54 protein-coding genes and 1 tRNA gene (1 of these 55 running past the window's edge) are annotated in these 56,888 nt (G+C 61.5%); 41 read left to right on the top strand and 14 right to left on the bottom strand.

The features are described 5' to 3' along the window. The 3 genes from H7C19_RS27305 to H7C19_RS27295 all read left to right on the top strand — a co-directional run. Positions 1-236: the 3' portion of a ParB/RepB/Spo0J family partition protein gene (locus H7C19_RS27305; RefSeq protein WP_185672258.1), read on the top strand. 616 nt of this gene lie to the left of the window's left edge; the window shows 236 of its 852 coding nt (coding positions 617-852); its start codon lies beyond the left edge, outside the window; its stop codon occupies positions 234-236. Positions 237-433: 197 nt separating this feature from the next. Further along, positions 434-1,603, top strand: coding sequence for an aminotransferase class V-fold PLP-dependent enzyme (locus tag H7C19_RS27300; RefSeq protein ID WP_185672257.1), 1,170 nt, complete (start codon positions 434-436; stop codon positions 1,601-1,603). A 256-nt stretch (positions 1,604-1,859) separates the two neighbouring features. Then, positions 1,860-2,351 carry a DUF4446 family protein gene (locus H7C19_RS27295; protein WP_185672256.1) on the top strand — a complete coding sequence of 164 codons (492 nt, stop codon included), beginning with the start codon at positions 1,860-1,862 and terminating at the stop codon, positions 2,349-2,351. On the opposite strand, the gene yyaC is transcribed toward H7C19_RS27295, so the two are convergent. Continuing rightward, complete coding sequence (gene yyaC, locus H7C19_RS27290; protein WP_185672255.1) at positions 2,326-2,943, bottom strand: spore protease YyaC; 618 nt, start codon at positions 2,941-2,943, stop codon at positions 2,326-2,328. The genes H7C19_RS27295 and yyaC overlap by 26 nt on opposite strands. Positions 2,944-3,144: 201 nt before the next feature. On the opposite strand from yyaC, the gene H7C19_RS27285 reads away from it, so the two are divergent. The 4 genes from H7C19_RS27285 (at position 3,145) to H7C19_RS27270 (ending at position 4,706) form a co-directional block, all read left to right on the top strand. Further along, complete coding sequence (locus tag H7C19_RS27285; protein WP_185672254.1) at positions 3,145-3,396, top strand: putative Se/S carrier protein; 252 nt, start codon at positions 3,145-3,147, stop codon at positions 3,394-3,396. A 27-nt stretch (positions 3,397-3,423) separates the two neighbouring features. Further along, complete coding sequence (locus H7C19_RS27280) at positions 3,424-4,335, top strand: mechanosensitive ion channel family protein (protein WP_246469839.1); 912 nt, start codon at positions 3,424-3,426, stop codon at positions 4,333-4,335. 3 nt (positions 4,336-4,338) lie between these two features. Then, positions 4,339-4,560: a DUF951 domain-containing protein gene (locus H7C19_RS27275; protein ID WP_185672253.1), complete on the top strand. Its 222-nt coding sequence runs from the start codon at positions 4,339-4,341 to the stop codon at positions 4,558-4,560. A 55-nt stretch (positions 4,561-4,615) separates the two neighbouring features. Next, positions 4,616-4,706, top strand: a tRNA-Ser gene (locus H7C19_RS27270). Between the two features lie 193 nt (positions 4,707-4,899). Here the strand turns inward: H7C19_RS27270 and H7C19_RS27265 are convergent. The 5 genes from H7C19_RS27265 to H7C19_RS27245 form a co-directional block, all read right to left on the bottom strand. Next, positions 4,900-5,865 (bottom strand): YitT family protein, encoded by a 966-nt coding sequence (locus tag H7C19_RS27265; protein ID WP_185672252.1) that lies wholly within the window; start codon positions 5,863-5,865, stop codon positions 4,900-4,902. Positions 5,866-6,014: 149 nt separating this feature from the next. Then, positions 6,015-7,238, bottom strand: a complete 1,224-nt coding sequence (locus H7C19_RS27260; RefSeq protein ID WP_185672251.1) for a cation:proton antiporter — start codon at positions 7,236-7,238, stop codon at positions 6,015-6,017. Positions 7,239-7,243: 5 nt separating this feature from the next. Then, positions 7,244-7,735, bottom strand: a complete 492-nt coding sequence (locus tag H7C19_RS27255; RefSeq protein ID WP_185672250.1) for a cation:proton antiporter regulatory subunit — start codon at positions 7,733-7,735, stop codon at positions 7,244-7,246. Between the two features lie 28 nt (positions 7,736-7,763). Then, positions 7,764-8,144: a hypothetical protein gene (locus H7C19_RS27250; RefSeq protein ID WP_221469506.1), complete on the bottom strand. Its 381-nt coding sequence runs from the start codon at positions 8,142-8,144 to the stop codon at positions 7,764-7,766. A 483-nt stretch (positions 8,145-8,627) separates the two neighbouring features. Beyond that, complete coding sequence (locus H7C19_RS27245) at positions 8,628-8,810, bottom strand: YjzC family protein (protein WP_185672248.1); 183 nt, start codon at positions 8,808-8,810, stop codon at positions 8,628-8,630. A gap of 173 nt (positions 8,811-8,983) precedes the next feature. On the opposite strand from H7C19_RS27245, the gene rpsF reads away from it, so the two are divergent. The 3 genes from rpsF to rpsR all read left to right on the top strand — a co-directional run bounded on the left by rpsF (position 8,984) and on the right by rpsR (position 10,238). Next, the gene (gene rpsF / locus H7C19_RS27240) at positions 8,984-9,268 is read left to right on the top strand and encodes a 30S ribosomal protein S6 (protein ID WP_185672247.1); all 285 of its coding nucleotides are present in this window, start codon (positions 8,984-8,986) and stop codon (positions 9,266-9,268) included. Positions 9,269-9,332: 64 nt separating this feature from the next. Next, positions 9,333-9,872 (top strand): single-stranded DNA-binding protein, encoded by a 540-nt coding sequence (ssb, locus tag H7C19_RS27235; RefSeq protein ID WP_185672246.1) that lies wholly within the window; start codon positions 9,333-9,335, stop codon positions 9,870-9,872. Positions 9,873-9,893: 21 nt separating this feature from the next. Next, positions 9,894-10,238, top strand: a complete 345-nt coding sequence (gene rpsR, locus H7C19_RS27230; RefSeq protein WP_185672245.1) for a 30S ribosomal protein S18 — start codon at positions 9,894-9,896, stop codon at positions 10,236-10,238. Between the two features lie 109 nt (positions 10,239-10,347). Here rpsR and H7C19_RS27225 read toward each other — a convergent pair whose 3' ends face one another. Genes H7C19_RS27225 through H7C19_RS27210 form a run of 4 tightly spaced genes read right to left on the bottom strand, consistent with a single transcriptional unit; the run spans position 10,348 to position 15,072 of the window. Beyond that, positions 10,348-10,980 carry a metallophosphoesterase gene (locus tag H7C19_RS27225; protein ID WP_185672244.1) on the bottom strand — a complete coding sequence of 211 codons (633 nt, stop codon included), beginning with the start codon at positions 10,978-10,980 and terminating at the stop codon, positions 10,348-10,350. 13 nt (positions 10,981-10,993) lie between these two features. Continuing rightward, positions 10,994-12,247, bottom strand: a complete 1,254-nt coding sequence (locus H7C19_RS27220; RefSeq protein WP_185672243.1) for an ABC transporter ATP-binding protein — start codon at positions 12,245-12,247, stop codon at positions 10,994-10,996. Continuing rightward, a complete protein-coding gene (locus H7C19_RS27215; RefSeq protein ID WP_185672242.1) occupies positions 12,244-13,935 on the bottom strand; it encodes an ABC transporter permease in 1,692 nt (563 codons plus the stop codon). Before H7C19_RS27215 ends, H7C19_RS27220 begins: the two co-directional genes overlap by 4 nt. A 3-nt stretch (positions 13,936-13,938) precedes the next feature. Beyond that, positions 13,939-15,072, bottom strand: a complete 1,134-nt coding sequence (locus H7C19_RS27210; protein WP_221469505.1) for an extracellular solute-binding protein — start codon at positions 15,070-15,072, stop codon at positions 13,939-13,941. A 158-nt stretch (positions 15,073-15,230) separates the two neighbouring features. Between H7C19_RS27210 and H7C19_RS27205 the strand changes: the two genes are divergently transcribed. The 3 genes from H7C19_RS27205 (at position 15,231) to H7C19_RS34470 (ending at position 18,031) form a co-directional block, all read left to right on the top strand. Beyond that, positions 15,231-16,139 (top strand): LysR family transcriptional regulator, encoded by a 909-nt coding sequence (locus H7C19_RS27205; protein ID WP_185672241.1) that lies wholly within the window; start codon positions 15,231-15,233, stop codon positions 16,137-16,139. A gap of 207 nt (positions 16,140-16,346) precedes the next feature. Next, positions 16,347-17,546 (top strand): ParM/StbA family protein, encoded by a 1,200-nt coding sequence (locus tag H7C19_RS27200; RefSeq protein WP_185672240.1) that lies wholly within the window; start codon positions 16,347-16,349, stop codon positions 17,544-17,546. A 26-nt stretch (positions 17,547-17,572) separates the two neighbouring features. After that, positions 17,573-18,031, top strand: coding sequence for a hypothetical protein (locus tag H7C19_RS34470; protein WP_221469509.1), 459 nt, complete (start codon positions 17,573-17,575; stop codon positions 18,029-18,031). A gap of 86 nt (positions 18,032-18,117) precedes the next feature. Here H7C19_RS34470 and serS read toward each other — a convergent pair whose 3' ends face one another. Further along, complete coding sequence (gene serS / locus H7C19_RS27190) at positions 18,118-19,431, bottom strand: serine--tRNA ligase (RefSeq protein WP_185672239.1); 1,314 nt, start codon at positions 19,429-19,431, stop codon at positions 18,118-18,120. 430 nt (positions 19,432-19,861) lie between these two features. Between serS and H7C19_RS27185 the strand changes: the two genes are divergently transcribed. The 19 genes from H7C19_RS27185 to H7C19_RS27095 all read left to right on the top strand — a co-directional run bounded on the left by H7C19_RS27185 (position 19,862) and on the right by H7C19_RS27095 (position 42,264). Next, positions 19,862-20,914: an LCP family protein gene (locus H7C19_RS27185; protein WP_185672238.1), complete on the top strand. Its 1,053-nt coding sequence runs from the start codon at positions 19,862-19,864 to the stop codon at positions 20,912-20,914. Between the two features lie 112 nt (positions 20,915-21,026). Next, complete coding sequence (locus H7C19_RS27180; protein ID WP_185672237.1) at positions 21,027-21,467, top strand: CBS domain-containing protein; 441 nt, start codon at positions 21,027-21,029, stop codon at positions 21,465-21,467. Between the two features lie 124 nt (positions 21,468-21,591). Beyond that, the gene (locus tag H7C19_RS27175) at positions 21,592-23,565 is read left to right on the top strand and encodes an amidohydrolase family protein (RefSeq protein WP_246469838.1); all 1,974 of its coding nucleotides are present in this window, start codon (positions 21,592-21,594) and stop codon (positions 23,563-23,565) included. 314 nt (positions 23,566-23,879) lie between these two features. Continuing rightward, positions 23,880-24,191: a MazG-like family protein gene (locus tag H7C19_RS27170; protein ID WP_246469837.1), complete on the top strand. Its 312-nt coding sequence runs from the start codon at positions 23,880-23,882 to the stop codon at positions 24,189-24,191. 11 nt (positions 24,192-24,202) lie between these two features. Next, positions 24,203-25,099 carry a DUF2232 domain-containing protein gene (locus H7C19_RS27165; RefSeq protein WP_246469840.1) on the top strand — a complete coding sequence of 299 codons (897 nt, stop codon included), beginning with the start codon at positions 24,203-24,205 and terminating at the stop codon, positions 25,097-25,099. A gap of 83 nt (positions 25,100-25,182) precedes the next feature. Next, positions 25,183-27,153, top strand: coding sequence for a DHH family phosphoesterase (locus tag H7C19_RS27160; RefSeq protein WP_185672233.1), 1,971 nt, complete (start codon positions 25,183-25,185; stop codon positions 27,151-27,153). After that, complete coding sequence (gene rplI, locus H7C19_RS27155) at positions 27,150-27,593, top strand: 50S ribosomal protein L9 (RefSeq protein ID WP_185672232.1); 444 nt, start codon at positions 27,150-27,152, stop codon at positions 27,591-27,593. The genes H7C19_RS27160 and rplI overlap by 4 nt, the downstream gene beginning before the upstream one ends. Before the next feature lie 4 nt (positions 27,594-27,597). Beyond that, the gene (gene dnaB / locus H7C19_RS27150) at positions 27,598-28,974 is read left to right on the top strand and encodes a replicative DNA helicase (RefSeq protein ID WP_185672231.1); all 1,377 of its coding nucleotides are present in this window, start codon (positions 27,598-27,600) and stop codon (positions 28,972-28,974) included. A 371-nt stretch (positions 28,975-29,345) separates the two neighbouring features. Then, positions 29,346-30,632, top strand: coding sequence for an adenylosuccinate synthase (locus H7C19_RS27145; RefSeq protein ID WP_185672230.1), 1,287 nt, complete (start codon positions 29,346-29,348; stop codon positions 30,630-30,632). A gap of 826 nt (positions 30,633-31,458) precedes the next feature. Next, positions 31,459-31,869 (top strand): GntR family transcriptional regulator, encoded by a 411-nt coding sequence (locus tag H7C19_RS27140; RefSeq protein WP_185672229.1) that lies wholly within the window; start codon positions 31,459-31,461, stop codon positions 31,867-31,869. After that, complete coding sequence (locus tag H7C19_RS27135; protein WP_185672228.1) at positions 31,844-32,728, top strand: ABC transporter ATP-binding protein; 885 nt, start codon at positions 31,844-31,846, stop codon at positions 32,726-32,728. Before H7C19_RS27140 ends, H7C19_RS27135 begins: the two co-directional genes overlap by 26 nt. Next, on the top strand, positions 32,718-33,728 hold the full coding sequence (locus H7C19_RS27130; protein WP_185672227.1) for an ABC transporter permease: 1,011 nt from the start codon (positions 32,718-32,720) through the stop codon (positions 33,726-33,728). The genes H7C19_RS27135 and H7C19_RS27130 overlap by 11 nt, the downstream gene beginning before the upstream one ends. A gap of 122 nt (positions 33,729-33,850) precedes the next feature. Further along, the gene (locus H7C19_RS27125; RefSeq protein ID WP_185672226.1) at positions 33,851-34,525 is read left to right on the top strand and encodes a hypothetical protein; all 675 of its coding nucleotides are present in this window, start codon (positions 33,851-33,853) and stop codon (positions 34,523-34,525) included. A 177-nt stretch (positions 34,526-34,702) separates the two neighbouring features. Next, positions 34,703-36,244, top strand: coding sequence for a M23 family metallopeptidase (locus tag H7C19_RS27120; protein WP_185672225.1), 1,542 nt, complete (start codon positions 34,703-34,705; stop codon positions 36,242-36,244). A gap of 431 nt (positions 36,245-36,675) precedes the next feature. Then, a complete protein-coding gene (gene yycF / locus H7C19_RS27115; RefSeq protein WP_185672224.1) occupies positions 36,676-37,422 on the top strand; it encodes a response regulator YycF in 747 nt (248 codons plus the stop codon). Next, positions 37,419-39,248: a cell wall metabolism sensor histidine kinase WalK gene (walK, locus tag H7C19_RS27110; protein ID WP_185672223.1), complete on the top strand. Its 1,830-nt coding sequence runs from the start codon at positions 37,419-37,421 to the stop codon at positions 39,246-39,248. The genes yycF and walK overlap by 4 nt, the downstream gene beginning before the upstream one ends. Beyond that, entirely contained in the window at positions 39,245-40,537 is a 1,293-nt protein-coding gene (locus H7C19_RS27105; protein ID WP_185672222.1) for a YycH family regulatory protein, read from the top strand. Before walK ends, H7C19_RS27105 begins: the two co-directional genes overlap by 4 nt. Before the next feature lie 30 nt (positions 40,538-40,567). Next, positions 40,568-41,335, top strand: a complete 768-nt coding sequence (gene yycI / locus H7C19_RS27100) for a two-component system regulatory protein YycI (protein ID WP_185672221.1) — start codon at positions 40,568-40,570, stop codon at positions 41,333-41,335. 122 nt (positions 41,336-41,457) lie between these two features. Beyond that, entirely contained in the window at positions 41,458-42,264 is an 807-nt protein-coding gene (locus H7C19_RS27095) for an MBL fold metallo-hydrolase (protein ID WP_185672220.1), read from the top strand. 124 nt (positions 42,265-42,388) lie between these two features. On the opposite strand, the gene H7C19_RS27090 is transcribed toward H7C19_RS27095, so the two are convergent. After that, positions 42,389-42,589 carry a hypothetical protein gene (locus H7C19_RS27090; protein ID WP_185672219.1) on the bottom strand — a complete coding sequence of 67 codons (201 nt, stop codon included), beginning with the start codon at positions 42,587-42,589 and terminating at the stop codon, positions 42,389-42,391. A gap of 169 nt (positions 42,590-42,758) precedes the next feature. On the opposite strand from H7C19_RS27090, the gene H7C19_RS27085 reads away from it, so the two are divergent. From H7C19_RS27085 to H7C19_RS27075, 3 genes are all read left to right on the top strand, one after another. Beyond that, positions 42,759-44,078 (top strand): S1C family serine protease, encoded by a 1,320-nt coding sequence (locus H7C19_RS27085; protein ID WP_185672218.1) that lies wholly within the window; start codon positions 42,759-42,761, stop codon positions 44,076-44,078. Positions 44,079-44,101: 23 nt separating this feature from the next. Then, complete coding sequence (locus H7C19_RS27080; protein ID WP_185672217.1) at positions 44,102-44,269, top strand: CxxH/CxxC protein; 168 nt, start codon at positions 44,102-44,104, stop codon at positions 44,267-44,269. Between the two features lie 314 nt (positions 44,270-44,583). After that, entirely contained in the window at positions 44,584-45,774 is a 1,191-nt protein-coding gene (locus H7C19_RS27075) for a PQQ-dependent sugar dehydrogenase (protein WP_185672216.1), read from the top strand. 238 nt (positions 45,775-46,012) lie between these two features. Here the strand turns inward: H7C19_RS27075 and H7C19_RS27070 are convergent, their stop codons facing one another. Together H7C19_RS27070 and H7C19_RS27065 are read right to left on the bottom strand one after the other, a co-directional pair. Next, entirely contained in the window at positions 46,013-47,449 is a 1,437-nt protein-coding gene (locus H7C19_RS27070; protein WP_185672215.1) for a magnesium transporter CorA family protein, read from the bottom strand. A 23-nt stretch (positions 47,450-47,472) separates the two neighbouring features. Continuing rightward, entirely contained in the window at positions 47,473-48,180 is a 708-nt protein-coding gene (locus H7C19_RS27065; RefSeq protein ID WP_185672214.1) for a TrkA C-terminal domain-containing protein, read from the bottom strand. A gap of 623 nt (positions 48,181-48,803) precedes the next feature. On the opposite strand from H7C19_RS27065, the gene H7C19_RS27060 reads away from it, so the two are divergent. The 6 genes from H7C19_RS27060 to H7C19_RS27035 form a co-directional block, all read left to right on the top strand. Next, on the top strand, positions 48,804-50,549 hold the full coding sequence (locus tag H7C19_RS27060) for an ABC transporter ATP-binding protein (RefSeq protein WP_185672213.1): 1,746 nt from the start codon (positions 48,804-48,806) through the stop codon (positions 50,547-50,549). A 191-nt stretch (positions 50,550-50,740) separates the two neighbouring features. After that, the gene (locus H7C19_RS27055) at positions 50,741-52,738 is read left to right on the top strand and encodes an ABC transporter ATP-binding protein (protein WP_281384986.1); all 1,998 of its coding nucleotides are present in this window, start codon (positions 50,741-50,743) and stop codon (positions 52,736-52,738) included. Between the two features lie 180 nt (positions 52,739-52,918). Next, a complete protein-coding gene (locus tag H7C19_RS27050) occupies positions 52,919-53,539 on the top strand; it encodes a GNAT family N-acetyltransferase (protein WP_246469836.1) in 621 nt (206 codons plus the stop codon). A gap of 425 nt (positions 53,540-53,964) precedes the next feature. Further along, positions 53,965-54,366, top strand: a complete 402-nt coding sequence (locus tag H7C19_RS27045) for a hypothetical protein (RefSeq protein ID WP_185672211.1) — start codon at positions 53,965-53,967, stop codon at positions 54,364-54,366. Between the two features lie 168 nt (positions 54,367-54,534). Further along, positions 54,535-55,410 (top strand): undecaprenyl-diphosphate phosphatase, encoded by an 876-nt coding sequence (locus H7C19_RS27040; RefSeq protein WP_185672210.1) that lies wholly within the window; start codon positions 54,535-54,537, stop codon positions 55,408-55,410. A 259-nt stretch (positions 55,411-55,669) separates the two neighbouring features. Next, a partial coding sequence (locus H7C19_RS27035) for a DEAD/DEAH box helicase (protein WP_313732016.1) occupies positions 55,670-56,888 on the top strand: 1,219 nt, incomplete at its 3' end.

Genomic DNA, 56,888 nt, shown 5'->3' with positions numbered 1-56,888 from the left:
TCCGCGAGCTGGAAGACGCCGTGCAGCAGATCGATGCCGGCGTGAAGGGCACCAAGGCGAAGCCCAAGACCAAGAAACGCGATCCCTATATCGAACAAATGGAAGAGACGCTGCGGGAGAGATTCCAGACGACCGTGCGGATTAAGCCGAATAAGGACAAGGGCAGAATCGAACTGGCCTATTTCGGAAAAGGCGATCTGGAACGTCTGCTGGAGATTCTCCAAGCGAACGCATAAGCGGCACTTCACGATAGCATACCCGAGTTGTAATCTTCCTGGCGAAGGATTAAACTTAGGTATGCTATCCTTGATCCTATAGGACTTTTAAGATTTACGCTTGTTCCATTCCGTATGATCTCCGATAACAGCTTGCCGCTCTCTCGAGCAGAGGGCGAAGCCGGGTTTACTTGTGTTGAAGATGACGGAGGGCTGATATGAATAACCGACCGATCCTCTATCTGGACAATGCGGCCACGTCCTGGCCGAAGCCGCCGGCCGTCATGGAGGCGATGGAGCGCTGCATGCGAGAGGCTGCCGCGAACCCGGGAAGAGGCAGCCACGACATGGCGGTACGCGCCAGTCGGGTGCTGTTCGAGGGACGCAGAGCGCTCGCGCGGTTGTTCCGTATCGCCAATCCGAACGATATTGCCTTTACCTTGAATACGACGCATAGCTTGAACTTGGCGATCCAAGGGCTGCTGAAGCCCGGCGATCACGTGATCTCCACGTCGGTCGAGCACAATTCGGTCCGGCGGCCGCTGGAAGCGCTGAAGCGCAAGCTGGGGATAGCCGTCACGTATGTCGCTACCGATGAACGCGGCATGCTAGATTTAACCGCATTGAGAGAAGCGATCCGCCTGGAGACGAAGCTGGTAGCGGCCACGCATAGCTCCAACTTGCTAGGGTCGATCCTGCCGATTGCGGAGATCGGCGAGATCACGAAGCGAGCGGGCATACGCCTGCTGGTCGACGCGGCGCAGAGCGCCGGCGTGCTCGACATCGATGTCGGCGCGATGAATATCGATCTTCTGGCATTCCCGGGACACAAGGGATTAATGGGTCCGCAGGGGACAGGAGGGCTCTATATCCACCCGGAGCTGGATCTGGAGCCGTTAATGCACGGCGGGACGGGGAGCCGATCGGAAGCCCCGGAGCAGCCTGCGGTGCGCCCGGACCGGTATGAGGCGGGGACGCCGAACACGGTCGGGATCGCCGGGCTGACGGAGGGCGTGAAGTTCGTCCTGGCCGAGACGGTGGAGCGCATCCATGCCAAGGAGTTGTCGTTGACGCGCCAGATGATGGCGGGGTTGCAGGAGATTCCCGGTCTGCGGCTGTTAGGGCCGGAGCCTGCGATCGAACGCACCGCGATCGTCTCCTTCGTCATGGAAGGCATCGACCCGGCCGAGATGGCGTTCCTGCTGGACCGGCAGTTCGGCATCGCGGTCCGCTCGGGGTTCCACTGCACGCCGCTGGGACATGAGAGCGCGAGGACGCTGGAGACAGGCGCAGTCCGTGCCAGCGCAGGATATTTTACGGAAGAATCGGACATCGTATCTTTGGTCGCGGCGGTTCGGGAGATCGGCGAGACGCTGCGCGCACATTAATGGAAGCAACAATAACGGATTCGCCGCTCTAGGAATCGGACAAGACGTTTTTTATCGGAGATCGTCCGGATAGGAGTAAGCGTGAACTTGCTTAATGATGCAAGATCAAGTGAAAAACGGCCTTGCCGCGCTCACTGGCGGACGAGACTTTTCTAACGGAGACGAACCGTAACCGAAGAGGCGGAACTGCGCCTATCGGATGCGCGAACGGGCGTCAACGAGGCATTACGCAAGACGGAATCTGGGGGAGACTAGCATGAACGTAACGGATGAGAATGTGTGGTTCGGGATTGCCGCCGCGGAAGGACTTCTTCTATTAATCGTGCTAATCTGGGTGATCGCGCTCACGACGAGGCTGTCCAAGCTTCGCAAGTCGCACCGCAAGCTGGTGGGCGAGACGGGCGTCGCGCAGCTGGAGGATGTCATGGATGCGCTGCATCGCAAGCTGTCCGAAGTAGAGTCGCGGCAAGCGCGCCAAGACACGCATCTCGATCAACAAGAGAAACGCCTGGCCGCGCTCAAGGGGCGGGTCGGCGTTCATCGATTCAACGCATTCTCGGATCAAGGCAGCGACTTGAGCTTCTCCATCGCGATCGTCAACGACGACCAAGACGGCGTCGTCATCACCGGCATTCATAGCAGAGAACAGGCGTTCCTGTACGCGAAGCCGCTGGACAAAGGTCAATCCGCCTACATGCTGTCGCCGGAAGAGAAGACGGCGATCACTCAGGCAACGCAAAAGGGATAACGGCACCGCGCGCACTGCGGATCGCCGCGAGCAGGCATTGCGAGATGACGTCGGACATCTTCATGACGAGATTCAGCCGCGTATTCTGCAGCACGAAGTACTCCATGAAGCCGCCGACATTCACGATGCCGGTCATATGGATATCGCCGACCGGCGGCAGATCCTTGTTGACGCCGGCGCCGGGCCTCACGGGCCCCGAGCCGAGCTGGATGCAGCCGACGCTGGAGACTTGTCCAAGACAAGCGTCGATCGCGATCACGAACGGCTGCCGCGAAGTACGCATGATCTTGAGCAGCGTGTCGCTCAGATTCATCGCATGAACGGGATCGTCGAGCGTGCCGTACAGGTCGAACATCCCGCTCTGCTCGCGGGCGAGCGTGCTGCCCACCAGGGGGCCGAGCGAATCGCCGGTAGACCGGTCGGTGCCGACGCAGACGACGACGATGCGGCGCTCCGGGGCCAGATGCGCAATGTGGCTCTCAAGCCGCTGCGTGATGCGCTGCGTAACGGAAGGTTCGTTATAAGGAATCTTTAAAGAGAGCGCGGCCGCTTCGTTCGCGGAGCCGGGCCGTTTCTCCCAAGCGCCATTCATTCGCCTGCTTCGCCTCCTCCCATGGAATGTTACTAGTATATGGACGGGGCGGGGCATTTATACTTGCTGATGTAATCTAAGGCTATCGTTCGTCATACAGAATGTATAAGTTTTACGCCTATTCATTACGGTATGACCGACGATAAAAACGTATCGCCGGAAGACGGCAAAGCCGGGTTTACTTGGGGAGGGAAGATGGGGATGGCGTCTATCCTGATTGCGTTCGACTCCACCCAGCAGGCGCTTCGAGCGGAGATGCTGCTTGAGTACGCGGACATTGAGATTGATATAAGACCTACGCCGAAGGAGATTACGGCAGGCTGCGCCTTGTCTATCGAGTTCCCTGCCGAAGATCTTCAGACGGTCGCGCAAGTTATCGAGGAAGAGAAGGTAGAGATCCGCGGTCTATTCCGGCCGCTCGCTGAGGCGGGCGGGTACGAGCAGATCCGATAGGCGACGGGAACAACGGAGGGGAATTGGATGATCGGCTATGAACGGGTGCAAGGAATGGCCTTGAGCCTGATTGCGGACAAGACGCATCTGTGGGAGAAATTCATACAGGACATCTGGGATTCGGTCAGCGACACCGACATGTGGATGAATGTGCTCAAAGTATTCCTGCGCATCCTCCTCATTCTGATCTTCAGCCGGATCGCACGAATCATCCTGAACCGCGTGATCGATCATCTGACGGACGTCCGCGCCTCGAAGCGGCTCAAGCTTCGGACGAGACGGGTGCAGACGGTCGGCAAGCTCCTGAAGAACACGGCCGCCTATGTGATTAACTTCGTAGTCCTTCTGATGATTCTGGGCGAGTTCCATATCAATCTAGCGCCCCTGCTGGCCGGCGCGGGCGTGCTCGGTCTCGCGATCGGCTTCGGCGCGCAGAGTCTGGTGAAGGACGTCATCACGGGTTTCTTCATCATTCTGGAAGATCACTTCTCCGTCGGCGACGTCATCGAGGTCGGGGGCAAGTTCCGGGGAACGGTGGAGATGATCGGCCTGCGCGCGACGCGCATCCGCAGTTGGACCGGCGAAGTCTTCATTCTGCCGAACGGCAACATCTCGGACGTCACGAACTTCTCGGTGAACAACTCGCTCGCCGTCGTCGATGTGTCGGTGCCGGCGACGGAGCAGCTCGATCATGTCGTGGAGGTCGTCCGCGGCGTGGCCGCCAAGTTCGAAGACGCGAACGCGCTTGGACCGGTCGACTACCTGGGCATCCAATCGATGGGCGGCGCCGATGTCGTGCTGCGGCTAACGGTGCTGTGCCGTCCGAATCAGCAGGCGGCGGTCACCCGGCATCTGAATGCGGAGACGAAGAAAGCATTCGAAGCGGCGGGCAATCCGCGATACTACTCGGTGGAAGCGATGGAGCGAACGGGGGGATAGGCGATGGAGAGGAAGGAGTTCCAACTCGGGGACGTCGTGCAGATGAAGAAGCAGCATCCGTGCGGCGCCAACGAGATGGAGATTATCCGCATGGGGATGGATATCCGCATCAAGTGCGTGAAGTGCAAGCACAGTATTCTGCTGCCTAGAATCAAGTTCGAGAAGAGCTTGAAAAAGGTGCTGCGTTCGGCCGAAGAAGGGCATGTCCCATCGGAGGAAAATTAGGAGTCAGGATCCAGTTGCGGTCTGTCCTAAAATGTGATATTATTCTACTTGCTGCGGAGAGGTACCCAAGTGGTCCAAGGGGGTTGACTCGAAATCATCTAGGCGTCGCAAGGCGTGCGTGGGTTCGAATCCCACCCTCTCCGCCATACTTAGCAGACAGAGCGGTTCTCCTAGAGAACCGCTTTTTTGATGCCTTTAGCCCTATTGCGATGTCGCCTTACGGCCTAAATCCGGTCATCCCCTGCAAAGGATGGCAGGAAGCGACCGTCAGCAGGACATGGGCGCGTGGCAGATCGCTGATCGCCGCCGGCAGTCGGCATTCATGAAGAGAGACCTTCCTCAAGGGGAAGGTCTCTCTTCGTCCGCAGGGTGGATAGACTGCCTCAATGACCTAATATGGATGGTGCAGTCGGCATCGATGGCGCGGGCGATGGCGGCAAGCCGAACGGCGTCGACACGGTAGACCGGATAGGCCGTCATATCGCCATCGGAGGACCAGATCGGCGTCAGTCCAAGCTCTGCGGAGACCGCCTGGCGGATGGCTGCGGTTCGGCTGCTCTTCACGCAAGCCACCCGTCGGGCGGATAGACCGGCGGCGCCGGTGCCGATCGCGCAGGCGGCCGCCAGCAGCGCGAGCAGCGAATAGAAGGCGGCCTCGATGCCATACAGCCACCAACAGACGCTCAGGAGGCCCGCGTTAAACGCGATGACGGCGTGTCTGTTCAGGATCACGCGCGGGGCAGCCGCAGCCATCGGAGCCGTCGGAGCTATCGGAGTTGTCGAGACGGGCAGAGCCGATGCAGCTGAAGCCGACGCACGGGCCGGCCGACGGCTCCGGGAGAGCCGGAGCCCTCTGATCCCCGGCAGCGCGGAGACGTGGGCGGCGATGCCGTCCAGCAGCGCTCCGCCGCGCAGGACGATCCCGACGCCGATGCCGAAGCAGATGCCGCCGAAGGCTGCGGCGAGCAGCGGATGCTCGGTCAGCGCAGGACGGGGATGCAGCACCGAGGCGGCCAGCGAGAACATGCCGAGCGCATAGAGCGCCCACAACCGCTCTTGCTTGGGCGAATGTCGATACATGATCAGAAAAAGCGGCAGATTCAGAATCGGGAGCCATAGACCCGGCCGTATGCCGGCGAATCCGCCGAGCAGCGACGCGAAGCCGGAGGCGCCGCCGACGAAGATGCCGTGGGGGAACAAGAACAGCTCCAGTCCGGCCGAAGCGGTCCAGGCGCCCGATCCGAGACGCAGCATCCTGGAGCCGAATGCTCCGAAGCCTCCCAATCGCTTCATTCGTAAATCCATGCTACCCCTCCTTGCGGCAGCCGCGCGGAGCGCGCGACTGCCGGATATCGCGAGCGAGCATTGGCATGTACATGGCGCTGGGCTCCGGCCGCGCCCGTCGCGGAGCGTGAGCGGATCCATCGACAGGCCCGGCCGAAGCCGGTAGGATGTTAGCCCGGCGGCTGCGGCGACTTGCGCCGTTCGCGCCGGTCCAGCGGCAGCACTTTGTTCAGCAGCTTGAAGATCAGCTTGGATTCCTTGGTGAGCAGCGGACCCAGGATCGCGAGGATCAAGACGTACAAGGCGGCAAAAGGCTGCAGGATGGCGAGCAGGCCGCCGGCCTTGCCGATGTTGGCGACGATGATCGAGAACTCCCCGCGGGAGACGATGGTGAGGCCGATGTTGGCGGACGCCTTGGGCGAGAGCTTCGCGGTGCGCCCGGCCAGCATCCCGGCGACGAAGTTGCCGACCAGCGTCAGCAGGACGGCGCCTAGCGACAGCCAGACCGCGCCTCCGAGCGCCAAGGGATCGATGGTGAGTCCGAAGCCGAAGAAGAACAGGGCGCCGAAGAAATCGCGGAATGGCAGGATGAGATGCTCCACGCGCTTCATATGCTCCGTCTCGGCGATGATAAGCCCGAACAGCAGCGCGCCGATCGCCTCGGCGACGTGGACGGTCTCCGACAAGCCGGCGACGAGGAACAGCCCGGCGAACACGACGAGCGCGAACAGCTCGTTGCTGCGGATGTTGAGCGCGCGATTCAGCAGGGGCACGGCTTTGCGTCCGATGATCAAGAGCGCGAGCATGAAGCCCAGGGCAATTCCGGCGGAGGAGAGTATGCCGGCCAAGGAAGTGGAGCCGCTAAGCACGAGGCCGGAGAGGATGGACAGGTACACGGCGAGAAAGACGTCCTCGAACATGATGATGCCGAGGATCATCTCGGTCTCCGGATTGGCCGTTCGCTTGAGATCGACGAGCACCTTGGCCACGATGGCGCTGGAAGAGATCGTCGTGATGCCGGCAACGACGAGCATCTCCATGAAGGGCAATCCCGCCGCCAGTCCGAACAGAATGCCGAGCGTAAAGTTGATGCCGATATAGATCGAACCGCCGATCGCGATGGACCGTCCGGACTTCACGAGCCGTCCGACCGAGAACTCCAGGCCGAGATAGAACAGCAGGAACAGCACGCCGATCCGGCCCATGAATTCGATGAGCGGCTCGCTGTGAATGAAGCGGAAGTCCAGGTGCCAGAAGTGGGGAGCGTGCGGTCCGACGGCCATGCCGATCAGGATATAAAAGGGGACGACCGAAAATCGCAGCTTTGAAGAGATCAGCCCTGCCGCCGCGATGAGCGCGATGGCAAGCCCGACTTCAAGAACGAGATGATCCATTCCGATCAATCACCCCCGGAGAGCAGGCTTTTGATCTTCTTCAAGCTGGGGCGGTCGCCGGCCACGACGAGCGTGGCGTCCGTCCGGACGAGGCACTCAGGTCCCGGAGTGATGCGCTTGGCGCCGCTGGCTTCGACGATCGCGATGATCGAAGCGCCGGTACTCTGGCGGATGTCGAGCTCGCCGATCGTGCGGCCGATCGATTTGGAGCCTGGTTCGACCTTGTACCATTCGATGATCAGATCGTCGAGGGCGACTTCGATCGTCTCCAGCGCCTTCGGTTTGTAAGTCATGCCGCCTACGATCGCCGCGAGCAGCCGCGCCTCGTCGTCGTCCAGCGTGACCATGGAGATGCTGTCGTCCGGGTCTTCGTGGTCGAAGTGATAGAACTCCCTGCGTCCGTCGTCATGGATAATGACGACGAGCTTGTCGCCGGAGCGGGCTTGGAACTGATACTTTCTGCCGATGCCCGGCAGGTCGGATTCGCGAATATTCATGATGGATGTCCCTCCGTGAAAAGGTTGATTAAAAATGATGAACGAGACCGGCTCGCGCATCCACGAAGGTAGAGGTGAACTTAAGGGGGAGGAGCAGTTGAATTCTGCGGATGAGATAAACGTCTACGGCGGTTCGGATGGAGACGGGCGGGACGAGGATCGGCCGCTTCGTCAAGGCGAAGAGCAGCGAGACGACGAGCAAAGGCAGCGCAACGCGGCGTTCGGCCTTGTAGATCCCACCGTCGCTGTCGTCCTGCGGGGCGCGTTCATGCTCCATCTCCGAAGCATGCGAATGCGGCTGGAACGAGGACAATTGATAATTGCCGGGAATCGAAGGATGGAGGAAGGCATAGAGCAAGACGCACAGCCAGAGAACGCCTAAACCGGACAGCAGCTTGCGCCGTGCCATGAAGATGTGCATTGCGGCATCCGCTCCTCTCCGTCCTGCAGTCTTGCTTAAAGGGTACCATAAATCGCGGGGAGTTCTCAAACCGGGACGCTCGGAAATACGGAACCGAGCTTCGCGGATACCGCGGAATGGACCGGATCGGAAGGCAGTCAAGCCCCTAAAATATAACGAAGGGCCCACATCGGGGCCCTCCGGGCGACGTTGATTGAAGTCGAAGTCTAATCGTTACCAACGTTGCTGTTCGCGCGCAATGCTGCCATGACGACTCGTGTCATGCTCGCCCTTGCGCCAGCGCTTCGGTACTCGGATCGCTCACGCGAATTTGTGTGTTACAGACAAGTGTCTTTAGCACAACGCCTCGCTTCCTACTCCGCTTGGAACGCGTCTTCTTTCGGCTGTTGCCTACAATGGTTCAAGGGAACCACACCTCTCTGTTCGTCGCCGATAAATAGAATGACCCGAATCGGTCTTGAATATGCGGCGCTACTGATTAAATTTTTTCCACTTGCGCCTGTGGTTCGAGGTCTCGGGGAATCGTTCACCCCGCTGCATCATGACGCGCTTCGGATTCTGTATGCCGGTATGGAACGATGCTTCGCCGATCTCGATATATTCCCCGTCGTTCGGCGCGCGGTCGCCCGGCTCGAATTCGGTCTGTTCGCCCATTGCTGATCACCTCCCGAGCCTTAGTGTTGCGGGATTTTCCTTGCGGTATTCCGCCTAGTGTGATAAAGTATTTAGGTATGCGATTGAACGCATACTCCTTGCTCCTCGGCCATGGACATGTTCCATCGGTATGCAAAGCGGGGGGCCAAAGACCAAGAGGAGGTGAACGGAAGATGCGCAACTATGAGTTGATGTACATCATCCGTCCGGACGTGGAACAAGAAACCGTTCAAGCTGTCGTGGAGAAATTCCAAGGCATCATCGCGAACGGCGGAGAGATCGTGAAGCACGAGGTACAAGGCAAGAAGCGCCTCGCTTACGAGATCAACAAACACCGCGACGGGACGTATGTGCTGGTCCATTTCAAAGCTACGCCAGACGTAGTGACGGAACTGGAACGCGTACTGAAGATCACGGACGAAGTCATTCGTCACATGGTCGTACGCGACGTAGCTTAAGCAGCACAGGACAGACCGGCGGACAACGCCGTTTGAGTCGTCAATGCGTGGGAGGGAACCGACTATGTTGAACCGTGTCATTCTGATCGGACGCTTAACCAAGGATCCCGAGCTTCGTTACACGCCTGCAGGCGTGGCCGTAGCCCAATTTACGCTGGCTGTAGACCGCCCCTTCTCCCGGGATTCCGGCGGAGGAGAACGCGAACGCGAGGCGGACTTCATCCCGATCGTAACGTGGCGCCAATTGGCCGAGACTTGCGCGAATTACCTTCGGAAAGGCCGTCTGGCCGCCGTAGAAGGGCGCATTCAAGTGCGCAACTACGAGAACAACGAAGGTCGCCGCGTCTATGTAACGGAAGTTATCGCCGATAACGTACGCTTCCTCGAATCCCCGAACCGCGAAGGCGGATCGGCGGGACGGGACGAGTACGCCGGCGCAGGCAACAGCGGCGGCAACGCCGGCGGGTACGGCGGTGGAGGCGGAAATAGCGGCGGCGGCAATAGCAACCGCAGCTCCGGATCTCGGAACAGCGGGAACAACTCGGATCCATTCGCCGATGACGGCAGACCGATCGATATATCGGACGATGATTTGCCATTCTAAGACAGGAAGGACGGAGAATAAATGAGCGAACAACAAGCAGCACCAGCAGCACCAGCCGCTCGCGAAGAGCGTACGTATACCCCTCGTGAGAACCGCGGTCCAGGCGGTGGCGGAGATCGCGAACAACGCGAGCCCCGCAAGTTCCGCCGCGGACGCAACAAGCGCCGTAAAGTGTGCTACTTCACGGTCAACAAGATCACTCACGTCGATTACAAAGATCTGGACTTGCTCCGCAAGTTCATCAGCGAACGTGGCAAGATTCTGCCGCGCCGCGTAACCGGCACGAAGGCGAAGTACCAACGCATGTTGACGGTAGCGATCAAGCGCTCCCGCCAAATGGCGCTGCTGCCTTACACGACCGAGTAATCGAATCCCGATAAGAATCCCCTGTCCCCTCACTTTGCGGTGGGCGACGGGGGATTCTTTTTGCGTTAACGAGGTGTCGCCTTCTACCAGGGAAGATGGCGACTCCATTTTAGGCGTATCGGTCTGTGCGGAGATCGCCGTACAGATCGGACGGGTCGGTCGCGCAGGAGTATGCGAGATGCCCGGTTAGCTCCACTAGCGTGAGGCGCAGCCCGTGCTTGGCACCCGTATCGATCCCGAGCCGATCGGCGCCTTGCCAGAGCTCGCCGGGCTTCGCCCCAATCCGCTGGGAGGGCGTATGCCCGAACACGACGGTGCAGGGAAGCGGAACATCGCTGCTCCAGAAGTCCTGGCGGATCCCGGTGAGGTCTGCTGCGGATTGCTGCTCCAGCCGAATGCCGGGGCGGATGCCGGCATGAACGAACAGGTATGGATCTTGCCTGAAGTAGAGCGGCAGCTTGGACAGAAAACGAAGCTCTTCCTCATAAGTGCTCGACAGTGCTTGATCCTTCTGGGCGTGTTCGAGCATATACCGTTCCATGTTGCCGGCGATCGCGATCGCGCCTTGGTCGGTAAGCGAGCGGATGAACGTCAGTGCGCCCCAGGAAGCCGGATCGCGATCGATGAAGTCGCCCAGCAGGACGAGCGTGTCCGTGCCGGGCACATAGCGGGCGCGCGCTAACAGCAGACGCGCGCCTTCGACATGTCCATGGATGTCGGAGATAGCGAATAGTCGTGACATGGCGATCTACCTCTCAAGATTCGAACGGATAGAGGAACGTATCGGAGACGGGGAGGACGAGGCATCCTCGGCTGTCGGTCTCCAGCATGGATTCGTGAAGGAAGCTGAGCTTCTGGCCATCCTCCGTCCGCGCGAGCACGCGCCAGTGCTTGCCTTCGAACACGCTGTGCACGACGACGGCCGGCAGCCGGTTAGCGGGAGCAGACGGGTCCGGATCAGGCTGTAGACGAAGGACGGCCGCATCGGAGAAGATCGCCCCTTCCGGTGAGGCGAACGCTGGAGGTTCGGCTGCGGTCGCGGCCGCGCCCGTGGCCGTCGTAGCGGATTCCGCCGCTGCGGCGCTCTCCAGCCGTGCATCCGGCGCCGCGTTCCGGCAGTCTGACGCGGCCTGCCAAACGGCCGCATCCGGGCGGAAGAGCAGCTCCGCGGCCGGTGCCGCGATTCCCGGGGCGGCGCCTGGCGCGATGCCCGCGAGCGTCGTCCCGCCGATGCGGATCGCCGCATGTCCTGCCGAGGTCGTCGGCTGACCGGCGAGGCGATTGCCGGCACCGAGCAGCATGGCCGCGGAGCGGGTGGCGGGACGACGGTAGCAGGCTTGGGGCGTATCGATCTGATCGATCGCGCCCGTACGCATGATGACGAGCCGATCGGCCATCGCGAACGCTTCGTCCGGGTCGTGCGTCACGTGGAACACCGTCGTCCCGAGCTGGCGGAACAGATAGGCCATCTCCGTCCGCATCTCGATCCGCAGCCGCATGTCGAGATTGGACAGCGGCTCGTCCAGCAGGAGCAGGTCGGGCTGGGTCGCCAGCGCCCGCGCGATCGCCACGCGCTGCTGCTGGCCGCCGGACAGCTGGGGAGGCAGCCGCTCCTCCAGTCCTTGCAGGCGCAGCAACTGGACGAGTTCGCCGATCTTGGCCTGGATCGCGGCATTCGGCGTGCGCTGCCGGCGGAGACCGTAGGCGATATTCTCGTAGACGTTCATATGCGGCCACAGGGCGTAGTCCTGGAACACCATGTTGATCCGGCGCTTCTCGGGCGGGACCAGCCGGGAGACGGAGGCGACCGTCGCGCCGCGCAGCCGGATCTCTCCCGCGTCCGGCTGCGCCAGCCCCGCGATCAGCTGGAGCAGGGTGGACTTGCCGCAGCCGGAAGGCCCGAGCACGCTGATGATCTCGCCCGGGTGGACGGCGAAGCTGACCTCCCGGAGCGCGGTTTGGCCGCCATAAGACTTGCCGAGACGTTCCACTTCTAGAATGGGATTCATAGGGAGGTTCTCCTTGGTCGTTTCCTTGCGGGTTTGAACAGCAGCTCTAGCGCGACGATGATGGCGATGACGATGCCGCCGCCGGTTAGCGTGGCCGCAGCGGCATAGCCGAACTTCAGATTCTCGAACGCTTTGTTGATGACCACGGGCAGCGTCATGAAGTTCGGCGGATACAGCACCGAAGCGATGGCGAGGTCGAATACGCTCGCGCCGAAGGCGGCCAGCGCAGCCGAGAGCAGGGCGCCCTTGATTAAGGGAGCGAGCACGGTGGCGACCCGCTGGCGGAACGAGGCGCCCTGCACCTGAGCGGCGGATAACAGCTGCTGCGGCACTTTGGCCATCGCGCCGACCACGACCCGCGTGATGACCGGGATCGCGCCCGCCACGCTGGCCAGGATCAGAATCCATGGCGTGCCGTACAGGAGCAGCCCGATCGACTGAAGCCACTTTTGATTCCAGATGAAGATGTAGCCGATCCCGAGCACGATGCCGGGGACGGCGAGCGAGACGAGCGAGATGACGTCGATCGCTTTGCGCAGCTTGAACTGCGAATAGGTGAGCACATAGGCGACTAGGAAGCCGACCGCGAGACCGATCATAGCTGCGACCGCGGCGATCTCGAGCGAGTGCATCAAGCCGCTGGCCAGATTACCGTCGCCCGCGAACAGGGCGCGGTAATATTTGAACGTGATGCCGCCGCTTCCGCCGTTGTCGGTGACGGACATCAACAAGTTGGAGCCGAAGGGAATGCCGAGCACGACGGCCAGAAACGTCAGGTTGCCGATGACCAGAATATAGGCGCCCTTGACGGGTTTCCGGGCGACGGATCGGGTGGCGCGTCCGGAAAGGAAGTCGAACCGGCTCTTGCGCATCGCGTACAGCTGGACGCTCATAGCGAGCGCGATGAGCAGGACGAGATAGAAAGACAGCGCGCCGGCCATATCGAAGCGGATCGGCGACGTGTACAACGCTGTATAGATGGAATAAGGCAGCGTCGGGAACCGGAACACGGTCGCGATGGAGGCGGGGAGCCCGAAGTCCCCCACGGTATCCATGAAGACGAGCATCGCGCCGGAGAAGAACGCGGGCAGCAGCAGTGGCGCTTGAATGGTGCGCCACACGGTCCACGGCGAGCCGCCGGAGAGCCGGGCCGCTTCGCTCAGCCGGTCCACCTTCCATTCCAACGCGGTATAAACGGTCAAGTAAGCGAGCGGGAACTTGCTGAGCGTCATGACGACGATCAGCCCCGCCGGTTGGAAGACGAGCTTGTGCAGTCCCGTCCAACCGAGCCACTGGGCCGCGATGCCATCCGCGGAAGCGAACATGACCCAGCCCTGCGCCAGGATGAAGGACGGCGTAATGATCAGCAGCCAGACGGTCATATCGAGCAGGCGCGCCGTCGGGAACGACCAGCGGGATCGCACCATGGCGAGCGCGATGCCGAGGGCGGTGCCGAGCAGCGTCGTGCCGACGCCGAGCGTGACCGAATGCTGGAGCGAGACCCGCCAGAGCGGTCTGCGGAACACGTCCAGCAGCAGCGAGAGATCGCCGATGACCAGATTGCCGAAGAAGACGCCCGGCAGCAGCACTTGGATGACGACGGCGGCGAGCGGAAGCAGGATAAGCAGGAACAGGACGGCCAGCACGAGCCAGCCCATCCGGTTCCCGCTTGCGCGAATGCGGAACATCGCTTATTTCACCGCTTGATCGGCGAACCATTGCTTGATCTCGCCCTCATGCTCGCCCGCCCATTCGGCTTCCGCGACGACGAGCTTCGCGTCCGGCGAACGGTCCGGCTTCATCGCGACGCCCTTGGCGGAGGGCTGGAAGTAGCTCTCTTCGCCGTTGTCGATCAGCGATTGCTGCGTCTTCGGATCGAGCAGGAATTCGATGAACGCCTTGGCCGCGTCCGCATGCTTCGTGTTCTTCTGAATGGCGGCTACGCGGACCGATGCGGGCGCGCCTTCCGCCGGCCAGACGATATCGACGGGCTCTCCCGCGTTTTTCAGGACGTAGGCGTTGCTCTCCTGGAGGGCGGCCGCTTTGATCTCGCCGCCGGTCAGCGCCTTGGCGACGTTCGGATTTTTCGGGTAGACGTGCAAGCCGTTCTTCATCAAGCTGTCGAAGTAGGACTTGCCGCCGTCCATGCCTTGGGATTGGAAGAACCAGGCGACGAACGGATAGGCGGGCGCGGCCACGGCGGGATCGGCCATCCCGACGGTGCCCTTGAACTTGGCGTCCGCCAGATCGGCCCACGTCTTCGGAGCGGAGTCCGCGTTGAAGGCTTTGGTATTGTAGACGATGACGGAAGCCGCATGGGCGCCGGTCGGATAGTAAGAGAGATTGGCGGGGACGAGCGCCTTGGCGAAGTCGGTCAGGTTGTCGATATCGCTCGGCGTCCAGCCTTCGAGCAGCTGGCCGTTCTTGCCCATCTGGTTGATCGTCGGCATGGCGTCCATCCATACGACGTCCCAGTGCGGGTTGCCCTTCTCGGCTTCGATGCGCGATGAGATCTCGGCGCCGTTGCCCGTCACGAGCTCGAGCTTGTAGCCGGTCGCCTCTTCGAACATCGGTTTGATGATCTCGTCGAAGTCGTTCAGGTAGACGACTAGAGGCTCGTCCGACTTGGCCGGCGCGGCGCTGGCGCTTGGGCTTGCCGCCTGCGTGCCGCTCTCGGCGGGCGAACCGGAAGCGGTGGCGGAAGAGGTAGGCGAGGCGTTGCCGGCGGCTTCGCCGTTGTTGCCGCATGCTGCCGTCGCGAGCGCGGCTGCCGCGACGACGAGCGCCGTCAGCATTCCTTTGCGGCCTTGCTGGATCTGTGACATGTTGGTTGAACCCTCCCATTGCGTTCTTCGTTCCTACTCAGATTAAGAGAGGACTGTCAGGGACGGGTTAAACTTGATGCGGCTTTATGTTAAATAACATCTATGGGTATTGATAGAAACATAGATATTATCTATAGTTAGGCGTGGAGGGATGCCCGATGAACATTCAGCAACTGCGCGTATTCGTGAACGCCGCCCGCTGCGGGACTTTGACGGAAGTGGCCTCGGAGCTGCGGCTCAAGCAGCCGACGGTCAGTTTTCACCTCAAAAAGCTGGAGGAGACGCTAGGCGTCGAATTGTTCCGCAAGCATCCGCGGAATATGCAGCTGACCGATGCCGGGCAGACGCTGCTGCCTTATGCGAGGCGGGTATGCGCCCTGCTGGACGAAGCTGGGAGATTGATGACGGAGCACCGGGAGCAGGGGAGGGGACCGCTCAAGATCGGAGCGAGCTATACGCCCGCGACGTACTTCATGCCGCCCTTCCTGGCGGAATTCCAGTCGAACTATCCGCAGGTCATCCCGACCCTCACGGTCAAGCAGGCCGGCGCGATCCTGGGTCTGCTGCGGGACTACGAGGTCGACGTGGCGGTCGTCTCGCTGCTGGATACGGCGGTCGAGGGTATCCATGTCGTCCCGCTCGTGCAGGACGATCTGAAGCTCGTGCTGCCGATCGGCCATCCGCTGTCGCGGCTGGCGCGCCTAACGGTCGAGGATCTGCTGGAGACGCCTTTCCTCGTTCACGAGCAGGGGTCGACCTCGCGGGAGCTGTCCGAGATCTGGGCGAACGAGAACGGCTTGAAGTGGAACATCCGCATGGAGCTCGGCGCGATCGAGACGATCAAGGAGTCGGTGAAGTACGGGATCGGCATCGGCATCCTCCCTTGGCGGAGCGTAGAGAAGGAAGTCGAGCAGGGAGTGCTGCTTGCGCGGGACCTGCCCGGCAAGGTGAGACGGCGCTTCGTCTGCCTCGCCTATCGGAGGGAGGACGTCTTGTCCTACCACGTGCGGACGTTCATCCAGTTCATGCGGGAACGGTGCGCGGACGGGCGAATCGCCTCTGATTAGCGCGAAATTTGGCACATCTTCGTCCGGCTGGCGACATCTGGATGTCGATAGATTAGAACTTCCTAACTTAATGCCCGCGAGGCAGGAGAAAGGCGCGGAAGCGGGAAATTGTAATAGAGTATGGCTTGGTAATCGAACGTGAGGCTAGGTAGTACCTGAGCGACCGCAACCCACTCCCTACCCCCATACAAAAAGGAGGATAACGAGATGAAATACCACTTTTTTGTTGGCAACGACAATGGGAACAGCGAACACGATCTCCTCATCGACGGCAGACTGGTTCAGCAGCCGAACGTGAATTGCACGGTAGATACGCTCCCTTGGAGCGAAGAGCAGTCCCCGGAGAGCTTCATTAAGAACCTGCAGGAGCAGCTCGTCGTGACCGTCGATTCGCCGGCGGCGCGCCCGGGCATGTACTATATCGGCAAGTTCGCGCTAGAGAGCGGCGAGATTCTGGACAACCTGCAGATCGGCATCGACCTGAAGTCCGATATGGATCTGCCGATCGTGAACACGCTGGCGCAGATTGCCGCAGTAGCGGTCCAGAAAGCCTACGAGGAAGAGAAGAAGCTGCCGGACGCCATCGAAGTCGATGCCGACATGGCCGCCGCGCTCCCCGTCACGCAGCATAGCGACGAGAATGCCGCGAAGTTCGAGAAACGGTACATGAACGGCACGCACCACGTGACGGTCCATCTCGGCATTCACCGCGTCTCCGTCAAGATTGCGTTCGTCTACACGAAGGTCGTGCCGGAGGCGACTTCCGTCATCTTCACGCTGCAGAAGGACGCGGAAGGCAGCTGGCGGTCGGGCGATATCTTCAAGGACTTCGCCGAAGCGTACGAGCTGGACGCCAAGAAGTTCAACGGCAGCTATTTCAAGGACAAGCGGATCCTCCATGTCGATATCGGCGACGGATCCACCGAGTATCCGATCACGGAGGGCAACAAGTTCCTCCGCCAATTCGTCCACGGCAGCCACCACGGCGTCGGGTACGCGCTCGAAGACGCGCTCGCCGACTTCAACAAGCTGATCAAGCTGCCGGACAGCCCGCGCCAATTCTTCAGCGACGTGATCAAGAACGCGAAGCACAAGTACCACGCGCGCGCCATCAAGACGCTGAAGCGTCCGCTCGAGACGCAAGGGCGGCAGATCATGCAGCACGTCCAGCGCCAGCTGACCCGCGCCCGCAACGAGATCGACGTCATCTGCGTGTACGGCGGCGGCAGCATTCTCATGCGCTCCTTCCTCTATCCGCAGCTGAAGCAGATCTGCGAAGAGCGCGAGATGAAGCTCCTCTATATCCCGGCCGAGTACGCTGTCCAGTTGAATGCGATGGGGCTCGACGCCTTCGCCCGCGGCAAGATCTTCGAGGCGCTGAAGAGCAAGGCCGTACAGCCGGTTTAACTCTGAAGCTTAGAAGGTGACGCGTAGTGAAGAAAGCCAAGCAACCGGGCGAGAATATCAGCCTGAAGACCCGCAAGACCGAGAATACGTCCGTCATGGCGTGGATCAATGCGCAGACGAACCTGATGGACTCGATCCGCTACCTCATCGAGAATGAGGTGCATCAGAACGGCGTGCGCAATCTGCAGACCTGCATTCCCGCAGAGCGGGGCACGCTCGTCGGCGAGGGCGATGCTGCTCCCGCATCCGAAGCGGCCGATTCTTCCTCCTCTACGGACGCGGTCAACTCGGCAGCGGCAACCTCGACGATCGCGGCCGGCGCCTCGGAGGCGGCTGCTTCCTCCGAAGCGGCTTCGGCCGCACCGGCCCCTTCGGAGCCCGAGGCATCGGATTCGACAAATGCTCCCTCTTTTTCGACGCCAAACGAGCCCGATTCGACCCCTCCCGACGACATCGACGACGACGATATCGCTTCTTGGACCTAATTCAAGCCTCATGGCAACACCCAGCATGACCAAGTGATCCTTGGTTGGGCTGGGTGTTTCTTTATACCTCTATACAATACGAAGTACTACTCGACAATACCCGGTATTACGAAGTCATCCTTGGGTGTTGCGATGCGCTCCAATCCATTCAGATATGGCTGCAAAGCGGTCGGAATCCGAATCGATCCGTCCGCTTCCTGGTGGATTTCGAGGAGCGGTATGAGGATGCGAGGCGTCGCGACCATCGTATTGTTCAGCGTATGGGCATACGCGAGCTTGCCCTCGGGCGTCCGGTAACGGATACGCGAACGGCGCGCTTGGAAGTCGTGCAGGTTCGAAGCCGAATGCGTCTCGCCATACGCGCCTCTGCTCGGCATCCAGGTCTCGATGTCGAATTGCTTGAAGGTCTTCTGCGACATGTCTCCCGCGCATACGGCCACGACCCGGTATGGCAGCTCCAGCAGCTGGAGCAGCTCCTCGGCATGGGCGGTAATCTCATGGAGCATGGCGTCCGACACCGCGGGATCGGCTTCGCAGACGACGACCTGCTCGACCTTGGCGAATTGATGGACGCGGTAGAGACCGTGCACGTCCCGCCCGGCCGACCCGATCTCGCTGCGGAAGCAGGTCGAAGCGGCGGCCAGACGCAGCGGCTGCGCGAGATCCAGCACCTCGTTCGCGCAGTACGATACGAGCGACGCCTCCGAGGTGCCGACCAGCCATAGGTCTTCCTCGTCCAGGCGGTAGACCTGGTCTTGGCCGAGCGGGAAGAACCCGGCCCCCGTCAGCGCCTCCCCGCGCACGATGAGCGGCACGTCCATCAGCGTGAATCCTTTGCGCAGCAGCATGTCGACGGCGAGCTGCTGAACGGCCCGATGCAGCAGCGCGCCCGTCCCCTTCAGATAGTAATGTCGGCTGCCAGCCGTCTTCGCGCCGCGCGCAAGGTCGAGCATCCCGTGCAGCTCGCACAGCGAGACGTGATCGCGGTAGGCGAAGTCGAACGCGGCGGGCTCTCCGACCCGCCGAAGCTCGACATTGTCCGCGTCCGAATCGCCGTCGGGCGTATCGGGCGAGACCGTGTTCGGCACGCGCAGCAGCATCTCGCCGAGCTGCCGCTCGGCCTCCCGCAGATCGGCCTCGGCCGCCGCCTGTTCCGCCTTCGCGCGGGCGATCGCCGCTTGCGCCTCCTCGGCGGCTTCGCGCGCTCCGCTCCGCATCAGCGCCTCGACCTGCTTCGAACGCTCATTGCGCTGGCGCCGGAGCTCCTCGACCTCCGCCAGCAGGCGCCGCTTCCGATCGTCCAGCTCCAGCAGCGCCTTCACCGAGAGGGCGATATGCTTCCGATCCGCCGCGAGCTGCACCTCTTCCTCGCGATCCCGTATCCATTTGATGTCCAACATGTTGCACCGCGCTCCTTTTCCCGTAGATGGCAAAAAAAACAAAAAGCGCCCTCATCCGTATGGGACGAGGAGCGCTTATGCTCGCGGTGCCACCCAACTTGACCGAACGCGCGAGGCGTTCGATCCGCTCTGGTTCCGCGATAACGGGCGGTGCCGGTTGACTTGAGGGATCGCCGGATCCCTTTAACGAGAACGCCTCCGAGTTGGATGCTCTTCATAGGCCGTTTGTTCGTTATGATTTGTCATCCAGTATATCCGATTCCCGGTCCGTTAATCAAGCAGGCGAACGCAGCCAACGCAGGAAAAAAGCGGGTTGGAAGCGGCGGCAACATCAGGTTGCGTTACTGTAATCTGTTTGTAACAAAACTTCGGTCCCATTCGTAATGAATACGAAGGCATAATTATAAATTAGGAAAGAGGCTATAGCACCATGAATAAACAGCGCAAACTTAGAGTGACCCTGCTCAGCGCGCTCGTCGTGCTGATCGTCGCGGCAGGCATCGGATACGCGAATCGCGGCGCGCTCGCCGCCTGGGGATACGATGCGTTCCTATCGAAGCAAGTGGAGGAGAGGCTGGCGGGCTCATACGAGCCGATCAACGGCGGCACGGCGACGCCGGAAGCGACGCCGACCGTCCGGGAGCCGTTCGGCCTGCTGCTGCTCGGCGTAGACGCGCGGGGCAAGGAGCGCGGACGATCCGATACGATGATCTATACGGTCGTCCGGCCTAAGGACGGCAACGTGCTGATGGTCTCGATTCCCCGGGATACGTACGCCGAGATCGTGGGCAAGGGCAAACAGGATAAGATCACCCACGCCTACGCGTTCGGCGGCGCGGAGATGGCCGTGAACAGCGCGGCCAAGCTGCTCGACGCGCCGATCGCCCACTACGGATCGATCAACTTCCAAGGGTTCGTGAAGGCGGTCGACACGCTGGGCGGCATCCCGCTGCCGATCGGCAAAGACATCGTCAACAAGGGCAAGGACCATGAGAAATTCACGGTCAAAGCCAACAAAGACAGCTATACCGGCCAGGAAGCGTTAAACTATGTCCGCTACCGCGAAGATGCGGGCGGCGACATGGCGCGGACCGAACGCAACCGCGTCTTCCTGGACGCGCTGATGCACAAGGCTTCCTCGCTCCAGCAATGGAACAAGATCCCCGATCTGCTCGACATCGTCGGCGAGAACTTCAAGACCGACCTGACGCCGTCCGAGCTCTCGGATCTGGCGAAGCAGTTCCTGCAGACCGACCATCACATTCAGAGCTACACGCTCAAAGGGACCGGCAAGCGCATGGGCTCCCAGAACCTGTGGTACTATCTCGCGGACGAGAAGGATCTCGCGGACGTGCGCGCGACGATCGCCCAATGGCTCGACGCGGATACGCCCGAATCGGCGCTGACCGTGCCCGGCGCCACGCCTGCCGGGAGCAACGGGCAAGGCGCGGCAAGCGCGGCCGGGACATCGGTCAACCCGTAACGAGAAGCCGTGGTGAGCCGGGTTCCGGCGTGGTATAATGGGGACGGCCGAAGCAAACGGGCTTCGGTCAGGGCGAGGAGACTGGGCAATCGTGCTAGAGGAGAGGAAAAAAATGAATATCGCGTTTTTCCTTCTGCCGAAGCAGGAGGTAGTCTGCCTGTCGGAGAACGCGACGTTGCGCCAAACGCTGGAGAAGATGGAACGTTACCGTTATACGGCCGTTCCCGTCCTGAGCGAGGATGGCAAATACGTCGGGACCGTCACGGAAGGCGATTTGCTGTGGTACATGAAGAACCGCCACGAACTTTCTTTTGATCATACCCATCGCGTAGCGCTGTCGGAGATCTCGCTGCGACTGAACAATCGCGCGGTACGCATCGACGCCAACATGGAAGACTTGATCTCCCTTGCGAAAACACAGAACTTCGTGCCGGTCGTGGACGATATGATGACCTTCATCGGCATCGTCCGCCGGAGCGACATCATCGACTATTGCGAAAGCCTGCTGCTTCCGATCGGAACGGATGAAAAGAGAGTAAAACGGGAAGCGTAAATATGGAAAAGGTTGGCGGCAGCCCCGATTCGGGGCTGCCGTTCTGCGTGATCGGGGGCCTTAGCCGCCCGAAGGCAGAGAATATCCCGCCCGCCGCCGGGCCGGACGTACGCTGGAGGACATGATGACCGCAAAGAGCAACAAGAAACGAACGCCCTTGGCGCTGGGCTTAACGCTTGGCGTCCTTCTGCTGGCTGGAGCCGGATGGCTCGGCCTTAGTCTCTTTGGCCAGACGGGAACGGCGGCCCGCCGCCCGTCGGCCGCGCCGCCGGGCGGGAATGCGCTGCATCAAGCAGGCGCGGCGCGTCCCGAAGCGGACGGGCAAGCCGCGCTCGCGGGAGAGGATGGCGTCGAACGCCCCTCCTCCGCCGAGCTCGCCAAGACCTACGACCTCGTCATCCGGGGCGGCCGCGTCGTGAATCCCGAGACGAAGCTGGACCGGGAAGGGTTGAACGTCGCCGTCGCGGACGGTCGCATCGCCTTGGTCACGGACAAGCCGGTGAAGGGCAGGCGCGTCATCGACGCGGCCGGATTGGTCGTCTCTCCGGGATTCATCGACAATCTGTCTTACGACCCGAATCCGCTCGGCGTGTGGAACAAGATCGCCGACGGGGTCACGTCGAACATCGCGATGCACGGCGGGACGGACACCCCGGCCAAGTGGTACGCCTACTACGGCCGCAGCCGGGTGCCGCTTCATTACGGCGCGTCCTTCTTCTATACCAAGGCCCGGAACAAGCTCGGCATCGGACTCTACCAGTCCGCGACGGCGGCACAGACGGAGAAGCTCGTCCGGGAAGCGGAACGGGCGCTGAACGACGGCGTGCTCGGGATCTCGTTCAGTCTCGAATACGTGCCGGGCATCCAGGCGTCGGAGATCGTGCCGCTCATGAAGCTCGCCTACAAATACAACGTTCCGGTCTACTTCCACGCCCGCTATTCGGATATGGAGGAGCCGGGTACGAACATGGACGCGATGAACGAGATCATCGGCTACGCCCGCTCGACCGGCGCGTCGGTGCACGTTGACCACATCAACAGCACCGGCGGCACTTTCTCCATGAAGCAGTCCCTCGGGATGCTGGACGCGGCGCGGCAGGAAGGGATGGATATTACCGCCTGCACCTATCCGTACGACTATTGGGGGACTTACCTGAATTCGGCGCGCTTCGACGAGGGGTGGCAGCGGCGGTTCAGGATCACTTACCGCGACCTGCAGATCGCCGGCACCCGCAGCCGGCTGACCGAGACGACGTTCGGCGAATTCCGCAAGCAGGGCAAGCTCGCGGTCGCCTACGCGATTCCGGAGCAGGATATCGACGACTCGCTGGCCGCGCCGTTCGTCATGATCGGCAGCGACGCCATCCTCGAGCCGGGCAACAACAACCACCCCCGCGCGTCGGGGACGTTCGCCCGCACGATCGGCCTGTACGTGCGCGAGCACCAGGTCCTCTCGCTCATGGACGCGATCGCCAAGATGTCCTTGATGCCCGCCCGGAGGCTGGAGCGGCAGGCGCCCGCGCTGCGCAAGAAGGGGCGTATTGCCCGGGGAATGGACGCGGATATCGTCGTCTTCGATTATGACACGATGAACGATCGGTCGACGGTCGAACGGCCGGAGCTCATGTCGAAAGGCATCCGGTACGTGCTCGTCGGCGGGAAGGTCGCGCTGGACGACCGGGGCTTGCACAAGAACGTCATCGCGGGACGTCCGTTGAAGAGCGAGTTCGCGCGGGTATCGGAAGTGCCCGCCGGCACGCTGACGCTCGGCGAGACGAAGGTGCCGCTGGTCCGCTACCGGAGCGGGCTCTACTTCGATGCGGCCGAACTGCGGGCGATCGGCTACCGGACGGATTGGGACGACAAGACGCGCGAGCTGCGACTGACCGAAGGCGACGTCCGCCGTCCGGACGTCCCAGCGCCGCCGCCCGCGCCGGGAGAGCTGATGCTGGAGCGGGGCTACCGTCTCGTCTGGGAGGGGGGCAGCGCCGAGCTGCTCTCGATCGGCAATCGCCGCTATCTCCCTTTGTCGACATTAAGGCAATTCGGTTGGATGTTGGAGAACGAAGGCGGGGACTGGCTCGCCAGCCGGGAATAAGGGGCCAAGGCTCGCCTGCAAGCGCGCCGATTCGGCGTTTGCGCCTCCCTTCAAGACAACCGCAGGCGTCTAAGCCTGCGGGATCTTGTCGTTCGCGGATCAGAAAGGATTAGGTTCGCCTCGCCTTAATTGATCCCGTCTCCGATAAAAACGTGTCGCTTCTTCCGAGAAGATGGCGAAGCCGTTTTTACTTGGATTGGACACAAACGTCAATTGCAGGGCGGGCGCGGATTTGTGCTATAATGAGTGGTACAGCTTTGGAGCAGTTGACCGACTTGCGAGCCGTTAGATCACCCAATGTGGGAGGGAGCGCATTGTCCCAGACCGAACGCGACCTTGACGTGGCGGGCCGAGCCCGATTGATCGAGTGGTTGAAAAGCGAAGTGGTGGATCAGGTATCCCGGTTGTTCAAGGCGATGTGGGACGGCAGCGCCGTGCGCATCGCGGACAGTCTCGCCGGGCTGATCGCCGGCAGCTACATTCTGGGAAGACGGCTTGGCGTCTCCTATCGCGACCTGGACGGCGCGATTGCCGACAAGCTGGCGAAGCTGAAGCAAGAAGGACATCAGCTGGAGGATCACTATCAGGATCTTTCGGCATTAGAAGAACATATACGCAAGAGGTGACCCTTTTGAACATGGCCTGGAAGTCGCTGGCTTGGAGTGCCGCGGCGCTAGTATTGCTGCTCAGCATCGCAACCCCGTTAAGCGGCATTACGCTGTTTTTGCTGATGACCCCGCTTGTCGTGCTGTATACGATGCTCAAGCCGGTATCTTTCGCGGTTCATATCGTCGCGATCGCGGCCGTCGCGTTCGCCCTGCTAGGCAATGGGGGCGCGATCGCGCTGACGTTCGGATTCTTTTTCCTGGTGCCGTCGATCGTCATGGGCCACCTGTACAAGCGAAGAGCCAAGGCGAAAACGGTCGTCATGGTCGGCTTTCTCGTCCTGCTCGCCCAGCTGCTGACGGAGCTCGCGCTGTTCTCGGCGCAGTACAACATCGACTTTTCCGCCCAACTGGCGACGTTCATCGAGGATTGGCTGAAGCAGCTGCAGACGAACGATCTGGTGACGGGCGATTGGGCCGGCACGGCCTCCTCGCTCGGCGACGCGATCATGCGGATGCTGCCGACGCTGCTGCTGCTGACCTCGTTCCTGCTCGCGATCGTGACGCACGCGCTGTCCCGCCGGCTCTTGTCGATATCGGGCATCGTTACGCCGGCGCTGCCGGAGATGAAGACGTGGATGTTCCCTCGGAGCCTGGTCTTCTACTATCTCATCGCCGTGATCATGAGCTACGCGATTCCGGCGAGCAGCACCGGATTCTGGAGCGACGTGGTGTCGAACGCCATGCCGATCCTGCAATTCGCCTTTACCGTCCAGGCGATGGCGTTCTTCTTCTTTCTCGCGGGCGCCAAGTCGTGGCCGAAGATCATCCCAATCATTCTCGCCATTCCGCTGCTCCTGTTCCCGCCGTTTTACCTGATCGGTCTCTTGGATGTGGCGTTCCCGCTGCGCAAATATTTCGTGAAGTGAGTCACCCCGTTCGCGTAGAGCCTTTGCGGGATGGTATTAACGAAGGCACGGGAGCGTGCCGGTTCTGAGGAGCGAAGCTTTACATGCCCAAGTTTCTCGTTCAGCGGTGGCACGGCATGCACAATGTCTGGGCGCTCGTTCTTATTTTTCTCCTGACGGTGACGCTGACCTGGTACCAATGGGTGCTCGGTCTGCTCGCTCTCGTATTGGGCGGCGCGGTCGGCTTCTACGCCCTCATGGCGGAGCGCGCGTTCCGCAAGGAATTGAACGATTATGTCCTGACGCTGTCCTACCGGATCAAAGGCGTCGGCAACGAAGTCATCGGCCAACTGCCGTTCGGCATCATTCTCTACAACGAAGACAAGGAAGTCCAATGGCATAACGCCTATATCGCGAACGTGACGGGCCGTCCGTCCGTCGTCGGCGTCCCGCTCTCCGAGCTGTTCCCCGGCCTCCAGCAGGCCAAGGACAAGGAGAAGGAAGCGGGCAAGTGGGAGACGACCGTGAACGGCAAAGTTTACGAGCTCGTCTTCCGCGCGCAGGAGCGGATGCTGTTCGTGAACGACGTGACGGAGCGGTGGACGATCGCCAAGCGCTACGAGGACGAGAAGCTCGCGATCGGCATCGTCATGATGGACAATCTCGAAGAGGTCGCCCAAGGCATGGACGACCAGCAGCGGGCGCTCATGCTGTCGAAAGTGACCGGCGAGATCACCGAATGGTCGCAGAAGCACGGCTTGTACCTCCGGCGGCTGTCTTCGGACCGCTATATGGTCATCACCAACCAGCTCGCGCTGCGCCAGCTGGAGCAGACCCGGTTCGAGCTGCTCGACGACGTGCGCGAGCAGACGATGAACCTGAAGCTGCCGATGACGCTCAGCATCGGCTTCGCGTCGGGGGCGGACAACATCGCGGAGCTCGGCCAGCTGGCGCAGGGCAGCCTCGATATCGCGCTCGGCCGGGGCGGCGACCAGGCGGTCGTCAAGTTCGGCCAGCGGCAGAGCTTCTACGGCGGCAAGAGCAACGCGATCGAGAAGCGCACCCGCGTGCGGGCCCGCGTCATCTCCCATGCGCTGCGGGACCTCATGAAGGAGAGCGACAACATCGTCATCATGGGGCATAAGATGCCCGACATGGATGCGATCGGCGCGGCGATCGGCGTGCTCAAGGCGGCGCAGCAGTTCGGCAAGGAAGCGTTCATCGTGCTGGAGGGCGTGAACCCGGCGATCCAGCGGATGATGGAGATGCTGAAGGAAGACGAGAAGCTCTACCGCCGGTTCATCGGCCCCGAACAGGGCATGCAGCTCATCGGCAAGCGCTCGCTCGCGGTCGTCGTCGATACGCACCGCGCGTCGATGGTCGCCGAACCGAAGCTGCTGCAGCAGACGGATCGGATCGTCATCGTCGACCACCACCGGCGAAGCGAGGAGTTCATCGACGACGCCGTGCTGGTCTATATGGAGCCTTACGCGTCGTCCACCTGCGAGCTCGTCACGGAGCTGCTGCAGTATATTCACGAACGCATCGTGCTGGAGGTCCGCGAGGCGACCGCGCTGCTCGCGGGCATCACCGTCGACACCAAGAGCTTCGCCATGCGCACCGGTTCGCGGACGTTCGAGGCCGCGTCGTTCCTGCGCCGCAACGGCGCCGATCCGGCGCTCATCCAGCGGATGCTGAAGGAAGACCTCGAGGAATACATCAAGAAGGCCGAGATCATCCGCAACGCGGAGACCTATATGGACCATATCGCGATCGCGGCGGCGGATCCGGGCAAGCCGATCCCGCAGCTGCTCATCGCGCAGGCGGCGGACACGCTGCTGAACATGACGGGCATCCGCGCGTCGTTCGTCATCGGCCTTCGGCCGGACGGCACGGTCGGCATCAGCGCGCGTTCGCTCGGACAGATCAACGTGCAAGTCGTCATGGAGCGGCTCGGCGGCGGCGGTCATCTGACCAACGCGGCCTGCCAGCTGCAAGGGACGGTTCAGGAAGTGGAAGCCAGACTGAAGCAAGTACTAAGTGATATTCATGGGGAAGAGGGGTTGTTCGAATGAAAGTCATATTCCTGCAAGACGTGAAGGGCCAAGGCAAGAAGGGCGAGATCAAGGACGTATCCGAGGGCTACGCGCGCAACTTCCTGCTGCCGAAGGGCGTCGTTCAGATCGCGACCGACGGCGCGAAGAAGACGCTGGACCAGAAGGCCGCCTCCGAGCAGAAGCGCAAGGAGCGCGAGAAGGAAGAAGCCAAGGCGCTGGCCGCCAAGCTCGAAGAGATGATCATCGTCATCAAGGCGAAGGCCGGCGAGGGCGGACGCCTGTTCGGCGCCATCACGAGCAAGCAGATCGCCGAAGCGCTGGAGAAGATGAAGATCGTCGTCGACAAGCGCAAGATCGAGCTCGCCGATCCGATCCGCACGCTCGGCGTCACGAAGGTGCCGCTGAAGCTGTATCCCGACGTGAAGGGCACGCTAAGCGTACAGGTCGTGGAGGAATGAAGCCATGAACGGCAGCGGGGAACAGCTCGGCTTCGACCGCGTCCCGCCGCAGAATCTCGAAGCCGAGCAGGCGGTGCTCGGCGCCATTCTGCTGGAGACCGAAGCGCTCATCACGGCGATGGAGCGGGTCCGGACCGAGGACTTTTATAGCGTAGCCCACCAGCGCATCTTCGAAGCGATGGTGGATCTGGGCGAGGACAATCAGCCGCTCGACCTGATCACGCTGACCTCCATCCTGCAGGACCGCAGCCAGCTGGAGGAAGTCGGCGGCGTCACCTACTTGGCCAAGCTGGCCAACGCGGTGCCGACGGCGGCGAACGTCGACTACTACGCGCAGATCGTCGAAGAGAAATCGATGCTGCGCCGGCTGATTCGCACGGCGACGCAGATCGTTAGCAGCGGCTTCGCGGCCGACGAGGACGTCAGCGCGCTGCTCAACGACGCGGAACAGCGCATCCTGGAGCTGTCGAACCGTCGCGCGTCGTCCGGCTTCATCAGCATCCGGGACGTCCTGATGGACGTCTTCGAGCGCGTCGAATTCCTGTACAACCACAAGGGCGGCGTCACGGGCATCCCGTCGGGCTTCCCGGATCTCGACAAGATGACGTCGGGCTTCCAGCGCAACGACCTCATCATTGTGGCCGCCCGGCCTTCGGTCGGCAAGACGGCGTTCGCGCTGAACATCGCGCAGAACGTCGCGGTGCGCGCGGGCGAGACCGTCGCCATCTTCAGTCTCGAGATGTCGGCGGCCCAGCTCGTGCAGCGGATGATCTGCGCCGAATCCAACGTGGACGCCGGCCGGATGCGGACGGGCTTCCTCGAAGGCGACGACTGGGAGAAGCTGTCCATGGCGATCGGCTCGCTGTCCGAGGCGCAGGTGTACATCGACGATACGCCGGGCATCACGGTCGCCGAGCTGCGCGCCAAGTGCCGGCGGCTCAAGAAGGAGAAAGGCCTCGGCATGATCCTCATCGACTACCTCCAGCTCATCCAAGGGCGGGGCAAAGCGGGGGAGAACCGCCAGCAGGAGGTCTCCGAGATCTCGCGGACGCTCAAGCAGATCGCGCGGGAGCTCGAAGTGCCCGTCATCGCGCTGTCGCAGCTGTCGCGGGGCGTCGAGCAGCGGCAGGACAAGCGGCCGATGATGTCGGACCTTCGCGAATCCGGCTCGATCGAGCAGGACGCCGACATCGTCGCGTTCCTGTATCGGGACGATTACTACAATCACGACACCGAGAAGAAGAATATCATCGAGATCATCATCGCCAAGCAGCGGAACGGGCCGGTCGGCACGGTCGAGCTGGTGTTCCTGAAGAACTTCAACAAGTTCGTCAGTCTGGATCGCGCGCATGGCGATTCCGTTGTCGGGAATGCTTCATAATGGCGAATCCGGTTCCGTTGCGAGGATCGACGGTTTCGCTCTCTTCGCGGAGAGAGCGAATTTGTCGTGTCCAAGGCGCGTCATGCGTCTGATTTTGCCGAAGTGGATTTGGAAGTGGGCCATTGAGCCCCATTCAGCAGGATTCAATGAATTATTTCCGAACAATCGTATAAGCGATAGTTCGATTGTTCGGCTTTTTATTGACTTCACGCCGGTCGCTTGCTACACTAATCATGCCGCTTCAGCGGCCATTTGCCGTCCGTCGGGACCGATCAACCGTTCCCGATGCGTTTCCGTGCGCGCCTCGCGCCGCGGACTCGGAACGGCATCATCATGCCGGCGGAGCGAATCGGCCGGATGGAGGGATTGCATTGTCTACAGTAGTCGTTGTAGGAACGCAGTGGGGAGACGAGGGCAAAGGGAAGATCACCGACTACCTCGCGGAGAAAGCGGACGTCGTAGCCCGTTACCAAGGGGGCAACAACGCCGGACATACGATCCTGATTCAGAACAAGAAGTATAAGCTGACGATGATTCCGTCGGGTATCTTTAACGAGAATAAGCTGTGCGTCATCGGCAACGGCATGGTCATCAACCCTGCCGCGTTGGCAGAAGAGATTCAATATATCAAAGATAACGGCTTCAGCACCGACAACCTGCGCATCAGCGACCGCGCGCACGTGATCATGCCGTATCATCTCGTGCTCGACGCGCTCGAGGAAGACCGCAAGGCCGACAACAAGATCGGCACGACGCGCAAGGGCATCGGCCCGGCGTATATGGACAAAGCCGCGCGCAACGGCATCCGGATCGCCGACTTGATGGACCCGCAAGAGTTCACGGAGAAGGCGACCCGTCTCATTGCCGAGAAGAACCAGGTCATCACCCAGATGTATGACGGCGAGCCGCTCGAAGCGGGCAAGATCATCGCGGAGTATCTGGCGCTGGCCGATACGTTGCGTCCGCTCGTGACCGACACGTCCGTCGTGCTGAACGATGCGATCGACGAAGGCAAGAAGGTGCTCTTCGAGGGCGCCCAAGGCGTCATGCTCGATATCGACCAAGGCACTTATCCGTTCGTGACGAGCTCCAATCCGTCCGCAGGCGGCGTCTGCATCGGCTCCGGCGTCGGCCCTTCGAAGATCCAGCAGGTCATCGGCGTAGCCAAAGCCTACACGACCCGCGTCGGCGACGGTCCGTTCCCGACCGAGTTGCATGACGAGCTGGGCCAATGGATCCGTGACAAGGGCCACGAGTACGGCACCGTGACGGGGCGTCCGCGCCGCGTCGGCTGGTTCGATACCGTCGTCGTCCGGCACGCGCGCCGCGTCAGCGGCATCACCGGCCTGTCGCTGAACTCGCTCGACGTGCTGAGCGGCCTCGAGACGGTCAAGATCTGCACGGCCTACCGCTACCGTGGCGAGCTGATCGCGCACTACCCGGCGAATCTGAAGACGCTCGCCGAGTGCGAAGCGGTGTACGAGGAGCTGCCGGGCTGGAGCGAGGACATCTCGAACGCGAAGACGCTCGAGGACCTGCCGGAGAACACGCGCAACTACGTGAAGCGCGTCTCCGAGCTGACCGGCATCCCGATCGCCATCTTCTCCGTCGGCCGCAACCGCGAGCAGACGAACCAAGTCGCCGAGATCTACGTGTAATGCGTCGTATTAAATAGCTGAGCTAACGAACCGCCCCATTTGGTATTTGGGGGCGGTTTTTTTGTTGCGTCGTCTTCGCTTGCGTAGGGGGCGAGAGGGCTTATTAGGTCGTAGTAGCACCGAGCTTACAACAACTTGCAAAAGTACAACTTATTTTGTCCTTTTTGCCGTTATGAAGGCAAAAGCTTGTAATCTTACAACTTATTTGGGCAAAAATCGCCGATCGAGCGAAAACCGGCCGAATAAGTGGTACGTTTACAACTTTTTCTTGTTCAGGCGACCTAGGCGACGAAATAAGTGGTACATTTACAACTTTTCTGTCAGTTGGCCCACTCATACACAACGTTTCTGTACGGCGGCTGTATATCATCGGTAGCAGTTGGTCCACACACATACACCAAAAACGTTTCTGTACGGCGGCTGTATATCATCGGTAGCAGGTGGCCCACACACATACACCAAAAACGTTTTTGTACGGCGGCTGTATATCATCGGTAGCAGGTGGCCCACACATACACCGAAAACGTTTTTGTACGGCGGCTGTATATCATCAGTAGCAGTTGGCCCGCTCAGATACCACCACCAACGTTCTCAGCCCCAATGAACCAGCATCGATTGCGGAGGAGCTTCGTAACTTCCCCTTGATTCCTCGACGCCATAACTGTACAATGTGTACTAGTTGAAGTGGTACACCTGCGCCGAATGAATAAGCTATTATACCGCCTCGCGCCTACCAGCGGCAGGCGGCAGCCCGCCCGATTCATGCGGGATCGCCGGGCATCTCAAACTAGTGAAGTCGCCGCGACGGGAGTTGAACGAATGCCCTATGATCCAGATCAATGAGAGAAGCATGGTCCCGATCTACGAACAGATCGTGCAAGCGTTCAAAGAGCTGATCGCCAAGGGCGCCCTCCGGGAAGGGGACAAGATTCCTTCCGTCCGCGAGCTGTCCGCCCAGCTGCTGATCAACCACAACACAGTCGCCAAGGCGTACCAGGAGCTCGAACGGCAGGGCGTCGTCGCCTCTCAGCGGGGCAAGGGCGCCTATGTCGCCAAGCCCGCCGAAGAGCCCGGCATGGAGCGGGAGCGGGTACGGCAGCTGCGCGCGGAGCTCCGGCGCATCGCGGTGGAGGCGCACCATCTGGGGATCGGCAGCAGGCAATTGGCCGACTGGTTCGGCGAGGAGATTCAACGTTACGGGAGGGATGAGCATGCTGACCGTCCGCAATCTACATAAGGCGATCGACCGCAGGCCGGTGCTGAAGCAAGTCGAATTCGCCGTCGCTCCGGGGCTGGTCGCCGGTCTGATCGGCCGCAACGGGGCGGGGAAGACGACGCTGCTCAAGACGATGGCGGGCATTATCGATCCCGATCACGGCACGGTGGAGTACGAGGGACAGTCGGTTCACCGCCATCCGTCGCTGAAGCGGGAAATCGTCTTCGTGCCCGACAACCCGGAAGGGTGGTTCGGCTATACGGCTTGGGGGTGCGCGGATCTCTACGCGCAGGTCTATCCGCGCTTCGACATGGCGTACTTCAAGGACACGATGCGGCGGTTCGGCCTGCCGGTCGACCGGAACATCCGGCATTTCTCCAAGGGGATGCGCATGATGTTCAGCACCGCGCTCGGGCTGTCGACGAAGGCCCGGTACGTGCTCCTCGACGAGCCTACGAACGGCGTCGACCCGATCGCGAAGAAGCAGGTGCTGTCGCTGCTCATGGAGGCCGCTGCCGAAGGCGTCTCCCTCGTCATCTCTTCTCATCTGCTCGAGGAGCTGGAGCGGATGACGGATACGATCCTGCTCATGAAGGACGGGGCGGTCGAGACGCATACGTCGGAGGATGTCGCGGGCGGACGCGTGATGAAGCTGCAGGTCGTGTTCGCCGGCGAAGCACCGGAGATGTGGCTCGAAGGACGGCACGTGCGCGTGCTGGAGAACATCGGGCGCGTCTACACGCTGCTGCTGAACACGGAGCCGGGCAGCGCCGCCTACGAGGAGCTGCAGGGGATGGAGCCGCTGCTCATGGAGCCGCTCCCGGTGAAGCTGGACGACTTGTACGTATGGAAGCTGGGAGGCGAGACGGATGTGGGTTAGCGCGCTATGGAAACGGGAATACGATCAGTCAAGGCTGTTCCTCCTGTTCGTGCCGGTCGTCCACTTTCTGGCATTAGGACTGCAACGGATGAATAAGTGGTTTTTCACCGATCCCTACTTTGTGGCCGGTAACCTTCGAAATCTCAAAAACATGACCGATCCGATTCCGGCGGCCTACGACTTCGGCTCCTTCGAGTCGGTCGGACGTCTGTGGCTGATGCTGGCCGTATTCGTCCTGGCCTTGGTGCAGATCGGGACGGAGCGGCGCAACGGATCGCAGGAGCTGCTATTCTCCTTGCCCTACTCTCGCAAGATCATTTTCCTGCACAAATGGATGCTCGGCGCGGCGCTCCTGGCCGGGTCCCTCCTGATCAATACGTTCATCGACATGGTCGTCGTGCCCAGCTCGCCGATGTCGCCGTATTTCAGCATCGTCTACCATCTGACCCAGCTAGGCTACTCCTTGCTGCTGTTGGCGGCCATCTATACGCTAGCGCTGTTCATCGGGACCATTACCGGCAGCGTCGCTTTCCAGGTCATCTTGACCATCGTGACGCTGATGCTGCCGATCGGTCTCGGCCCCCTCATTACGAATTCGCTCAGCTTGCATGGCGCAATCGACATCGCGGTGCCCAGCGGAATCGGCATCGAGCTGCAGAACACGCTGAACATCAGCCGTTATCTCACTTTGTCGTACGACGATTTCTCCTGGCTTCAGGTCCTCGGCCTGTTCGATCTGCTCATCGTCGCCTTCTTCTGCGGCATGCTGTCCTATGCGCGGAACCGCACGGAGAACAATGGCAAGCTGGTGATTTTCCGGGCATGGGAGAGGGCCATCCGCATCTTGGTTGTCCTATGCGCCTCCATGATCATCGGCTTGTTCTCCTCCTCGCTGTTCAACGCGAACGAGCGTCTGGGATACGACATCGGCTTTATCGCCGGACTTGTGGTCACGACCTTCATCATGCTCAAGATCGCCAAGCTCAGGTTCAAAGTCTAAGGAACGGCCCTATGAGGCTTCCGATACGGTCGGAAGTCTTTTTTTGCGCGGAGAAAGAATGCGAGAGATGAGGTTTGCCCATACTAAAACTATGAAATCAGTAGTGCAGGAGGGCAATCATCATGTGGTGGAAATGGATCGGCTGGGCCGCCCGCTTGGTCGCGACAGCATTGCTGCTCAGCTTCCTATGCATCTGGACGACCGGTTATATCGTGAATAGCTATGTACAAACGGCGCTGAAGCAATTCGACATCCCGCTGGAGACGAAGCCGTTCGCGCTCTCCGGCATCTGGGGAACGCTCTGGGGCTCGGGCGGGGGCAAGGCGGAGGACCTCGCGGCAGCCGGCCTCAAGCCAAGCCCGACGCCGTCGCTCCGTCCCGCGCCAACGCCGACGCCGGACGGCACGCCTGCGCCAACGCCTACCCCGGCGCCGACCTCGGATCCGGCTGCCGCCAGTCCCGAACCCGGGCCGACCCCTCCCGGTCAGCCGGAAGGGTCGGCAGGGGAGACGGGAGCGGGCGCCCAGGACCCGAACGAGGCCGTGCCGGTCTGGAACGGAGGAGAGAGCGGCGGCGGCGCCGCGATCTCGGACGAGGAAAAGCAGAAGCTCTATTCGATCGTCGTCTCCAAGCTGAGCAGCGATCAACTGCAGGAGTTGACCGGCTATTTGAACGACGGCCTCACCGCGGAGGAGCTGCCGAAGGTGCAGGCGCTGCTCAAGGGCGCGTTGACCGAACAAGAGTACAAGCAGATGATGGACATGCTGAATCCGCCGTCCGACGCGGCCGCCCAGTAACGGCGGCTGCTTGCGGCGGCGTTTTCCATCGCCCGATCAACCGCCGCGAACCGGCGGTTTTTCCTAATTATGAGAGAATTCTAAGCGAGCAAGAATTGATAGGCTCTTTGACGTTATGCTAAAGTTAGAGGCGTGCTATGCCAAAAACGGTAAAAGTATAGCGAAAAGGAGAAGAACATGACCGATTTCAAGAAATCGGGCCGAATTCGGAACGCCATGACCGCGCTGCGGGACAAATTCCGACAAACTCGGACCACCCCCTTGAACGTCGAACCACATGCCCTACCGAGTACGCCATCATTTATACGCCGATATAGGACGCCAATCTTCATCACCTGCGCGGCAGTCGTCGCGGTCGCGGGTATCTACGTCGGCGCCTCTCAATATGTGCAAGCCCGTACGAATACCTTCTATCAAGTGCTCGTTCAGGGAGAACCTGTAGGCGAGATTAGCAAGCAGGAGCTCGTGGACGAACTGATCGCCGGCAAAGCCGCCGAACTCGCGCAAGCCGAGACGAGCGTCCGGTACAAGCTCGACGACGACCAGGTAACGTACCAGGTTGAAAAGGCTTACAACAGAAAGCCGGACGATGCGGCTACGCTGTCCAAGCTGTCCGCCCAGCTGAAGACCCATGCGGTCGGCGTGAAGCTGATCGTCGACGGCAAGGCGATCGCCGTCGTGAAGGACCAGGAGACGGCGGAGACGCTGCTGCGTCGGGTCAAGAACAAGTTCGCGCCCATGCCGTACACGCCGAAGAAGGGCGAAGCGTCCGTCAAGGCCTTGTCCCTCACGAAGACGGCGGCGGTCGGCACGTCGCAGCGCACGGTGCACAGCGTCTCGTTCGCCGAGGAAGTGAAGACCGAAGAGGTCACGGTGAACCCGGAGCAGATCAAAGATCCGGAGACCCTCTACAAGAGCATCGTGAACGGCGATACGACCAAGCGCCTCTATACGGTGAAGAAAGGCGACTGCATCGGCTGCATCGCGCACGCGCAGAACGTCTCCGCCGATATCATCTACAAGAATAATCCTTGGATCGACGATGACGAGATCAAGATCGGCGACGTGCTCGACTTGACCAAGCAGCAGCCGCTCCTGACCGTCAACTCGGACGAGCAGGTGACCGAAGTCGAAGTCATCGACCCGCCGATCGAGATTCGCAAGTCGGACGAGCTGAAGGCCGGCAAGTCCAAGGTCGTCCGTCAGGGCACGAACGGCAAGCGGCTCGTGACGTATCATCTGATCAAGACCAACGGCGCCGTCCTCGAAGAGGAGCAGATCTCCTCCGTCGTGCTGACGCCGGCGATCTCCACCGTGATCTTGAAGGGAACGAAGGTCACCCCTAGCGAAGGCACGGGCACGCTGTCCTGGCCGGTCAAGGGTCACCGCATCACCAGCTACCAGGGTTCGCGCTGGGGCCGGACGCACAAGGGCATCGACATCGTCGGCAACAAGAATATCCTCGCCGCCGACAACGGCGTCGTCACGACGTCGGGCACCGGGATCAGCGGGCTCGGCAACTCCGTCACGATCGATCACCAGAACGGCTTCAAGACGGTGTACGGCCACATGAGCAAGCTGCTGGTCAAGAAGGGCCAGGTCGTGCAGAAGGGCGACGTCATCGGCATCATGGGCAATACGGGCCACTCCTTCGGCACGCATCTTCACTTCGAAGTGTATCTGAACGGCAAGCTGAAGAACCCGACCAGCTATTTATAGACCCTTTTCCAATCTTTACCCGCCCGAACGCCTTCTGACACACCCTGTCGGAAGGCGTTTCATGTTGGGCTGATGTGCTTGTTATGTTAAAATGTAAAAAAGAACGGATTTGTCCTGATGACCTTCGGAAGCCGAATGCAGAGGATCGGGAAGAAGGTTGGCGAAGGAATCGAAAAATGAAGCGAAGGCAGGAGCGGGAATCTCTCTCGGAGGAGTGAAACGTCCGCCTTTTGAAGCTTTTTGCCCCCTTATACCCGTCATTCGGGCAAAAAGCTGAAAACCGCGGCCGGAGAGAGAGATCCTGCGGATGCCGCAGCGATCATTGCAAAGCAGTTAAAGTCCGAGAACAGCGGCCGGAGAGAGATCCCGAGGATGCCGCAGCGATCATTTTCCCAATAGATCAGCTTCTCAAGAGAGGGAGGCCAGAACGCATGCCCGGCAAGATTCTGGTGGTCGACGACGAGCGGCCCATCGCGGATATATTGAAGTTCAACCTGGAGAAAGAAGGCTACGAGGTCGTCTGCGCGTTCGACGGCGAGGAGGCCGTGCGCCTCGCGTTCGAGCTCGATCCGGACCTGATCCTGCTCGACCTCATGCTGCCCATCAAGGACGGCATGGACGTCTGCCGCGAGGTGCGCAGCCGGCTCTCCACGCCGATCATCATGCTGACGGCGAAGGATACCGAGCTCGACAAGGTGCTCGGTCTCGAGCTCGGCGCCGACGACTACGTGACCAAGCCGTTCGGCACCCGCGAGCTGCTCGCGCGCGTGAAGGCGCACCTGCGCCGCCAGCGCAAGCTGGACGCGCCGTCCCGCGCCGAAGAGGATGCGGCCGGCGGCGACGCGGAGCGCCAGGGCCTCAAGCTGTTCAACCTGTTCATCGACACGGACATGTACGTCGTGTACAAGAACGGGCAGCCGCTCGACCTGACGCATCGCGAGTTCGAGCTCGTCCACTACCTCGCGCGCAATAGCGGCAAGGTGATGACGCGCGAGCATCTGCTGCAGGCGGTGTGGGGCTTCGAGTACTTCGGCGACGTCCGGACGGTCGACGTGACCATCCGGCGCCTGCGGGAGAAGCTCGAGGACGACCCGAGCAAGCCGGAGATCATCATGACCCGGCGCGGCCTCGGCTATCTGATGCGCAATCCGAAGATGTCTGGCGGGTACGGGGGATGAAGCTGTTCCGTCCGTTCCGCACGATCCAAGCCAAGCTTATCGTCATGGTGCTGCTGCTCATCCTGATCGCTGTCCAGCTGATCGGGGTTTATTTTATCAGCACGATGAAAAAGTCGCTGATCGACTCGTTCACGGTCAGCGTCAACGGCCAAGCGCAGCTGCTCTCCGGCTTGCTCGGCACGTCCGACTTCGGCAGGCAGGACGGCGCGGATAACCGGACGGAGGACATGAACGCGTCGCTGAAGCAGCTGGTCAGCAACATGTTCAGCAACAGCGGGACGGATGCGCAGGTGCTCGACGCGACCGGGCGGGTGCTGTCGACTTCGGAGTCGCAGCAATCGTACGTCGGGCGGAAGAATACGTCGCTGCTCGTCAGCCGCGCGCTGCAGGGCGTGAGCGACAACGCGGAAGAGATCATCGACGAAGGCAACGTCCGGAAGAAGGTCATCGCCAAGCCGATCATGAACGGCGAGAAGGTCGTAGGCGCGGTGTACGTCGCCGCGTCGATGACCGAGCTGTATCAGACGGTGGAGCGGGTGAATCGGATATTCGTCTCGGGGATGCTGATCGCCCTCGGCCTGACCGCGGTGCTCGGCATCCTGCTCTCCGGCACGATCACGAGCCCGATCAAAGCGCTGACGCTGCAGGTGACCGCCGTGGCGGACGGGCGCTTCGACCAGCGGGTGCCGGTGCTCGGCAACGACGAGATCGGACAGCTGAGCTCGGCGTTCAACGACATGACCGACCGGCTGAGCGAGGCGCTCTCGATCAACGAGGAGGAGAACGAGAAGCTGTCGTCCATCCTCTCCAACATGAACGACGGCGTCCTCGCGACGGACGAGATCGGCCGGGTCATCGTCGCCAACCGGCGGGCGCGCGCGATGCTCGGCCGGGAGCAGATCGAGGGCCTGACGGTCTCCGAGTGTCTCCATATCGACAAAGCCTCCATCTCCTCGACGCTGGAGGGCAAGGAATCGACCTTCCTCATCCAGCCGGAGATCTCGGACGACGAGGAAGAGCTCGTGTTCCGCGTCGCGCTGACGCCGATCCGCCGCCGGGACAAGGGCGTCGTCGGCGCGATCGCCGTGCTCCACGACGTGACGGAGGCGGAGAAGCTCGAGAGCTCGCGTCGCGAATTCGTCGCGAACGTCTCGCACGAGCTGCGCACACCGCTGACGACGATCAAGAGCTACACGGAGGCGCTGGACGACGGCGCGCTCGAGGAGCCGCCGCTCGCCGAACGGTTCGTCGGCGTCATCCGGAGCGAGACGGAGCGGATGATCCGCCTCGTGAACGATCTGCTCCATCTGTCGCGCTTCGACTCCCGCCAGGCGCAGCTGCGCCGTCAGATGACGGACGTCGAGGAGATGATGGAGGACGTGGTCGACCGCTTCTCCCTACAGCTGCGCCAGAAGGCGATCACGGCGAAGGTCGACGTAGAGGAGGGCATCAGCCAAGTGTGGGTGGACCGGGACGGCATCGACCAGGTGCTGGACAACGTCGTCTCGAACGCCATCAAGTATACGCTGGACGGCGGCTCGATCTATCTGACGGCCGGGACCGGCGAAGACGGGCAGCTGTCGCTGGCCGTCAGGGACACGGGCATCGGCATCCCGAAGAAGGATCTCGCCCATATCTTCGACCGGTTCTACCGGGTCGACAAGGCGCGCTCGCGCAATATGGGCGGCACCGGACTCGGTCTATCGATTGCCCGGGAAATCGTTCGGGCGCACGGCGGGACGATCCTGCTCGAGTCCGAACCCGGCGTCGGCACGACGGTCACCGTCCACCTGCCGACGGTTCGCGAAGGGGGTGAGCAGCCATGATCGAGCGGGGCAAGTCGCTGCTGCTGGTGCTGCTCGTCGCGCTTAGTCTCGTACAGAGCTATTTCCTCGCGTACAGCATGCCCAGCATGGACGCGAAGGTGAAGACGGACCAGGACTACGTCAAGACCGAGCCGCTCGGCCCGGAGGAGAAGGTAGAGAAGCTCCTGTTCCCGGAAGAACTCGTCCTGCATATGGGACAAGACAAGCATACCGTCTTCTACCCGAACGACACGTTCTTCCATATGGTGCTCGACAAGCTGGTCAGCCGCGAATTCAAGAGCTTCCAGCGCGTGCCGGCGGACCAGGTGAACTGGGAGCAGGTGCGCAAGGACGAGGCCGGCATCGAAGTGCGCTTCGGCCGGGAGATCCCGTTCGATCTGCTGAAACGGGTGTACAAGATCGATACGGACTTCCTGTTCTCGGGCGACTCGATCGACCGGATCTGGATCTTCGCGCGGCCGGACAGCGGCGAGGTGCGGACGTACTTCTTCAGCGCGGACGGACGCAACGTCTACGAGTCGTCCCGGGCCGATCTGACGGTGCAGGACGTCCAGCAGAGCGTCGGCTTCGGCCAATACTGGAAGCCGTACCGCTACTGGGCGAACGGCGTCTATATCCCGGAGCAGTCGCTGCCGGTGACCCGGCTCGACGTACTGTTCACCAAGTATACGCCGGATCAGATGCAGCGCAATCTGTTCTCCAACCCGAACGCGACCCGGATGATCCAGGACAGCAAGGACGGCACCCAGATCTACATGGACAGCAAGCGCGGCCTGAAGATCGAGGAAGCGGGCAGCTGGATGTCCTACAAGGATCCGGTCGCCCCGACCGAAGGGCGCGACGATCTGAGCGAGAATATCGCGGCGGCGGTCCAGTTCGTCAATCAGCACGGCGGCTGGAACGGCTCGTTCCGGTTGGTGCGCGCGGCGGAGACGGGCAGCGGCGCCGATCGCGACAACGCGATCCGGTTCCAGCAGTACTACAACGGCTTCCCGATCGTGTCCGATAAAGGCTTCCGCTTCGGCGACATGCAGCTCACGATCCAGCAAGGCTTCGTCTCGTCCTACGAGCGGTCGCTGCTCGTGCTCGAGAGCAAGCCGGAGAGCCAGCAGGACCAGCGGCTGGCCGCGGGCGACGCGCTGCTCTCCATGATCCGGCAGGCGGCGGGCGGCACGACGGTAGAGGCGATCTATCCGGCCTACCGGCCCGTGCTCTCGGAGGACCGCCTGAAGCTGCAGCCCGTATGGGCGGTGCGCCTGGCGACCGGCGAAGTGCGAATCGCCAACTAGATTCGAATCGCGGAGGAAGGAGGAGTCGAAGTGGACTGGAGACGGGCGAAGAGCGTCCTCATCCTGGCGTTCCTGATCCTGAACGTCGTGCTTGGCTATCAGCTGTGGCTGGAGTGGCGGGAGCGGATCGACCGCTCGGTCGACCTCGGCTCCCTCTCGCCCGAAGCGCAGCTGGCCATGAACGAGAAGAAGATCCGGATCACGGGCAAGATCCCGACGGAGACGCCGAAGATGCGCGAGATGACGTACAAGCTGCTGGAGCCGCCGAGCAAGGACGCGAGCGTCCGGACGCCCATCGATCCGCCGAAGGAGACGCGTATCGTCTTCGGCACGGAGGAGCTGCAGCAAGCGCTCGGGAGCGTCATCCCGGATCTGGCGAAGTACCGGTTCGACTACTACGGGAGCAAGGAAGGCGCGTATTACTCGTTCAACCGGATGGTCGACGGGATGCCCTTCTTCGACGTCCGGCTGGAGCTGTACTACAGCGAGCTGAAGATCCGGGCGTACCGGCAGGATCTCATGGAGACGCTGCCGTCGGAGAGCGGTCCGGAGCAGAAGGTGCTGCCCGCGACGCAGGCGGTCGCCAGCCTGATCCTGAAGAAGTACCTGCCATCGGGCGCGAATGTGCAGGAAGTGACGCTCGGCTACCACGGACAGCCGATCTTCGACTCCGAGACGCAGGTCTCTTCTCCGTCCTGGCGGATCCTGATCGAGGGCGGCGATATGTTCTACGTGAACGCGATCAACGGCGAGGTGTCGACGGACAAAGGCAGCGCGCAGGCCGGCCAGACGGGCTAGCGGCCGCAGGACATGCCGCGGGGGAAGCGGCGGTCCGGTACATAGCGGCATACTTGGTCGTTCAGAATGGATTCATGGCTGTACAGAGTATTGCTTTGCGGGAGAGAAAGGACAGGACAGCGATGGGACTTCGTTTTACGGTGCTCGCCAGCGGTTCGACCGGCAACGCGACGGTCGTATCTTCGGATGCGGCGACGGTGCTGATCGACGCGGGCTTGAGCGGCAAGAAAATCGAGGAGCTGATGAAGGCGCGCGAGGTGTCCGGCACCGAGCTGGACGCGATCTTCGTCACGCACGAGCACTCCGATCATATCAAGGGGCTGGGCGCGCTCGCGCGCAAGTACGAGCTGCCCATCTACGCCAACGAGAAGACGTGGGGCGCGATGGCCAAGCACGTCGGCGAGCTGCCGGACGGGCAGCGCAAGGTGCTGCCGACGGGCGGCGTCATGGAGCTGTTCGACCTGCGGATCGAGTCGTACGCGATCTCGCACGACGCGGTGGAGCCGGTCGGCTACTGCTTCCACTCGGGCGGCCGGAAGCTGACGCTCGCGACCGACCTCGGCTACGTGAGCGACAAAGTCATGCAGCAGCTGCTGCAGTCCGACGTCCTCGTCCTGGAATCGAACCACGACGTCGATATGCTGCGGATGGGCCGCTATCCGTGGAACATCAAGCGCCGCATCCTGGGCGATACCGGCCACTTGTCCAACGAGGCGGCGGGCGAAGCGCTCTGCCGGCTGCTCGCGGAGGGACGGACCCGGCGGGTTTATCTCGCGCATCTCAGCCAGGAGCACAACCTCATGGATTTGGCCAAACTCACCGTGAATACAGTATTAGAAGACAACGGCTTATTCTACCAGAAGCATGAGTTCGAGCTGTGCGAAACCTACTACGACCGTCCGACGCCTTGGGATCTCTTGAAGGCATAGCGGGACGGCATTGGCGCGAGGGATCCTAGGAACCCCTCCGAAGAGGGTGCGCCAGGCATCCTCGGCGGAACGCGCTTGACGCGGGACTTCGCAAAGGCATCGCGAGGTCCTCGGCCCGGCGGGCTCAGTAGAGAATCAACTGATCGAGCTCCGCTTCCATCTCGGCCGCCTTGATCCGGATCTCATCGGGGGTGAGGATACCTTTGTCCACGAGCACCTCGATCAAGGTGCTGAGCGCCAGAATCTGGCGGTAGCGGTCGTCCTTCAGATCGGCGAGCTGGGCGGCGAAGTCTACGAAGGACCAAGAGTAAGAAGAAGGTTTCATTTAGGCGATCTTCCTTTCATTGCATGTTAGGATAAACGGATCTTTACTTGCTATGGCTCCGCGATTCTATTACTATTTTAGTCAAAACCCTTAAAAATATTCCGATATATTGATAGAGGCCGGCTAGAAGAGAGCGGATCGCTCTCTCTCGGAAGGATGGTGGCGGCGCATGAGCTTTTTCAAAGACGATTTTTATTCCACCCGGGTGAAGCGTAACAGCCGCAGCACGCCGGGTTCGTGGCCGCGGACCAGCCGGGGAAGCCGGCAAGGCTCCATGTTCAAGGTAGCGTTGATCTCTTCGATGGCGAGCTCCGTGTTGGTCGCCTTCTTGTTCTACTTCGCCTTCGACCATCCGGGCTCCTCGCCTAGCAAGCCGGCGAGCGTCGCCGCGCAGCCGATCGCGGACACGTACGATCGGATCATCACGGCGGCGGCCAAGGTAGGACCGGCCGTCGTGAGCATCATCAATCAGACGAAGGACGGCCAGCTCCAAGAGCAGCAAGGCGGGCCGGATGCCTCGCAGAGCGCGAGCTTGGGCTCGGGCGTCATCTTCCAGAAGCAGGGCGGCAAAGCGCTCGTCATCACGAACGCCCACGTCGTCTCGGATGCCGCGAACGTGCAGGTGGTCCTGGAGACCGGCGAGAAGAAGCAGGCGAAGATTCTCGGCAAGGATACGATCACGGACCTCGCGGTCCTGGAGGTCGACGACAAAGGCATCACCACCGTCGCCGAGCTCGGCGATTCGAAGAAGCTGCGCAAGGGCGAGAAGGTCATCGCGATCGGCAACCCGCTCGGCTTTAACGACTCGCTCACCGACGGCATCGTCTCCAACCTGAAGCAGACCGTGCCCGTGTCGCTGAACCAGGACGGCATCTACGACTGGGAAGAGGAAGTCATCCAGATCTCCGCGCCGATCAACCCGGGCAACAGCGGCGGCGCGCTCGCGAACCTGGACGGCCAGGTGGTCGGCATCAACAGCATGAAGGTCGCGGACACGGGCGTCGAGGGCATCGGCTTCGCCATCCCGATCGACGACGCGATGCCGATCGTGGAGCAGCTGCTGAAGAACGGCAAGGTGCTGCGTCCTTATCTGGGCGTCTACTCGATGGATCTCGATTCGTATCTCGACAATCATATTCTGTCCGACGACAACGGCTCGGATGCCGGCGCAGGCGACGGCAGCGGTGACGACAGCGGCGATGTGCCGCCTGACGAGTCTCAGGACCAGCCGGAGCCGCCGCTCAAAGTGCCGGACGGCGTGAAGCAAGGCGTCGTCGTGCTGGAGGCCGTAGGGCCGGCCAAGGATGCGGGGCTGAAGTTCAACGACCTCATCGTGCAGCTCGACGGCCATGGGATCGGCAGCACGCTGGATCTGCGGAAGTATCTGTATAACCAGAAGAAAATCGGGGAATCGCTTACGGTAACGTATTATCGCGACGGCAAGAAAGGCGAGCTCACCGTGAAGCTGGTCGAGAAGACCGAGGAATAACGCCCAGGAAGGAACGCCCGAATATGTATTGCGTGTGCAAGGAGCATGTGGAACTCGCGATCGACCACTTCGTCGACGAGTACGAGGACGCGCCGGACCTGGTGAATCTCACGACGACGAAGTTCGCGGAGTGGCAACCGCCGGAGCATTGCGAATGGTGCGCCGCCCCTGCCGTCGTCCTGGTGCTATAAACCGGCCCGAGGCCGACAACAAGAGAATGTACGCTTAGCGGCAAAAAGCCTTCGGTCGGAAGACCGGAGGTTTTTTGTCGTATTCGGCGGTTGGGGCGCCGGAGCGGGAATAAGGCGGAAAAACCGCGTTATTCGCGGGGAAGCGGGAGTCGGAGCGGGAATAAGACGGAAAAACCGCGTTAATCGCGGAGAAGCGGGCGTCGAAGCGGGAATAAGGCGGAAAAACCGCGTTATTCGCGGGGAAGCGGCGTCGGGGAATGGCGGGTAATGGTACATAGCGAGCGAGACATTATTTCTGAAAAGAGGTGGACGGCATGAGGCGGTCGATCATGGGCGTCGCGGTGGTGCTGGCGGCTTTTTTGCTGGGAGGCGCGGCTTGCGATTCCAAGTCTCAAACGACGGGGGCGAAGGAGGAAGCGAAGAGCAGCCAAGCGAAGCTCGCGCGCGTGCATCCGGACGTGCAGTTCGAGAAGCCGGTCGGCTTGGTCTGGGGAGCGGACGGTCGGATGTTCGTGACGGAGCAGTCCGGCCGTATCGTCTATACCGACGGATCAGGCAGCGCCGCGAAGTCGAGCGTGCTGCTCGACATTCAAGACCGCGTCTTCTCGGAAGGCTCGGAGCAGGGGCTGCTCGGCCTGGCCTTCCATCCGAAGTTCGAGGAGAACGGCTATCTCTATGTGAACTATACGACCAAGACGCATACGGTCATTGCCAGGTATAGCGTCCCGAAGGGAGAGAACGGCCGGACAGCGGCCGATCCGTCGAGCGAAGTCGCGCTGCTGACCTTCGCGCAGCCCTATGCCAATCACAACGGAGGGCAGCTCGCCTTCGGGCCGGACGGCTATCTGTACATCGGCACCGGCGATGGCGGCAGCGGTGGCGATCCGCATGGCAACGGCCAGAACAAGGACACGCTGCTCGGCAAGATTCTCCGCATCGACGTGGACAAGCCTTCCGGCACGGAGCAGCGGCCGCATTACGGCATCCCGGCGGACAATCCGTTCGTCTCCGGAGGCGGCGCTTCGGAGATCTATGCCTATGGCCTGCGCAATCCGTGGCGGTTCAGCTTCGATACGGCTACCGGCGACCTCTGGGCGGCGGATGTCGGACAGGACAAGCTGGAGGAGATCGACCGGATCGTGAACGGCGGCAACTACGGATGGAACGTCAAAGAGGGGACGCGCTGCTTCAAGCCGGAAGAGGGCTGCGAGAGCGCAGGCTTGATCGACCCGGTCTGGACGTACGGCCGCGACCTCGGGCAGTCCGTCACGGGCGGGTTCGTCTACCGAGGCAAGGCTCTGCCGGGTCTCGCGGGCTGGTATGTCTACGGAGACTATGCGACGGGCAACATCTGGGCGTTGAGGCAGGTCCCCGGCAAGCCGACATACGAGAACAAGCTGCTGCTAGCGTCCGGCTACAACATCACTTCTTTTGGCCAAGACCGGGAGGGCGAGCTGTATCTATGTACGGCAGACGGCGAAGTGTACCGCTTCGAGCGGGCGTAGCGGCCGTTCGACACGAGGCCTAGCGCGCCCGTATAGGCCGTAGCCTAGCCGCCTCCCGCTGTAAGTATAGCTAGCTGCACGCAGGCAATCGACACAAAGTCCGGCACGCGCATAAGCCGCGGCCTAGCCGCTCATCCCGCCCGGCATTGCGTGTCGGAACCGCGCGCTATGCGTCGATCGCGCTGGGGGAGCCGCCTAGCCCCCCAATCCTGCACGGCGTTCGCACCGGAACCGCGCGCTATGCGCGCAGCCGCTTGATCAGATCGCGTCCCCATTTCCACAGGATATTGGCCGACAGCAGGAACGCGACGACCAAGCCCGACATGATGACGATAAGCGCCAGCCATTGGAACGGAGAGTACCCGTTCATGTTGCCCCATCGGATCGGCCCTTCCAGGTCGTCGATGACCTGGTTCATGCCGTAGATGCCGCTGATGACCGTATAGATCGTGAGTACGGTCAGCAGGTAGCTGGAGCGCTTCGAGGTGGCATTTTCCTGATACTTGTACAGATCGGTCAGCGTCATCTTCACGTCGTCGAACAGCTCGTCGTTGCCGTACATCCGCCGAATCTGGACGAAGATCTCGCGGCCCTGGGACTGCGAGACGACTTCGAGGAAGTCGTACTTGGCGGAAAAAGTCGTAATGGCCCGGATGAGCACCTCGGTCTGTTCGGGCGTACGCTCCAGCCGGACGCGGGAGTAAGCGTTCGACAGCTTCAGCAGCACGATCCGGTGGAAGAGGTTCAGCAGCAAGCCGTAGTAATATTCGCCATACATCTTGTTCGCGACCCGCGCCGCCTGGGCGCCGGGCAGCCGGGTCAGGCAGCAGAAGCAGCTCTCGTCCGTCAGATAGTACGTATTCGGCGCCCAACGGTCGAAGCCCGTATCGCGGCAATATTGCTCGATATACGGAGGATGGCTGGCGCTGATGTAAGGGAGCCCATCTTCGTCCATGCCGTCGAGCCGCGCCGCCCGGTAACGGTCTGTTAACGTGATCTCCGCGTCCTCGGGCAATCCGTAGTAGGCAATGACATACATCCGTTCGTCGATCAGATACGGCAGCTTCTCGAAATAAGCTCCGTCCATCGGCGTACGGTCGAGGTATTGGACGGTATGAGGCACGATCGCTTTGAAAATAAAGTCCTGGACTTCCTCGTAAGTCTCCCCCTCGTACGCCACCCAAGCGTCATGGTCCTCGGCATGCGCGTCTTGAAGTACGCGGAGCCGTTCGGCGAACGCGATCGCCTCGGTGAAGGTGGGCGACGCCTTGACCAATCCTACGCGCAGCGTGATGAAGCCCGTGTCGAACGGACACAGCACGACGTCGACCGAATAGAGGTCGAACGGCGCTTCGAAGTGGCGCATATGGAGCACGGCGCGGATATCGAGCCGCTTGCTCATCCGCTGGAAGCCTTCCGGATGATGCTCGTGCGGAAAGAGCACGTGGTTCGTGAAGGGCAAATAATAGCGTTCCATGTCGCGATGCGACACCCGGTGGTTCGGACCGTAATACGCCTTTTCCTGATCCATATCGTCCAGCCGAAACGGGGTGAACCCCTCGTCCATCAGCGTTCTCCGCATCTTCTTGTGGCAGTCGGCGCTGAGCGAGAAGGGGAACAGCATCTGATAGCAAGCTTCCCGGATCGGTTTATCCTTCAAATGGTTCAATTCCATCCTTGCATCTCCCATCCGGGCGGTCATAGCAGAGAAGCCGCATGCTTCTCGTCCGTCTCCATGGATTTTTTGTCGGCCAGCTCGCCGGCGAATCGGCGCTCAATCTCCGCTTCATTGCCGTAGATATAGAGCACGTCCCCGGCTTCCAGCGGCGTATGCATGCGCGCGTCCCGGATCGTGACGGTACCCCGCTTGATGAGCAGCACGTTGAGGTCCTTCAGCTCCTTGCAGACCTGGTCCAGCGTCTGGCCGGCGAGCCGCGACCGCTTGCCGATCGGCACGTCCACGAACGCGTCTCCTTCCTCGCAGAGCAGCACCTCGTCGATCGACAGCTCCTGCAGCTCGAACGTCTGCTGGAAGGCGCGGGTGAGGCGTTCCGAGAGGTACCGCTTGGTGGCGGGCAGCCGCAGGACGACGAGGATCGCGAACAGGATGCCGGCCCCGATCGACAGCGGGAGGAGGTGGAAGTCGGGCGCCAGGACGGTGCTGATGCAGGAGATGACAACCGCGAGCGAGAACGCTCCGAACAGGATAAGGAAGATCCCGACCCGCCGGCGAACCGGATGGCCGAGGATCAGCTCGGACTCGCTGGTCGTGAATCCCGTGCCGGTCAGAAGGGAGACGACTTGGAACCGCGCGATCGGGTATTCAAGGCCGGTCGCCCACATGAGCACGACGGCGATCTCGATCACGAACAGCACGATGAGGAAGTAGACGACGATGAACCACATGCCCGCACCTCCCTTTTCCGCTAGCCGCTCAGGGCTTCTAATCCAGTTATACCCGTTCCTGCGGCAGATCAAAGCGGTAAATAGGGGCAAAAAGGAGCGGCGCGTGTGCTCGATCCGATGCGGTCGCGTTATTCCATAACAGCCGTTACGTACGCGCGAACGGAACGTAAAAGTCCTGTTAAATGTAGTTAAAACCGATTGACAGCAATTCCTGGCGATGGTAAAGTGACAAATAGATTTCAACACGCGAAGGGAGGATTACGAACCATGTTTAACCTAATGATTGTTACGGCACATGGCGAGGCAGGTTTGGCCTTCGAACGTAATCCATCCGCGCGCGGCTAATCACTTGGCTTAATCATCCAAGGGCGCATGGTTACGTTCCCGTAATCGTGCGCCCTTCTTACACCGCAGTATGCGAACGTACGTTCCTTGAGGATGTCCGATTGCCATGCGCGGGGAGGCGTATCGCTTACGGGCGGTACGCTTTTTGTTTTCTTCGTCATTCAGGACGAATCGGTTCTAGGATGATTCATTCCTGAGTGATCTACGATAAAAACGTGTTCGCCCTCTTCAGAGCCGGCGCAGCCGTTTTTACTTGAGAGAGAGGGTGGAGACACGCAATGCTAGTGGTTCTTAAGAAACTAAGCTGGTTCTTCCGGCTGCACTGGAAGAGGTACACGTCCGCGGTCGTCCTGCTTGCGCTGGTCGGCGTAGTAGAGGTCATCCCGCCGAAGCTGCTCGGCTACACGATCGACGGGATTCATCAAGGGACGCTGTCCGATCCGAGGTTCTACGAGGTCGTCCTGCTGTGGGTCGGGATCACGGTCGTCTCGTACGCCGTCACCTACGTGTGGATGTACCAGCTGTTCGGCGGCTCGATGCTGCTGGAGCGGATGCTCCGCAACAAGCTGATGCGGCATCTGCTGCGGATGACGCCGACGTTCTACGAGCGCAACCGTACCGGGGACCTGATGGCGCGGGCGACCAACGACCTGTGGGCCATCTCGAACACGGCCGGCTTCGGCATCCTGACGCTGATCGACTCGTCGATCTTCATGCTGACGATCCTGTTCGTCATGGCGGGGCTGATCAGCTGGAAGCTGACGCTCGCCGCCCTGCTGCCGCTGCCGCTCATCGCGCTGGCGATGAAGCACTTCGGCAAGCTCATCCACGAGCGGTTCATGAGCGCGCAGGACGCGTTCGGGGAATTGAACGACCAGGTGCTCGAATCGGTCGCCGGCGTCCGCGTCGTCCGCGCGTACGTGCAGGAAGAAGCGGACCGCGACCGGTTCCATGCCAAGACCAACGAGGTGCTGCAGAAAAATATCGCCGTCGCCCGGATCGATGCGCTCTTCGAGCCGACGAACAAGATCCTGGTCGGACTTAGCTATATCATCGGCCTCTGCTACGGCGGCTACCTCGTGTTCCGCAGCGAGATCACGCTCGGCGAGCTGGTGTCGTTCAACGTGTTCCTCGGGATGCTCATCTGGCCGATGTTCGCCATCGGCGAGCTGATCAACATCATGCAGCGGGGCAACGCGTCGCTCGACCGGGTGAACGAGACGCTCGGCTACGACCCCGACGTGCAAGACCCGTCCGAGCTGACGCCGGTGGATCAGCCGGAGCGCATCGAATTCCGCGACGTGACGTTCCGTTATCCGTCGTCCACGATCGACAACCTGATCGGCGTCTCCTTCAAGCTGGAGCGCGGTCAGACGCTCGGCATCGTGGGCCGCACGGGCAGCGGCAAGACGACGCTGCTGAAGCAGCTGCTCCGCGAATATCCGCTTGGCACCGGCGCGATCGAGGTGTCCGGCGTCTCCGCGGCGGATATCGGCGTCGATCGGCTGCTCGGCTGGATCGGCTATGTGCCGCAGCAGCCGATCCTGTTCTCCCGCACGATCCGCGAGAACATCCTGTACGGCCGCGAAGACGCGAACGAGGCGGATCTGCAGCGGGCGCTCGAGCGGGCTTCGTTCGCGAAGGACATCCGGTACCTGCCGGACGGCCTCGAGACGCTGGTCGGCGAGAAGGGCGTGGCGCTGTCCGGCGGACAGAAGCAGCGGGTCAGCATCGCCCGGGCGCTCATCGCCGATCCGGAGATCTTGATGCTCGACGACGCGCTGTCGGCGGTCGACGCGAAGACGGAGGCCGAGATCATCGAGGGCATCCGGACGGAGCGGGCGGGCAAGACGACGCTCATCACGACGCACCGCCTGTCGGCGGTCCAGCACGCCGATCATATCCTCGTCCTCGACGAGGGCCACGTGATCGAGCAAGGCACGCACGAGCAGCTGCTCGCTCTGGGCGGCTGGTACAAGGAGCAATACGACCGTCAGCAGCTCGAAGCGCTCGTCGAGTCGTAAGCCGCCCCGACAGGGACACGGCGCAAGGGATATTTTAGTCATACGGCATGTATGAGTTTTACGCCTATCCATTGCTGTATGACCTCCGATAAAAACGTATCGCCATCTAGGAAGACGGCAAAGCCGTTTTTACTTGCTAGGGAATGAAGGTGTTCAACGATATGACGGGCAAGCGATTATTCCGATACGCCATGATCTATAAGAAACCGATCTACGCCGCCCTGGCGCTGCTGCTGCTGGCGGTCTGCGTGGAGCTCATCGGCCCGTTCCTCGCCAAGCGCATGATCGACCAGAATATTCTCGGCATCGAGAAGACGTGGTACCAGGTCGACGCCAAGCAAAAGTACGCCGTCTCCTACCATGGGCAATGGTATGTGAGAGAGGACCATCTGCCGGGCGATGCCCCGCGCAGCGCGGATCGCGCCGTCCACGTGCTCCAGGAAGGCCGCGGCTACTACTGGCTCGCTAGCGAGCTCGCCTTCGACGGCCGCCGCCAGATCGCGGACGGACAGATGACGATCACGTCGCGCGAGGACGGCCGCACCGCGGCCTATCCCGTGACCAAGCTGACGAAGGAAGAGCTGTTCGGCTTCTACAAGCCGGAGATCCCGACGCTGCTGACGCTGGCCGGCTCCTACTTCGGCCTGCTGGTGCTCGCGGCCGGCTTCACCTACGGACAGCGGCTGCTGCTGCAGACGTCCGCCAACAAGATCGTGCAGCGCATGCGCGAAGACGTCTTCGCCCACACGCAGCGGCTGCCGGTGAACTACTTCGACAACCTGCCGGCGGGCAAGGTCGTCTCGCGCATCACGAACGACACCGAAGCGGTGCGGGAGCTGTTCGTCGCGGTGCTCGCGAACTTCTTCTCGGGCACGATCTACATGGTCGCCATCCTCGGCGCGCTGTTCCTGCTCGATCCGAAGCTGGCGCTCGTGGCGCTGCCGCTGATCCCGCTGCTCGGTATCTGGATCTACCTGTACCGCAAGTTCGCGGGCAAGTTCAACAACGTCATCCGCGCCAAGCTGAGCGACATCAACGCGATGATCAACGAATCGATCCAGGGGATGCCGATCATTCAGGCGTTCCGCCGCCAGAAGAAGACGGTCCAGGAGTTCGGCGATCTGAATCAAGAGTACTTCACGTACCAGACGAAGCTGCTGAGCCTGAACTCCTTCACCTCGCACAACCTGGTGAACGTCATCCGGAACATTATCTTCATCGGCGTCGTATGGATGTTCTGGGGCGACTGGCTCGGCGCGGCCGTCTCGGTCGGCGTGCTGTACGCGTTCGTCGACTATATGAACCGGATGTTCCAGCCGATCGTCGGCATCGTGAACCAGCTTGCGAACCTCGAGACGGCGCGCGTATCGGCGGAGCGGGTGTTCACCCTGCTGGACGAACCGGGTCTCGACGTCGACAATGGCAAGATGCAGCGCTACCGGGGAGAAGTTACGTTCGAGGACGTGACGTTCGCCTACAAGAACAACGAGAACGTGCTGAAAAACATCTCCTTCCACGCGCAGCAAGGCCAGACGGTCGCGCTGGTCGGCCACACGGGCTCCGGCAAGAGCTCGATCCTGAACCTGCTGTTCCGGTTCTACGACATCGAGTACGGCAGCATCAAGATCGACGGCCGCGACGTGCGCGACATTCCGAAGCAGCAGCTGCGCGAACATATGGGCATCGTGCTGCAGGACCCGTTCTTGTTCACGGGGACGATCGCGTCCAACGTGAGCCTGGATAACCCGGAGATCAGCCGCGAACGGGTCGAGCAAGCGCTGAAGGACGTCGGCGCGTACGAGATGTTCATGAGCCTGCCGGGCGGCATCGACGAGCCGGTCATCGAGAAAGGAAGCACGCTGTCCGCCGGACAGCGGCAGTTGATCTCGTTCGCCCGCGCGCTCGCCTACGACCCGGCGATCCTCATCCTGGACGAAGCGACGGCGAGCATCGACACCGAGACCGAAGCGATCATCCAGGCGGCGCTGGACGTGCTGAAGAAGGGGCGCACGACATTCGTCATCGCCCACCGGCTGTCGACGATCCGCCAGGCCGACCAGATCCTCGTGCTCGACCACGGCGAGATCGCCGAGCGCGGCAACCACGAGACGCTGATGCAGCACGGAGGCAAGTATTACGGCATGTACCAGCTGCAGCAAGGCGGGGCGGCAACTGTGCTGAGCGCCTAGTGCGGGAATGTCCGGTCGGATATAGAGAAGGAGGCCGGCGCCGAGCCGAACTGCGCCGCATAAAGGCGGCCGGCCTAGGGGATGCTCCGGGTGCCGGGTACGCCGGAACGATAGCGGCGTAGGACGGCAGGGCGGAGAACGAGCAAGGCGGGCCCGCGTCCCAAGGAAGCGCGGATGAGCATGAAGGACGGACGCCGGCGCGCCCAAGGGCCGCCGGCGATGCAAGCCAAGACGGATAAGGGATTGGAGACCTTCATGATACAGATTCGAACGGCTGCGGCAAGCGATAATGAACAGATCTTCCAGCTGCACCTACGGGCATTCGGGGGACGTAAGGACGAGTCCGAGCTCGTTGAGCGGATCAGAGTCTCGGACGGCTACGTACCGGAGCTGTCGCTCGTCGCGGTCGACGAGGAATCCGGGGAGATCGTGGGCCACGCGCTCTTCAGCAAGGCGGCGATCTACGATCTCGCGCAATCGTCGGAGGTGCTGGTGCTGGCGCCGATCGCGGTGGATCCCGCTTATCAGCGGCAGGGCATCGGCGGCCACCTGATCCGCGAAGGGATCGCCCGGAGCGAGGCGATGGACTTCAAGCTTATCCTGCTCATCGGGCATCCGTCGTACTACCCTCGGTTCGGCTTCGAACCGGCGGGGCGGCACGGGCTGGTTCTGATGCAGTTCGTCGTGCCCGACGAGGTGTTCATGGTGCTCGAGCTGGCCGAAGGCGAGCTGGCGCGCATGCGCGACGAGCGCAAGGGCATGGTCGGAGAGCTGAAGTACCCGCAGACTTTCTTTGCCTGAAGCGTGGCTGCGGCTGCGGCTGTCGCCGGGGCATGACCGACGACGGGGATCGGCCGGCATCTGACCGATCTCTCGAGCCGGAGAACGGCAGCCCGGTTGATCTGACCGGTTATCCATCAAAAGCCTCCATCCAGCGGACAGCGGATGGGGGCTTTTGTCATGGAGGCGGTAGAGGCGTTGGGGGTTGTTGGAGGTGTTCGAGGCGTAAGAGGCGTTGGAGGTTGTTGGAGGTGTTCGAGGCGTAAGAGGCGTTGGCGGCGATGGGGGCTTTAGAGGCGTTGGAGGTGTTGAGGGCGTCGGAGGCGAGGGGGGGCGAGCAAGTCCGAGCGCGCGAACGGGGAGATCCGTCAATTTTAGAGATGAAACTTGTCCCGATTCGTAGTAAAATTAATCCTATCGAACTATGACTATTGGGGGATCTGAGCATGACTTATGACCTGCGGGTTGCCCACTGTCCGAGCTGCGGACAAGTCTATCAGATCAATCTGCGCGGACTCTGCGCGGCGTGCTCGACTTCCGAAGACGCGCAGCTGGCGGCGATCGAGCGCGAGCTGCGGCGCAATCGCCAACTCCATACGGAGCAGGTCGCCGAACGCACCTCTCTCCGGCCCGAGCGCATCCGCAGCTGGATTCGCAGCGGGAAGATCAAGCTGTTCGAATACCCGAATCTGGCGGATGCATGCGATCTGTGCGCGGCTCCGATCCGCCGGGGCAAGCTGTGTACCCCCTGCGCCACCCGAATCCAGAGCGCGGTCAGGCGCGAGTACGAGCAGGAGCGTCTCATGAAGGAGCGCCAGCGCAGCGCGCATAGTTACCTGACGAGGTAGCGGTATTAAGCCTTCGGTCCTTGGGCCGGAGGTTTCATTTTTGCCGTTTGGCCGGCGGATGGATCATTAGACATAATTTTTTAAGAATTGCGTGATAGAATCGACAAGGCTAGTCTCTACCATATAAACTAAAAACGAGAAACGAATGGATGGGAGTAGATCATACGCATGGAATTGTGGGAATTTTTCAAAACCGTCATCTTAGGCATCGTAGAAGGATTGACCGAGTTCGCGCCCGTCTCTTCGACGGGACACATGATCATTGTCGACGATATGTGGCTGAAGTCAGCAAAGTTCCTGGGCGAGCAGCCGGCCGTGACGTTTAAGGTCGTCATCCAGCTCGGATCGATCCTAGCGGTCGTCGTGCTGTTCTGGCGGAGATTCCTCGACTTGCTCGGACTGCGGAGAATGAGTCCGGCATCCGCCGCGAAGGAAGCCCGCGTCGAAGGAACGGGCGAATGGGCGACAGGCGGCAGCGGCCGTCTGAAGCTGATGCAGGTCATCGTCGGTCTGATCCCGGCGGGCGTGATCGGGCTGCTGCTGGACAGCTACATCGAGGAGCATCTCTTTTCCACCGGAACGGTGCTCGTCGGCCTGGTGCTGGGCGCGCTGCTCATGATCGCGGCCGACCGCTTCGGCCCGCGTACCCCGAAGGTGCAGACGGTGGACCAGATTACTTACAAGCAGGCCTTAGGCATGGGGCTGGTGCAGTGCGTCTCGCTGTGGCCGGGCTTCTCCCGTTCGGGCTCGACGATCTCGGGCGGCGTCCTGCTCGGCATGAGCCACCGCGCGGCCGCGGACTTCACGTTCATCATGGCCGTGCCGATCATGGCCGGCGCGAGCGCGCTGACGCTGCTGAAGAACTACAAGTACATCACGGGCGACGTGCTGCCCTACTTCATCGTCGGCTTCATCGCGGCGTTCCTGGTGGCGCTGGTCTCGATCCGCTTCTTCCTGGCGCTGATCAACCGGATCAAGCTCGTGCCGTTCGCGATCTACCGGATTCTGCTGGCCGCGGTCATCGCGCTGGTCTTCTACCTCTAATTGGAAAGGCTTCGGACACCCATTCGGACGAATGGGTGTTTTCGTTTGGCTTATCAGAAAGGATAAGTTCCACCCATCCTTTGCTGATACGTCTCCGATAAAAACGCGCCGCCGCTTCCGGAAGACGGCAAAGCCGGTTTTACTTGCCCGGGCGGGCGGAATCAATTTGGCGTCATCCGAGGAAAATAAGCCCGAATGTGGTACGATAGGGTTACGAATGCGGCGCGATCGTCGCCGTGCATATAAATGAGGTGCTATAGTGGCAGGTTTTAAGGAATTGGGCATTGCCGAGCGCTGCTCGGAATTGCTCCACAGTCTAGGAATTAAGCAGCCGACGCCGGTGCAGGCGCAGACGATCCCGATCGTGCTGACGGGCAAGGACGTCATCAGCCAGGCGCAGACGGGCACGGGCAAGACGCTGGCGTTCGTCCTCCCGATGCTGGAGCGGATCAACCCGGAATCGCCCTACCTGCAAGGGCTCATCGTCACGCCGACGCGCGAGCTGGCGCTGCAGATCACGGCAGAGGTGAAGAAGCTGCTGCCGGCCTATGAGGGCGTGCGCGTGCTGCCGGTCTACGGCGGGCAGGACGTGGAGGCGCAGCTGCACAAGCTGCAGGGGCACGTGCATCTGATCGTCGCGACGCCGGGCCGGCTGCTCGACCATATGCGCCGCGAGACGGTGCGGCTCTCCAACGTGCGGATGCTGGTGCTGGACGAGGCGGACCAGATGCTGCACATGGGTTTCCTCGGCGAGGTCGAGGAGATCCTGAGCCAGACGCCGCGCGACCGGCAGACGATGCTGTTCTCCGCGACGATGCCGGACAAGATCCGGAACCTGGCCGGGCGCATCCTGCGTTCGCCGGAGGAAGTGACCGTGAAGGCGAAGCAGGTGACGGTGAAGGATACGGCGCAGCTCGTCATCGAGACGACCGACCGGGCCAAGCAGTCCGCGCTCGTGGCGATGATCGAGGAGACGCAGCCGTATCTCGGCATCGTCTTCTGCCGGACGAAGCGGCGCGCGAGCACGCTGAACGAGGCGCTGCAGGCGATGGGCTACTCGTGCGACGAGCTGCACGGCGACCTGTCGCAGGCGAAGCGGGAGCAGGTCATGCGGCAGTTCCGCGAGGCGCGGCTGCAGCTGCTCGTGGCAACGGACATCGCGGCGCGGGGACTCGACGTCGAGGGCGTCACGCATGTCTACAACTATGACGTGCCGCAGGACGCGGAGAGCTACATCCACCGCATCGGCCGGACGGGTCGCGCGGGCGAGACGGGCATGGCGATCACGTTCGTGGCGCCGAAGGACCGGGGCGACCTGGGCGTGATCGAGAGCGGCATCGGCATGGGCATCGAGCGCCGCACGGTCGGCCAGAGCGGCAGCGTGCGCATCGCCGAGAGCGAGCCGAAGCGCGGGCGCACGCCCGGCGCGTTCGGCAAGCGCGGCGCGGCGGCCGACGGCCGTGACGGCGCAGGCGCTG

Origin of the sequence: Cohnella nanjingensis (genome assembly GCF_014212125.1) — a bacterium.
GTDB lineage: Bacteria > Bacillota > Bacilli > Paenibacillales > Paenibacillaceae > Cohnella > Cohnella nanjingensis.
The sequence above is the reverse complement of the archived record's forward strand: the minus strand, read 5'-3'. Positions and strand labels throughout refer to the sequence as shown.

What these genes read in the sequence shown, in the direction of transcription:
- H7C19_RS27125 (WP_185672226.1), top strand. Translation starts at nt 33,851, where the DNA reads ATGTGGTGGAAATGGATCGGCTGGGCCGCCCGCTTGGTCGCGACAGCA.
- H7C19_RS27085 (WP_185672218.1), top strand. Translation starts at nt 42,759, where the DNA reads ATGAGCTTTTTCAAAGACGATTTTTATTCCACCCGGGTGAAGCGTAAC.
- H7C19_RS27280 (WP_246469839.1), top strand. Translation starts at nt 3,424, where the DNA reads ATGATCGGCTATGAACGGGTGCAAGGAATGGCCTTGAGCCTGATTGCG.
- H7C19_RS27260 (WP_185672251.1), bottom strand. Translation starts at nt 7,238, where the DNA reads ATGGATCATCTCGTTCTTGAAGTCGGGCTTGCCATCGCGCTCATCGCG.
- H7C19_RS27105 (WP_185672222.1), top strand. Translation starts at nt 39,245, where the DNA reads ATGATCGAGCGGGGCAAGTCGCTGCTGCTGGTGCTGCTCGTCGCGCTT.
- H7C19_RS27130 (WP_185672227.1), top strand. Translation starts at nt 32,718, where the DNA reads ATGTGGGTTAGCGCGCTATGGAAACGGGAATACGATCAGTCAAGGCTG.
- H7C19_RS27160 (WP_185672233.1), top strand. Translation starts at nt 25,183, where the DNA reads ATGCCCAAGTTTCTCGTTCAGCGGTGGCACGGCATGCACAATGTCTGG.
- dnaB (WP_185672231.1), top strand. Translation starts at nt 27,598, where the DNA reads ATGAACGGCAGCGGGGAACAGCTCGGCTTCGACCGCGTCCCGCCGCAG.
- ssb (WP_185672246.1), top strand. Translation starts at nt 9,333, where the DNA reads ATGTTGAACCGTGTCATTCTGATCGGACGCTTAACCAAGGATCCCGAG.
- H7C19_RS27175 (WP_246469838.1), top strand. Translation starts at nt 21,592, where the DNA reads ATGACCGCAAAGAGCAACAAGAAACGAACGCCCTTGGCGCTGGGCTTA.
- rplI (WP_185672232.1), top strand. Translation starts at nt 27,150, where the DNA reads ATGAAAGTCATATTCCTGCAAGACGTGAAGGGCCAAGGCAAGAAGGGC.
- H7C19_RS27200 (WP_185672240.1), top strand. Translation starts at nt 16,347, where the DNA reads ATGAAATACCACTTTTTTGTTGGCAACGACAATGGGAACAGCGAACAC.
- H7C19_RS27055 (WP_281384986.1), top strand. Translation starts at nt 50,741, where the DNA reads ATGATCTATAAGAAACCGATCTACGCCGCCCTGGCGCTGCTGCTGCTG.
- H7C19_RS27135 (WP_185672228.1), top strand. Translation starts at nt 31,844, where the DNA reads ATGCTGACCGTCCGCAATCTACATAAGGCGATCGACCGCAGGCCGGTG.
- serS (WP_185672239.1), bottom strand. Translation starts at nt 19,431, where the DNA reads ATGTTGGACATCAAATGGATACGGGATCGCGAGGAAGAGGTGCAGCTC.
- rpsR (WP_185672245.1), top strand. Translation starts at nt 9,894, where the DNA reads ATGAGCGAACAACAAGCAGCACCAGCAGCACCAGCCGCTCGCGAAGAG.
- H7C19_RS27075 (WP_185672216.1), top strand. Translation starts at nt 44,584, where the DNA reads ATGAGGCGGTCGATCATGGGCGTCGCGGTGGTGCTGGCGGCTTTTTTG.
- H7C19_RS27225 (WP_185672244.1), bottom strand. Translation starts at nt 10,980, where the DNA reads ATGTCACGACTATTCGCTATCTCCGACATCCATGGACATGTCGAAGGC.
- H7C19_RS27265 (WP_185672252.1), bottom strand. Translation starts at nt 5,865, where the DNA reads ATGGATTTACGAATGAAGCGATTGGGAGGCTTCGGAGCATTCGGCTCC.
- H7C19_RS27090 (WP_185672219.1), bottom strand. Translation starts at nt 42,589, where the DNA reads ATGAAACCTTCTTCTTACTCTTGGTCCTTCGTAGACTTCGCCGCCCAG.
- H7C19_RS27050 (WP_246469836.1), top strand. Translation starts at nt 52,919, where the DNA reads ATGAAGGACGGACGCCGGCGCGCCCAAGGGCCGCCGGCGATGCAAGCC.
- yyaC (WP_185672255.1), bottom strand. Translation starts at nt 2,943, where the DNA reads ATGAATGGCGCTTGGGAGAAACGGCCCGGCTCCGCGAACGAAGCGGCC.
- H7C19_RS27080 (WP_185672217.1), top strand. Translation starts at nt 44,102, where the DNA reads ATGTATTGCGTGTGCAAGGAGCATGTGGAACTCGCGATCGACCACTTC.
- H7C19_RS27045 (WP_185672211.1), top strand. Translation starts at nt 53,965, where the DNA reads ATGACTTATGACCTGCGGGTTGCCCACTGTCCGAGCTGCGGACAAGTC.
- H7C19_RS27185 (WP_185672238.1), top strand. Translation starts at nt 19,862, where the DNA reads ATGAATAAACAGCGCAAACTTAGAGTGACCCTGCTCAGCGCGCTCGTC.
- H7C19_RS27060 (WP_185672213.1), top strand. Translation starts at nt 48,804, where the DNA reads ATGCTAGTGGTTCTTAAGAAACTAAGCTGGTTCTTCCGGCTGCACTGG.
- H7C19_RS27120 (WP_185672225.1), top strand. Translation starts at nt 34,703, where the DNA reads ATGACCGATTTCAAGAAATCGGGCCGAATTCGGAACGCCATGACCGCG.
- H7C19_RS27165 (WP_246469840.1), top strand. Translation starts at nt 24,203, where the DNA reads ATGGCCTGGAAGTCGCTGGCTTGGAGTGCCGCGGCGCTAGTATTGCTG.
- yycF (WP_185672224.1), top strand. Translation starts at nt 36,676, where the DNA reads ATGCCCGGCAAGATTCTGGTGGTCGACGACGAGCGGCCCATCGCGGAT.
- H7C19_RS27040 (WP_185672210.1), top strand. Translation starts at nt 54,535, where the DNA reads ATGGAATTGTGGGAATTTTTCAAAACCGTCATCTTAGGCATCGTAGAA.
- H7C19_RS27095 (WP_185672220.1), top strand. Translation starts at nt 41,458, where the DNA reads ATGGGACTTCGTTTTACGGTGCTCGCCAGCGGTTCGACCGGCAACGCG.
- H7C19_RS27275 (WP_185672253.1), top strand. Translation starts at nt 4,339, where the DNA reads ATGGAGAGGAAGGAGTTCCAACTCGGGGACGTCGTGCAGATGAAGAAG.
- walK (WP_185672223.1), top strand. Translation starts at nt 37,419, where the DNA reads ATGAAGCTGTTCCGTCCGTTCCGCACGATCCAAGCCAAGCTTATCGTC.
- H7C19_RS27245 (WP_185672248.1), bottom strand. Translation starts at nt 8,810, where the DNA reads ATGGGCGAACAGACCGAATTCGAGCCGGGCGACCGCGCGCCGAACGAC.
- H7C19_RS27255 (WP_185672250.1), bottom strand. Translation starts at nt 7,735, where the DNA reads ATGAATATTCGCGAATCCGACCTGCCGGGCATCGGCAGAAAGTATCAG.
- H7C19_RS27205 (WP_185672241.1), top strand. Translation starts at nt 15,231, where the DNA reads ATGAACATTCAGCAACTGCGCGTATTCGTGAACGCCGCCCGCTGCGGG.
- H7C19_RS27295 (WP_185672256.1), top strand. Translation starts at nt 1,860, where the DNA reads ATGAACGTAACGGATGAGAATGTGTGGTTCGGGATTGCCGCCGCGGAA.
- H7C19_RS27285 (WP_185672254.1), top strand. Translation starts at nt 3,145, where the DNA reads ATGGCGTCTATCCTGATTGCGTTCGACTCCACCCAGCAGGCGCTTCGA.
- H7C19_RS27070 (WP_185672215.1), bottom strand. Translation starts at nt 47,449, where the DNA reads ATGGAATTGAACCATTTGAAGGATAAACCGATCCGGGAAGCTTGCTAT.
- H7C19_RS27215 (WP_185672242.1), bottom strand. Translation starts at nt 13,935, where the DNA reads ATGTTCCGCATTCGCGCAAGCGGGAACCGGATGGGCTGGCTCGTGCTG.
- H7C19_RS27300 (WP_185672257.1), top strand. Translation starts at nt 434, where the DNA reads ATGAATAACCGACCGATCCTCTATCTGGACAATGCGGCCACGTCCTGG.
- H7C19_RS27065 (WP_185672214.1), bottom strand. Translation starts at nt 48,180, where the DNA reads ATGTGGTTCATCGTCGTCTACTTCCTCATCGTGCTGTTCGTGATCGAG.
- H7C19_RS27210 (WP_221469505.1), bottom strand. Translation starts at nt 15,072, where the DNA reads ATGTCACAGATCCAGCAAGGCCGCAAAGGAATGCTGACGGCGCTCGTC.
- H7C19_RS27180 (WP_185672237.1), top strand. Translation starts at nt 21,027, where the DNA reads ATGAATATCGCGTTTTTCCTTCTGCCGAAGCAGGAGGTAGTCTGCCTG.
- H7C19_RS27220 (WP_185672243.1), bottom strand. Translation starts at nt 12,247, where the DNA reads ATGAATCCCATTCTAGAAGTGGAACGTCTCGGCAAGTCTTATGGCGGC.
- rpsF (WP_185672247.1), top strand. Translation starts at nt 8,984, where the DNA reads ATGCGCAACTATGAGTTGATGTACATCATCCGTCCGGACGTGGAACAA.
- H7C19_RS27250 (WP_221469506.1), bottom strand. Translation starts at nt 8,144, where the DNA reads ATGGCACGGCGCAAGCTGCTGTCCGGTTTAGGCGTTCTCTGGCTGTGC.
- H7C19_RS27140 (WP_185672229.1), top strand. Translation starts at nt 31,459, where the DNA reads ATGATCCAGATCAATGAGAGAAGCATGGTCCCGATCTACGAACAGATC.